General features: G+C 70.9%; 40 protein-coding genes and 1 tRNA gene (1 of these 41 only partly in view). 28 read left to right on the forward strand and 13 right to left on the reverse strand.

All coding sequences use genetic code 11. The features are described 5' to 3' along the window. The 5 genes from CEY15_RS01350 to CEY15_RS01370 all read right to left on the reverse strand — a co-directional run. On the reverse strand, nt 1-28 hold the 5' end (the start) of the coding sequence (locus CEY15_RS01350) for a nucleoside hydrolase (RefSeq protein WP_095716950.1). The gene continues 1004 nt to the left of window position 1, outside the view; only the first 28 of its 1032 coding nucleotides appear in the window; the start codon lies at nt 26-28; its stop codon lies off the left edge, out of view. Then, a complete protein-coding gene (locus CEY15_RS01355; RefSeq protein ID WP_095716951.1) occupies nt 25-537 on the reverse strand; it encodes a DUF664 domain-containing protein in 513 nt (170 codons plus the stop codon). Before CEY15_RS01355 ends, CEY15_RS01350 begins: the two co-directional genes overlap by 4 nt. A gap of 58 nt (nt 538-595) precedes the next feature. Beyond that, nucleotides 596-2044, reverse strand: a complete 1449-nt coding sequence (locus tag CEY15_RS01360) for an SDR family NAD(P)-dependent oxidoreductase (protein WP_095716952.1) — start codon at nt 2042-2044, stop codon at nt 596-598. 33 nt (nt 2045-2077) lie between these two features. Continuing rightward, nucleotides 2078-2770, reverse strand: coding sequence for a hypothetical protein (locus tag CEY15_RS01365; RefSeq protein ID WP_095716953.1), 693 nt, complete (start codon nt 2768-2770; stop codon nt 2078-2080). 77 nt (nt 2771-2847) lie between these two features. Continuing rightward, nucleotides 2848-2933, reverse strand: a tRNA-Leu gene (locus CEY15_RS01370). 187 nt (nt 2934-3120) lie between these two features. Here CEY15_RS01370 and CEY15_RS01375 point away from each other — a divergent pair. Continuing rightward, the gene (locus CEY15_RS01375) at nt 3121-3663 is read left to right on the forward strand and encodes a YbhB/YbcL family Raf kinase inhibitor-like protein (protein ID WP_017836761.1); all 543 of its coding nucleotides are present in this window, start codon (nt 3121-3123) and stop codon (nt 3661-3663) included. 2 nt (nt 3664-3665) lie between these two features. Here the strand turns inward: CEY15_RS01375 and CEY15_RS01380 are convergent, their stop codons facing one another. Next, the gene (locus CEY15_RS01380) at nt 3666-4733 is read right to left on the reverse strand and encodes a quinone-dependent dihydroorotate dehydrogenase (protein WP_095716954.1); all 1068 of its coding nucleotides are present in this window, start codon (nt 4731-4733) and stop codon (nt 3666-3668) included. A 34-nt stretch (nt 4734-4767) separates the two neighbouring features. Then, nucleotides 4768-5799 (reverse strand): hypothetical protein, encoded by a 1032-nt coding sequence (locus tag CEY15_RS01385; RefSeq protein ID WP_095716955.1) that lies wholly within the window; start codon nt 5797-5799, stop codon nt 4768-4770. Nucleotides 5800-5973: 174 nt separating this feature from the next. On the opposite strand from CEY15_RS01385, the gene CEY15_RS01390 reads away from it, so the two are divergent. From CEY15_RS01390 to mshC, 5 genes are all read left to right on the forward strand, one after another. Further along, nucleotides 5974-6819, forward strand: coding sequence for an undecaprenyl-diphosphate phosphatase (locus CEY15_RS01390; RefSeq protein ID WP_228549168.1), 846 nt, complete (start codon nt 5974-5976; stop codon nt 6817-6819). 40 nt (nt 6820-6859) lie between these two features. Beyond that, on the forward strand, nt 6860-7567 hold the full coding sequence (locus tag CEY15_RS01395) for a histidine phosphatase family protein (protein ID WP_017836757.1): 708 nt from the start codon (nt 6860-6862) through the stop codon (nt 7565-7567). A 76-nt stretch (nt 7568-7643) separates the two neighbouring features. Next, entirely contained in the window at nt 7644-8231 is a 588-nt protein-coding gene (locus CEY15_RS01400) for a DUF3090 domain-containing protein (RefSeq protein ID WP_017836756.1), read from the forward strand. Continuing rightward, on the forward strand, nt 8228-9010 hold the full coding sequence (locus CEY15_RS01405; protein ID WP_017836755.1) for an SCO1664 family protein: 783 nt from the start codon (nt 8228-8230) through the stop codon (nt 9008-9010). Before CEY15_RS01400 ends, CEY15_RS01405 begins: the two co-directional genes overlap by 4 nt. A 27-nt stretch (nt 9011-9037) precedes the next feature. Then, nucleotides 9038-10288: a cysteine--1-D-myo-inosityl 2-amino-2-deoxy-alpha-D-glucopyranoside ligase gene (gene mshC, locus CEY15_RS01410; protein WP_095716957.1), complete on the forward strand. Its 1251-nt coding sequence runs from the start codon at nt 9038-9040 to the stop codon at nt 10286-10288. A 31-nt stretch (nt 10289-10319) separates the two neighbouring features. Here the strand turns inward: mshC and CEY15_RS01415 are convergent, their stop codons facing one another. Then, nucleotides 10320-11252 (reverse strand): PAC2 family protein, encoded by a 933-nt coding sequence (locus CEY15_RS01415; protein ID WP_095716958.1) that lies wholly within the window; start codon nt 11250-11252, stop codon nt 10320-10322. A gap of 49 nt (nt 11253-11301) precedes the next feature. On the opposite strand from CEY15_RS01415, the gene metH reads away from it, so the two are divergent. The 6 genes from metH (at nt 11302) to hisG (ending at nt 19449) form a co-directional block, all read left to right on the forward strand. After that, nucleotides 11302-14862 (forward strand): methionine synthase, encoded by a 3561-nt coding sequence (gene metH, locus CEY15_RS01420; RefSeq protein WP_095716959.1) that lies wholly within the window; start codon nt 11302-11304, stop codon nt 14860-14862. A gap of 64 nt (nt 14863-14926) precedes the next feature. Then, nucleotides 14927-16876 carry a heavy metal translocating P-type ATPase gene (locus tag CEY15_RS01425; protein WP_095716960.1) on the forward strand — a complete coding sequence of 650 codons (1950 nt, stop codon included), beginning with the start codon at nt 14927-14929 and terminating at the stop codon, nt 16874-16876. A 94-nt stretch (nt 16877-16970) separates the two neighbouring features. Continuing rightward, complete coding sequence (locus CEY15_RS01430) at nt 16971-17498, forward strand: hypothetical protein (protein ID WP_095716961.1); 528 nt, start codon at nt 16971-16973, stop codon at nt 17496-17498. Between the two features lie 75 nt (nt 17499-17573). Further along, a complete protein-coding gene (locus tag CEY15_RS01435) occupies nt 17574-18290 on the forward strand; it encodes an HAD family hydrolase (RefSeq protein WP_095716962.1) in 717 nt (238 codons plus the stop codon). Further along, nucleotides 18287-18550 (forward strand): phosphoribosyl-ATP diphosphatase, encoded by a 264-nt coding sequence (locus CEY15_RS01440; RefSeq protein ID WP_017836748.1) that lies wholly within the window; start codon nt 18287-18289, stop codon nt 18548-18550. Before CEY15_RS01435 ends, CEY15_RS01440 begins: the two co-directional genes overlap by 4 nt. A gap of 47 nt (nt 18551-18597) precedes the next feature. Beyond that, nucleotides 18598-19449, forward strand: a complete 852-nt coding sequence (gene hisG / locus CEY15_RS01445; protein ID WP_017836747.1) for an ATP phosphoribosyltransferase — start codon at nt 18598-18600, stop codon at nt 19447-19449. Between the two features lie 52 nt (nt 19450-19501). Here hisG and CEY15_RS01450 read toward each other — a convergent pair whose 3' ends face one another. Together CEY15_RS01450 and CEY15_RS01455 are read right to left on the reverse strand one after the other, a co-directional pair. Continuing rightward, nucleotides 19502-20269: a thioesterase family protein gene (locus tag CEY15_RS01450; protein WP_095716963.1), complete on the reverse strand. Its 768-nt coding sequence runs from the start codon at nt 20267-20269 to the stop codon at nt 19502-19504. Next, nucleotides 20266-21195, reverse strand: a complete 930-nt coding sequence (locus tag CEY15_RS01455) for a RecB family exonuclease (protein WP_245847088.1) — start codon at nt 21193-21195, stop codon at nt 20266-20268. The genes CEY15_RS01450 and CEY15_RS01455 overlap by 4 nt, the downstream gene beginning before the upstream one ends. Nucleotides 21196-21252: 57 nt before the next feature. Here CEY15_RS01455 and CEY15_RS01460 point away from each other — a divergent pair, with 57 nt between their 5' ends. From CEY15_RS01460 to CEY15_RS18655, 10 genes are all read left to right on the forward strand, one after another. Beyond that, on the forward strand, nt 21253-22092 hold the full coding sequence (locus CEY15_RS01460) for a tRNA (adenine-N1)-methyltransferase (protein WP_017836744.1): 840 nt from the start codon (nt 21253-21255) through the stop codon (nt 22090-22092). Nucleotides 22093-22219: 127 nt separating this feature from the next. After that, nucleotides 22220-23920: a proteasome ATPase gene (gene arc, locus CEY15_RS01465; protein WP_095716991.1), complete on the forward strand. Its 1701-nt coding sequence runs from the start codon at nt 22220-22222 to the stop codon at nt 23918-23920. Then, on the forward strand, nt 23917-25461 hold the full coding sequence (dop, locus tag CEY15_RS01470) for a depupylase/deamidase Dop (protein ID WP_095716965.1): 1545 nt from the start codon (nt 23917-23919) through the stop codon (nt 25459-25461). The genes arc and dop overlap by 4 nt, the downstream gene beginning before the upstream one ends. An 82-nt stretch (nt 25462-25543) precedes the next feature. Beyond that, nucleotides 25544-25720: a ubiquitin-like protein Pup gene (locus CEY15_RS01475; protein WP_017836742.1), complete on the forward strand. Its 177-nt coding sequence runs from the start codon at nt 25544-25546 to the stop codon at nt 25718-25720. A gap of 6 nt (nt 25721-25726) precedes the next feature. Continuing rightward, nucleotides 25727-27133, forward strand: a complete 1407-nt coding sequence (gene pafA / locus CEY15_RS01480; protein ID WP_095716966.1) for a Pup--protein ligase — start codon at nt 25727-25729, stop codon at nt 27131-27133. A 10-nt stretch (nt 27134-27143) separates the two neighbouring features. Beyond that, nucleotides 27144-28112 carry a helix-turn-helix transcriptional regulator gene (locus tag CEY15_RS01485; RefSeq protein WP_017836740.1) on the forward strand — a complete coding sequence of 323 codons (969 nt, stop codon included), beginning with the start codon at nt 27144-27146 and terminating at the stop codon, nt 28110-28112. Continuing rightward, complete coding sequence (locus tag CEY15_RS01490; RefSeq protein WP_095716967.1) at nt 28109-29062, forward strand: helix-turn-helix transcriptional regulator; 954 nt, start codon at nt 28109-28111, stop codon at nt 29060-29062. Before CEY15_RS01485 ends, CEY15_RS01490 begins: the two co-directional genes overlap by 4 nt. Before the next feature lie 108 nt (nt 29063-29170). Beyond that, on the forward strand, nt 29171-29665 hold the full coding sequence (tatA, locus tag CEY15_RS01495; RefSeq protein WP_095716968.1) for a Sec-independent protein translocase subunit TatA: 495 nt from the start codon (nt 29171-29173) through the stop codon (nt 29663-29665). Nucleotides 29666-29782: 117 nt separating this feature from the next. Continuing rightward, nucleotides 29783-30721 carry a twin-arginine translocase subunit TatC gene (gene tatC, locus CEY15_RS01500; RefSeq protein ID WP_245847092.1) on the forward strand — a complete coding sequence of 313 codons (939 nt, stop codon included), beginning with the start codon at nt 29783-29785 and terminating at the stop codon, nt 30719-30721. After that, nucleotides 30705-33365, forward strand: a complete 2661-nt coding sequence (locus tag CEY15_RS18655; protein ID WP_095716970.1) for a DEAD/DEAH box helicase — start codon at nt 30705-30707, stop codon at nt 33363-33365. The genes tatC and CEY15_RS18655 overlap by 17 nt, the downstream gene beginning before the upstream one ends. Here the strand turns inward: CEY15_RS18655 and CEY15_RS01510 are convergent, their stop codons facing one another. Then, nucleotides 33366-34295: a 5'-3' exonuclease gene (locus CEY15_RS01510; RefSeq protein ID WP_095716971.1), complete on the reverse strand. Its 930-nt coding sequence runs from the start codon at nt 34293-34295 to the stop codon at nt 33366-33368. 133 nt (nt 34296-34428) lie between these two features. On the opposite strand from CEY15_RS01510, the gene CEY15_RS01515 reads away from it, so the two are divergent. Next, entirely contained in the window at nt 34429-35535 is a 1107-nt protein-coding gene (locus CEY15_RS01515) for a M24 family metallopeptidase (RefSeq protein WP_095716972.1), read from the forward strand. A 328-nt stretch (nt 35536-35863) separates the two neighbouring features. On the opposite strand, the gene CEY15_RS01520 is transcribed toward CEY15_RS01515, so the two are convergent. After that, nucleotides 35864-36271 carry a pyridoxamine 5'-phosphate oxidase family protein gene (locus tag CEY15_RS01520; protein ID WP_017836733.1) on the reverse strand — a complete coding sequence of 136 codons (408 nt, stop codon included), beginning with the start codon at nt 36269-36271 and terminating at the stop codon, nt 35864-35866. Nucleotides 36272-36406: 135 nt separating this feature from the next. Here CEY15_RS01520 and CEY15_RS01525 point away from each other — a divergent pair, with 135 nt between their 5' ends. Beyond that, the gene (locus CEY15_RS01525) at nt 36407-37186 is read left to right on the forward strand and encodes an SDR family NAD(P)-dependent oxidoreductase (RefSeq protein WP_095716973.1); all 780 of its coding nucleotides are present in this window, start codon (nt 36407-36409) and stop codon (nt 37184-37186) included. A gap of 28 nt (nt 37187-37214) precedes the next feature. Further along, nucleotides 37215-38852, forward strand: a complete 1638-nt coding sequence (locus tag CEY15_RS01530) for a cobalt-precorrin-6A reductase (protein WP_095716974.1) — start codon at nt 37215-37217, stop codon at nt 38850-38852. Here CEY15_RS01530 and CEY15_RS01535 read toward each other — a convergent pair. Continuing rightward, complete coding sequence (locus CEY15_RS01535) at nt 38844-39686, reverse strand: hypothetical protein (RefSeq protein WP_017836730.1); 843 nt, start codon at nt 39684-39686, stop codon at nt 38844-38846. The genes CEY15_RS01530 and CEY15_RS01535 overlap by 9 nt on opposite strands. Before the next feature lie 72 nt (nt 39687-39758). Between CEY15_RS01535 and CEY15_RS01540 the strand changes: the two genes are divergently transcribed. From CEY15_RS01540 to CEY15_RS01550, 3 genes are read left to right on the forward strand one after another with little or no spacing between them, the layout of a single operon-like run. Beyond that, the gene (locus tag CEY15_RS01540; RefSeq protein WP_095716975.1) at nt 39759-40658 is read left to right on the forward strand and encodes an amidohydrolase; all 900 of its coding nucleotides are present in this window, start codon (nt 39759-39761) and stop codon (nt 40656-40658) included. Further along, nucleotides 40655-42265 carry an apolipoprotein N-acyltransferase gene (lnt, locus tag CEY15_RS01545; protein ID WP_095716976.1) on the forward strand — a complete coding sequence of 537 codons (1611 nt, stop codon included), beginning with the start codon at nt 40655-40657 and terminating at the stop codon, nt 42263-42265. Before CEY15_RS01540 ends, lnt begins: the two co-directional genes overlap by 4 nt. A gap of 12 nt (nt 42266-42277) precedes the next feature. Beyond that, nucleotides 42278-43045 (forward strand): polyprenol monophosphomannose synthase, encoded by a 768-nt coding sequence (locus CEY15_RS01550; protein WP_176474981.1) that lies wholly within the window; start codon nt 42278-42280, stop codon nt 43043-43045. The last annotated feature ends 127 nt before the right edge of the window (nt 43046-43172 follow it).

A 43172-nucleotide genomic window follows, 5' to 3' on the forward strand; every position in this document is an offset into this window, starting at 1 on the left:
AGTCAACCCCGGTGCGTGAGGAGCTCACCGGGAGCCGGCGGACAGCAGGACGTCGCGGGTGACCTCCAGGTGACCGAGGTGGGTGGCGACGTCGTGAAGGATGTGCGCCAGCACCCACTCCACGGTCAGGGTGCCGGCAGCACGGGCCCGTTCCACCGGGAACGCCGTACCCGCGGGGTGAGCGAGGTCGCCCCGTCGCAGAGCCGCCGTGGTCCAGTCCGGGACCCGGTCGGCCAGTGCGGACAGCCTGTCGAGTTCGGGCTCGACCGGCCCGTCGTACGCGAACTCCGATTCCCGGTGTCGGCGGACCTCCTCGCCCCCGAGGCACGCCGCTCCCCATGAGGTGAGGACCCCGCAGAGATGACGGACCGTCGCGGCTGCGGAGTTGGTCGGATGCGCCGAACCCACCGCCGTGGGCCGCGAATGGACCAGGGTGCCCGGGCCGTCCCCGCCGAGTTCGGTCACCACTGCGCGCAGCGCGGGCAGGAGCTCGGTGGTCAGAATGAGGTGCACGGCCGCCGAGGTGGGTGAGTCCATGCCGACGATCCTATTGTCCGGTCCGCCTATCGTCCGGGCCGCCCGGTGTCCGGACCACTCACCACGGGCTGGGGCGGAAGTCCTTGAGAAAACACCCGTAGAGGTCCTCGCCGGCCTCGCCGCGCACGATCGGGTCGACCACGCGCGCCGCCCCGTCCACCAGGTCGAGAGGCGCGTGGAAGCCCTCCTCGTGCAGCCGGACCTTGGTCGTGTGCGGCCGCTCATCGGTGATCCACCCGGTGTCCACGGCGGTCATGAGGATGCCGTGCTCGGTGAACATCTCCTCGGCGGAGGTGCGGGTGAGCATGTTCAGGCCGGCCTTGGCCATGTTGGTGTGCGGGTGGCCGGCACCCTTGTAGCGACGGGAGAACTGCCCCTCCATGGCGGAGACGTTGACGACGTACTTGCGGCGGGCGCCCGACGCCGCCAGTGCGGGCCGCAGGCGCGAGACCAGGATGAACGGCGCGACCGAGTTGCACAGCTGCACCTCGAGCATCTCCATGGGCTCCACCTGCTCGACCGTCGCCACCCAGCTGTTGTGGTCGACCACGTCCGGCAGCAGCCCGCCGGCGTCGATTGCGGTGCCGGCGGCGACCCGGTCCAGGGACGCCGACCCTGCCAGGAGCGCCTGCTCGGCGATGTGTCCGGCCTCGCGTTCGGCCTCATCGGTGCCGATGAGCGCGGATTCGCCGCCCATCAACGCGGCCGGGTGCAGCTCCGAGGTGCAGCCCATCGTGATCATGGGGATGTCGTTGGCCCGTCCGGTGAGGGGCGCGGACTCGCCGTCCACGAGTCCGGAGTACGACCCGGGGGAGCGGCGCACCGTCTGGGCGGCGTTGTTGATGAGGATATCCAGCGGACCGGCGGCGGCGACCTCGTCGGCCAGCGCCACGACCTGGGCGGGATCGCGCAGGTCCACACCGATCACGTGGACCCTGTCGGCCCAGTCCGCGTGGTCGGGCATCGAGGCGAACCGTCGGACGGCGTCGCGGGGGAACCGGGTCGTGATGGTCACGTGAGCCCCCGCCCGCAGCAGCATGAGAGCGATGTACATGCCGATCTTCGCGCGCCCCCCGGTGAGCAGGGCCCGCCGTCCGGTCAGGTCCATGTCCGGGTCCCGCCTCGCGCGGTTGGCCGCCGCGCACTCCGGGCACAGTTGGTGGTAGAAGGCGTCGACCTGCGTGTAGAGCTGCTTGCAGACGTAACAGGCCACCGCGCGCTGCAGGTGCCCGGCCACGGCTCCCGGAGTGTTCGAGACCAGGCGGATCCCCGCCGTCTCGTCATCGATCCGGGTGGGCGAACCGGTCGCGGTGGCCTCGATGACCGCCTTGTCCGCCTCCTGCCGGGCGCGCCGGACCTCGTTGCGGCGAGACTTCTTGAGCAGCTTGAACATGTGGCCGACCGAGCGCTGTACACGGATGGAATCGGGGTGGTCCTCCCCGAGCGCCGCAGCCTGGTCGAGGACGCGCTGGAAGGTCTCGAGGTCGTCCGGATCGATGCCTGTCACCAGGACACGGTACGACGACGAGGCCGCCGGTCCCTAAACCGCTCGCGCCCGCAGGGTGGGCGCGCGACCTGCCCTGAGCCCGGCGAGCACCTCCTCCACGGCTCGCGGCTCCCGGTCGTGCCCCGCGTCAACGGGGAGTCGGGTGAACCCGTGGCGGCGGGCGTAGGCATCGCAGACCAGCTGGGCGTGGGCCTCCACCGGGAACATCCACGGGACTCGGTCCAGTGGAGCCCGGTCGTGGGAAGCCCGGTCGAGGACCGCGCGCCAGTCGTAGGCCCGGCGCCCCATCAGCGCCTGCTCGACGAGCGCGACGACCACGTACCGGGGTCCGACGACCCGGCCCTGCCAGACGTGGACCAGTTCGTGCACAAGCGTCGGTGTGGCCCTGAGTTGCTGGTCGCCCCCGCCGCCCGCGCGCACGATCCCGGCGTCGACGCCCAGATAGATCAGGCCCGGAAGGGCGAACGCCCGCGGGTGGGGCACTCCGGGCACGTGGCCCCGACGGATCGTCACCTCCGACGGGTCGATGGTGTGGCCGAAGAACGCGCGAAGGTCGTCGCGGACCCCGGAGGGCAGGTCGAGCGGCGGGGGAGCCAGCCCGAGGGCGTCGAGTCGCCGGTCCACGGCGCGAGCGGCGGCGCCGATCAGCGACCCCAGCGTGTCCGTCGCCCGTCCGGCGGCCGCTCCCAGCATTCGACGGACCGGGGTCGGCGGTGTGCGGGCCATCGGGAGACCTCCCGGGAAAACAAGTGGGCCCCGGATCCTCACGGATCCGGGGCCACTTCTACTGTCTCGACACAGTGTGCGCGAGGGGGGACTTGAACCCCCACGTCCGTTAATAGGACACTAGCACCTCAAGCTAGCGCGTCTGCCATTCCGCCACTCGCGCTCGCACACTGGTGACCTGCACCGGTTCGTACCCGGCTTGGTCGTGCGAGGAATGACACTAGCCGATGCGCGAACCGGGGGCCAAATCGGACCCCACTCCCACCCGACGCCGTCCGGTCATCGCTGGTAGACAAGGACGTGACCGGCCGGGGACTCCTCCCCGCACCGTCCGACCCAGGAGGATGACGATGACCGACTTCCGTGTGCCGAACCCCTACGACGCCCTTCCGGATCTCCCCGCTCTCGAGGTGACGAGCGAGTCCTTCGACGAGTGGGCCAGCCTCTCGCCCGCGCAGCTCGGCGGGAAGATGGGCGTGGAGGGAGGCGAGGACAAGTCGCCTCAGGTGAGCTGGAGCGCCGGACCGGAGGGTACCCGGACCTACGTGGTCACCGTGTTCGATCCCGACGCGCCGACGGCCTCGGGGTTCTGGCACTGGTCGGTGGCGAACATCCCGGCCGACGTGACCTCGCTGCCGGAGGGGGCGTGCACGGGGGAGGACACCTCGGGGCTCCCCGAGGGGGCCGTGGTGGTCCGCAACGACGCGGGGTTCAAGGGGTTCGTGGGCGCGGCCCCGCCGGAGGGCCACGGTCCGCACCGCTACATCCTCGCCGTCCACGCCGTCGGTGACCGGATCGACCTGGGGGAGGACGCCTCCTGCGCCTTCGTCGGGTTCAACCTCTTCGGCCAGGGCCTGGCCCGCGGTACCACCACGGCGGTCTTCGAGCAGTAGGGTCAGTCGACCGCGGAGCCGACGGCCTCCGCCAGCGAGGTGAACCCACCCTGGCGGAGCCGTCGCGCGACCACCTTGTTGGTTCCCCGGATCAGCCCGGGGCCGGTGAAGACGAAGCCCGTGTAGGTCTGGACGAGGTGGGCGCCGTGGGTGATGCGTTCCCACACATCCTCCGGCGTCTCGACACCGCCCACCGAGATGAGGACGAGCCGGTCACCGGCCCGCCGGTGGATCCGGGCGAGCACCTCGCGGGACCGGGCCGCGACGGGCGCCCCCGAGATCCCTCCCGCCCCCATCGCCTCCACGAGGTCAGCCGGTGTCCTGAGCCCGTCGCGGGAGACGGTGGTGTTGGTGGCGACGATGCCCGCGAGCCCGAGCTCCACGACGAGGTCGGTGACCGCGTCGATGTCGTCGTCGTCCAGGTCGGGCGCGATCTTGACCAACACGGGGATCGTCGCCACGTCACGGACCGCGGTGAGGATGGGGCGAAGCGAGTCGACCGCCTGGAGATCCCTGAGGCCGGGGGTGTTGGGGGAGCTGACGTTGACCACCATGTAGTCGGCCAGCCCGGTGAGCATGCTGGCGGACGCCACGTAGTCCCGGACCGCATCCTCCGCGGGCACCACCTTGGTCTTTCCGATGTTGATCCCCACGGGGTCGCTGCTGCGGCGCCTGCGCAAATTGTTGGCCGCGTTGCCCGCGCCATGGTTGTTGAACCCCATCCGGTTGAGGATCGCCCGGTCCTCGGGCAGCCGGAACAGACGGGGCGCCGGGTTCCCGGGCTGGGGTGACGCGGTGACCGTGCCCACCTCGCTGAACCCGAACCCGATCGCCCCCCACGAGTCGACGGCCGCGGCGTTCTTGTCGAAGCCGGCGGCGAGCCCGAGCGGCCCGGGGAACCGGCGCCCCAGGACATCCTGGGCCAGGACCGGATCCCGGACGCCGAGGACCCGGCGCACGAGCGAGCCCAGCGGCGGAACCAGGGTCAACAGCTTGAGAAAGCCGAAGACCAGGTGGTGGATCCGTTCCGCGGGAAAGCGGAACAGCACACTCTTCATCAGCGAGTACACGGTCCTCCTCGATGGGACGTGGGTGGTCCTTCGATCAGCTCGACGGCTCCGGGAGCTCCGGCCGCACCAGGTGCAGTCCCGCACCGTCGGCGGATCCGACGACCACCGTCCCGGACTCGGTGACCACCAGGGAATCGGGTTGGCGCACCGTCGCGATCTCAGCCCGCCGTACTCCTGTCCCGTCGCCGAGATCGTACGCCTGGATGGTGTTGGTCCCGGTGGAGGTGACCCAGACGACGTCCCGGGTGGGGTCCCCGGCCACCGCCCAGGGTGCGGCCGCGACCGGGAACTGCTGATGGAGCCGGATCGGCGAGGTCGAGTAGACCAGCAGTGTGTCCCCCACGGTGTCGCTGGCGACGATGGTGACGTCCCCGTATTCGCCGAGCATCCCGGCTCCTCTGCCGGCGCGCAAGAGCGGCCCGGCCCCGGACTCGTCCAGATCGATGCTCGCGATGACGGTGTCCGGTCGGCTGAACGCCGTGACCGAACCGTCCCGGGCCACGCTGATCCGATCGACCGACGTCAGGCCCCGGACGCGATGCTGCTCGGCCCCGTCGGAGTCACGGACCACCACCTCGCCACCCGGGGCGCCCGTGAGGAGGCGACCGTCGGTGGTCACGGCCGCCGCGGTGACGGGTCCGAGCCCCGCGATCTCGCGCGAGTCACCGTCCGGTGAGACGACGACGACGCCGTCGCCGTAGGGCACAAGGACCGTCCCGTCGAGCGCGGCGGTGGCGGTCCCCGCGTCCGCGGGCAGCTCGACGGTCGCCTCCGGGATCCACCGGGTGCCCTCCACCCGGGCGATCTCCAGGGCCGGTGGTCCGTCGACCTGTGCCAGCACCCGGTCGCCCACGGCGACCAGTGCGGACACGGAACCCGGCGCCGGGACGACCTCGCCACCCTCGGGGTCGGCGGTCGACGGCGCGGAGGCCGGGCTGGCGTTGCCCTGTTCGATCCCGGTGTAGTCCTCCAGTTGGCCGGTGGTCGACGCGCAACCGGCGAGCCCGACGACGAGGCAGAGGACGGCGGCGGCGACCGCGGTGCGGCGGTGGGCACGAAGGGGCACGGTGTTCCTTTCGACGTGACCACAGTGTCCCTCACGCGGGTCCTCAGCCTCCGTCCAGGTCCGGGCGACTACCCTCACGGCGGTGCGGGGACCACCCGCTCCCGTGCCCACGGTCCCCGACAGAAAGCAGCGCCCGTGAACCCGACGGTCCTGGCCGCCCCCGCCGCGGACGGCATGTCCTGGCTCCAGGTGGTCGTGCTCTCCGTGATCCAGGGGATCACGGAGTTCCTGCCCGTCTCCTCCTCCGGGCACCTGCGGATCTTCTCCACCTGGATGTTCGGGTCGGACGCGGGCGCCTCGTTCACGGCGGTGGTCCAGCTCGGCACGGAGGCGGCCGTTCTGGTGTTCTTCTTCAAGGACATCGTGCGGATCGTCGTCGCCTGGTTCCGGGGCGTGTTCGACGCCGGACACCGCGACGACCCCGACTACCGCCTCGGGTGGTACGTCATCATCGGGTCGATCCCCATCGCGGTCATCGGGTTCCTCGGCAAGGACCTCATCCGGGACGCGGCCCGCAATCTCTGGATCACGGCGATCGTCCTCATCGCGTTCTCGTTCGTGTTCCTGATCGCGGAGAAGGTCGGAAGGCAGGACCGACCGGTCGACGGCCAGTCCCTCGAGGGTCTGAGGTTCAAGGACGCCGTGGTCATGGGCCTGGCCCAGTGCCTGGCCCTCATCCCCGGCGTCAGCCGGTCGGGCGGCACCATCTCCGCGGGCCTGTTCCTCAATATGTCCCGCGAAGCCGCCGCACGGTTCTCCTTCCTGTTGGCCATCCCGGCGGTGCTGGCCTCAGGACTGTTCAGCCTCCCCGACGCGTTCGAGCCGTCCGTGGGGCAGTCCGCGACCGGGATCCAGCTGGTCGTGGGATCGGTGATCGCGTTCGTGCTGGGATACATCGCCATCGCCTGGCTCCTGCGCTTCGTCCAGAAGCACTCCCTGGCCTGGTTCGCCGGCTACCGCATCATCCTCGGTCTGGTCGTGATCGTCCTGCTGTCCACCGGCACGATCCCCGCGACCTGACCGCACCACGGATGCGGCGCGGCGTCGGTAACCTGCGGTCATGACCGTCATCCTCCTGCGCCACGGCCGCTCCACCGCCAACACCGCGCTCACACTGGCCGGCCGGACCTCCGGGGTCGCGCTCGACGAGACGGGCCGCGCGCAGGCACAGGATCTCTGCCGACGCCTGGCGGGCCTGCCCGTCGAGGCCGTCATCCGGTCGCCGCTCATGCGCTGCAGGGAGACGGTCGAGCCGTTGGCCGCCGCGTTCGGGGTCGAGCCGGTCGTGGACGAGGGCCTGGTCGAGGTCGACTACGGGTCGTGGACCGGACGGACCCTGAGCGAGCTCGCGTCGGAGCACATGTGGTCGGTGGTGCAGCAGCACCCGTCCTCTGCCGTCTTCCCGGAGGGCGAATCCCTCGCGGAGATGGCCACGCGCGCCGTCTCGGCCGTCCGGGCACACGACCGACGCCTGGCGGAGGATGCGGGCCGCGACGTCCTCTGGGTGGCGTGCAGCCACGGGGACGTGATCAAGTCGGTGATCGCCGACGCGTACGGAATGCACCTCGACCACTTCCAGCGCATCGTGGTCGAACCGGGATCGGTGTCGGTGGTCCGCTACACCCCTCACCGACCGTTCGTCCTCCGGGTCAACGACACCGGCGGGGACCTGGCGAGTCTCCGGGGGGAACCCGCCGGACACGTGGGCCGGGCCACCGCGGGCGACGCCAGCTCGGACGCGGTGCCCGGCGGGAACGTACCCTTGTGAACCGCACCTCCGCCCAGGACCGCCCGGCACCACCCGTCAGTACACTTCACAGCACAGCACCGAGGAGACGACCGGCATGAGCAGGGAAGTCCACGAGTTCCGCGACCCGGCGAGGTTCGTGGTGGGCACGATCGGCCAGCCCGGCGAGCGCGTGTTCTTCGTCCAGGCCACGGGCGGCGGCCGGACCGTCTCCGTCCGGTGCGAGAAGCAGCAGGCCCAGATCCTCTCCGAGCGGATGGGTGACCTCCTCGACGAGATCGCCGCGAAATCCGACGTCCCCGTCCCGCCGGCCGCGGGTGTCGTGGACGATCTCGCGCCACTGGAGATGCCCGTCGACGCGGAGTTCCAGGTGGGGACCATGGGTCTGGGCTGGGACGGGGAGAAGAGCCAGATCGTCGTGGAGTTGCTCGCGGCGGACCCCTCCGCCACCGACGAGTCGGTCGTCCTCTCGGATGCCGAGGACGCCCCGGACGCACTCCGCGTCTTCCTCAGCCCGCAACGCGCACGGCAGTTCGTCCTGCGCAGCGAGAAGGTGGTCTCCGCCGGCCGTGCCCCGTGCCCGCTGTGCGGCGAACCGATCGACACGACGGGACACCTGTGCATCCGCCTCAACGGGTACCTCCCTCGTTCCGGTGAGGCACTCGCCGACCTCGTCGATCCGTGAACGCCCGCCCGCCGGGCCCCGAACTCACCGTTCTGCACCGGATCCCCTCGGGCAGCAACGCGGTCTACCGCTGCGTGGACACACTGGGGGAACACTGGGTCTACAAGCCCTCGGCAGGAGAGCGGCCGCTCTCGGATTTCCCCGACGGCAGCCTGGCGGCCCGGGAGGTCGCGGCATATACGGTGTCCGTCGCGCTGGGGTGGGACCTGGTGCCGGAGACGGTGGGGGCGCACGGCCCGGGCGGCCCGGGGATGGCGCAACGGTGGGTCGACGAGATCGACCGGACCGAGATCCCCGGCCACGACCCGGTCGACGTCCATCCCGTCGACGCGCTGCCTGCCGGCCGCGTGGCGGTTCTGCGCGGACAGGGTTCGGGGGGACAGGACGTGGTGGTGGCGCACGCCCTCGACGACCGACTCCGCCGCATCGCGCTGTTCGATCTCGTCATCAACAACGCCGACCGCAAGGGCGGTCACGTCCTGGTCGACACCTCCGGTCAGATCTGGGCGATCGACCACGGCTTGTCCTTCCACACCGAGCACAAACTGCGCACCGTCCTGTGGGGGTGGGCGGGTCAGCCCCTGCCACCGGAGGATCTCGAGGCCCTCGAGACGGTGCGCGACGGCCTGGCCGCGGACGGCCCCCTGGCGTGCGTTCTGAGAGACCTGCTCGCGCCCGCCGAGGTCGGCGCGCTGGGGGAGCGGGTCGCGGCGCTGGTGGAGGGAGAGGTGTTCCCCGCGCCGGGGCCGGGGTACCCGTTACCCTGGCCGCTCTTCTGAGATCCCGCGGTATCTAGACTCGGCCGCATGCACTCGTGGCCCCCGCCCGTCGTCCCCGCCGTACCCGGTGACGGCGCCCCGCTGAAACTGTTCGACACCGCGAGTGGCGAGATCCGCGAGGTGTCCGCCGGGCCCGTCGCGGGCATGTACGTGTGCGGCATCACCCCCTACGACACCACTCACCTCGGTCACGCCGCGACGTACCTGACCTTCGACCTGGTGTACCGGCTCCTCCTGGACGCCGGGCACGAGGTCCACTATGTCCAGAACACCACGGACGTCGACGACCCGCTGTTCGAGCGCGCCGAGCGCGACGGCGTGGACTGGAGAGAACTCGGCGATCGCGAGACCGACCTCTTCCGCGCCGACATGCAGGCGCTCCGTGTGCTCCCCCCACGCGACTACGTGGCCGCCACGGAGACCGTCGACGAGGTCGTGGAGATGGTCGCCGAACTCGTCGACGGCGGCCACGCCTACACGATCGACCCGGGGGTCGACGGCTACCCCGACGTCTACTACCGACACCGGTCCACCCCGGAGTTCGGGTACGAGTCGGGGTATGACGCCGCGCGGATGGCCGACGCCTTCGCCGAGCGCGGCGGGGACCCGGACCGGCCCGGGAAGGAGCACCCACTGGACGCGCTGCTGTGGCGGGTGGCACGGCCCGGGGAGCCGTCCTGGCCCTCACCCTGGGGAGCGGGCAGGCCGGGTTGGCACATCGAGTGTTCGGCCATCGCACGCAACAGACTGGGAATGGAGTTCGACATCCAGGGTGGGGGCAGCGATCTCGCGTTCCCACACCACGAGTTCTCCGCCGCCCACGCGGAGGCCGCGACCGGCCGCTCCCCGTTCGCGCGCTTCTACGTGCACGCGGCGATGATCGGCCTCGACGGGGTCAAGATGAGCAAGTCACTGGGCAATCTCGTGCGGGTCAAGACTCTGCGCGAGCACGGGGTGGACCCGGCGGTGATCCGGCTCGCGCTGGCCGCCGGGCACTACCGGACGGACCGGTCATGGTCGGAGGAACTGCTCGCGGAGGCCCGCTCCCGGTGCGAGAGGTGGGTCCGTGCGATCGCGCGGGAAGCGGGCGCCGACTCCGCAGCGACCATCGCCGCGGTGCGCGACCGTCTCGCGGACGACCTCGACACCCCTGGTGCCCTGGCCGCGGTCGACGACTGGGCGGAGGCGACCCTGGCCGGCGACGAGTCGGACCCGTCCGCCGGACCCTCCGTCGCGATCGCCCTCGACGCCCTGCTCGGGCTCGCCCCCGGCACCTGACGGCCCGCCTCTGCGCCCCTCTGCCCGGCCATCACACCTGGCCGGTGTCGGGCTCGTCCCGGTCCCCTCTCAGAAAGCGCTCGAACTCGGCGGCGATCGAGTCGCCGTCGACCAGCGGCATCGTCTCACCGTCGGCGGCCCGCCCACGGTCGGGCTCGGGATCCACCCCCGCACCGACCCCGTTCTCCTCGTCCATCCGGTCCTCGAGGGACTGGATGTAGTCGCGCAGGTCCTCGTCCTCGCCGGCCGCGGCGTCGACCTTCGCCACCCACGTGCGGGACTGCACCCGCAACGCGTCCATCGGGACGGCCACCCCGAGATTCCCCGCCAGCCAGGACAGGACGGCCTCGGTGCCGCGCGGGTTGGGTGGGGCGGCCACGTAGTGGGGGACACCCGCCCACAGGCTCACCGTCGGGACACCGGCCTCGGTGAGGAGCTGCTGGAGGACACCGGTCATCCCGGTGGGCCCCTCGTAGTCGGACGCCCGCACCCCCATGTCGGCGATCCGCTGGCGGTTGAACGCCGTCCCGGTGAGGGGCACGGGGCGGGTGTGGGGGACATCGGCCAGGTAGGCACCCAAGAGCACCACCTCGGTGACGGCCAGCGTGTCGACGAGGTCCACGAACTCGGAGGCGAACCGGCGCCACTTCAGGCCGGGTTCGGGGCCGCGGACCAGCACGACGTCGTGATCGACCCCGTCCGGTCGGCACACGGACACCAGGATCTGCGGCCACTCGACCGACCTCGACACCCCTTTCGAGTGCCGGACGGTCGGTCGCTGGTCGAGGTAGTCGAAGAACTCGTCGCCACCGATCTCCGCGATCTGTCGCGCCTCCCAGGTCAGGGCGAGGTGTTCGACTGTCCCGGTGGCCACGTCGGCAGCGTCGTTCCAGCCCTCGAAGGCCACGATCATGACGGGGCTCTCGAGATCGAGAGGCCCGTCGGGGGTCCATTCGACAGTCATCAGTACAGCCTACGGACGGCGACTTCCGGGGCACCCATACACTGGGGCCATGTCTGCCGATTTCGATTCGCCCCTGTTGGACGCCGCCCGTCGGCGAGTGCTGATCAGCGACGGGGCGATGGGCACGATGCTGCAGGCCGTGGACCTCGACGTCGATGTGGACTTCCTCGGGCTGGAGGGGTGCAACGAGATCCTCAACGCCACCCGGCCTGACGTCGTGGCGGACATCCACCGCGCGTTCTTCGAGGCCGGCGCGGACCTGGTCGAGACGAACACCTTCGGGTGCAACCTGTCCAACCTCGGGGATTACGACATCGTCGACCGCATCGGCGAGTTGGCCGAGAAGGGTGCGGCGATCGCCCGGGGCGTCGCCGACGAGATGGGTCCGTCCGAGGACGGGACCCCGCGGATGGTGCTGGGTTCCCTCGGGCCCGGGACCAAGTTGCCCTCGCTCGGGCAGAGCACGTTCGAGGAGATGCGGGCCGCCTACACCCACGCGGCGGAGGGTCTGGCGCGGGGCGGGGCGGACGCGTTCCTGGTGGAGACCAGCCAGGACCTGCTCCAGGTCAAGGCGGCCGTGCTCGGGTGCCAGGACGGGATGGCGGCCGCGGGGCGCCGGCTGCCGATCATCACGCACGTCACCATCGAGACCACCGGGACCATGCTTCTGGGGTCCGACATCGGCGCCGCGCTGACCGCTCTCGAGCCGCTCGGGATCGACATGATCGGCCTCAACTGCGCCACCGGGCCCGCCGAGATGATCGAGCACCTGCGCTACCTCACCCAGCACGCCGGTGTCCCCGTCTCGGTGATGCCCAACGCCGGCCTCCCCGAACTGGGTGAGCACGGCGCCGTCTACCCGCTCGGCGCCGACGCGTTTGGCCCCCAGGTGGCCGACTTCGTCTCCGAGTTCGGACTGTCGATGGTCGGTGGCTGCTGCGGCACCACCCCCGAGCACATCACCCGACTCCGCGAGGAGGTGCTCTCGCGGTCGAAGGCCCAGCGGCGTGTCGAGCCGGTCAACGCCGTCGCCTCCCTCTACACCTCGACCCCCCTGCGGGCCGACGCCGGCATCCTCATGATCGGCGAGCGCACCAACGCCAACGGGTCCAAGCGGTTCCGCGAGGCGATGCTCGCGGCCGACTGGGACACCTGCATGGACATCGCCAAGGAGCAGATGCGCGACGGGGCGCAGATGATCGACCTCTGCGTCGACTACGTCGGCAGGGACGGGTCGGGGGACATGGCCGAGCTGGCCGGGCGCCTGGCGACCTCTTCGACGCTGCCGATCATGCTCGACTCGACCGAGCCCGACGTCATCCGGACCGGCCTGGAGCACCTCGGCGGACGGTGCACGGTCAACTCGGTCAACTACGAGGACGGGGCCGGCCCGGACTCACGCTTCCAGAAGATCATGGAGTTGGTCTCGCGCCACGGCGCCGCGGTGGTCGGCTTGGCCATCGACGAGGAGGGCCAGGCACGCACCGCCGACCGGAAAGTGGCGATCGCGGAGCGGATCATCGCCGACCTCATGGAGAACTGGGGGATCGCGGAGGACGACATCATCATCGACTGCCTCACCTTCCCCATCTCCACGGGACAGGAGGAGGTCAGGCGGGACGGCATCGAGACCATCGAGGCGATCCGCAGGCTCACCGAGTCGCATCCGGACATCCACACCACCCTGGGCCTGTCCAACATCTCGTTCGGCCTCAACCCCGCTGCCCGGCAGGTGCTCAACTCCGTGTTCCTGCACGAGTGCATCCAGGTGGGACTGGACACCGCCATCGCGCACAGCTCCAAGATCCTGCCCATGAGCAAGATCGACGAACGCCAGCGTGAGGTCGCGCTCGACCTCGTCTACGACCGCCGCAAGGAGGGGTACGACCCGCTCCAGGTGTTCATGGAGCTGTTCGACGGCGTGTCGACCGCGAGCACCAAGGACGCCAGGGCGGCCGAGCTCGCCGCGATGCCGCTCATGGACCGCTTGTCGGCGCGGATCGTCGACGGCGAGCGCAAGGGCCTCGAAGCCGATCTGGACGCGGCGATGGGGGAGATCCCCCCGCTCGAGATCATCAACACCCACCTGCTCAGTGGCATGAAGACGGTCGGCGAGCTGTTCGGTTCGGGCCAGATGCAGCTGCCGTTCGTCCTGCAGTCCGCCGAGACCATGAAGACCGCGGTCGCCCATCTGGAACCCCACATGGAGGCCAGCGACGAGGACGGCAAGGGCCGCATCGTCCTGGCGACGGTCAAGGGCGATGTCCACGACATCGGCAAGAACCTCGTGGACATCATCCTGTCCAACAACGGGTACGACGTGGTCAACATCGGCATCAAGCAGCCGATCGCCGACATCATCTCGGCCGCCCGGGAGCACAAGGCCGACGTGATCGGCATGTCCGGTCTCCTGGTCAAGTCGACCGTGGTGATGAAGGACAACCTGGCCGAACTCAACTCGGAGGGCATCGCCGGCGACTTCCCCGTTCTCCTGGGTGGTGCGGCCCTCACGCGTGCCTACGTCGAGGTGGACCTCGCCGGGATGTACGAGGGCGAGGTGTTCTACGCCCGGGACGCGTTCGAGGGCCTGCGCCTCATGGACGAGGTGATGACGGCCAAGCGGACCGGCGTCCCCATGGCCGAGTCCTCGGACGCGTCGGCCAAGGCCGCGGAGCGGCGGGAGCGCCGCGCACGCAGCGAGCGGATCGCCGCCAAGAGGGCCGCCGAGGCCGAGCCCGTGGTGGTCCCGGAGCGTTCGGACGTCGCGGCGGACCAGCCCATCGCCACCCCGCCCTTCTGGGGTACCCGGATCGCCAAGGGGATCCCGGTGGCCGACTACGTCGGGCACCTCGACGAGCGCGCCCTGTTCTTCGGACAGTGGGGACTCCGCGGCACCCGCAGCGGGGACGGTCCCGACTACGACGAGTTGGTCGCCACCGAGGGGCGACCACGCATGCGGTCATGGATCGACCGGCTCACCACCGAGCGGATCCTGGCCCACTCCGCCGTGGTGTACGGGTACTTCCCGGCCTACTCGGAGGGCGAGGACATCTGCGTGCTCGCCGAGCCCCGCCCGGACGCCGAGGTGCTGCACCGGATCTCCTTCCCCCGCCAACAGCGGGGCCGGTTCCTCAGCATCCCGGACTTCCTGGCCTCCAAGGAGCGCTGTGAGGCCGAGGGGACCGTCGACGTGCTGCCCTTCCAGCTCGTCACCATGGGCACCCCGATCGCGGACTTCGCCAACGAGCTGTTCGCGGCCGACAACTACCGCGACTACCTCGAGGTCCACGGCCTGTCGGTCCAGCTCACCGAGGCGCTGGCCGAGTTCTGGCACCGGCGGGTGCGCGACGAACTGCGCCTGCCCGAGGGTGCCGTCTCTGATGAGGACCCCGACACCATCCACGACTACTTCGACCTCAAGTACCGGGGAGCCCGCTACAGCTTCGGCTACGGCGCGTGCCCGGACCTGGAGTCCCGCAAGGTCGTGGTGGACCTGCTCGAGCCGGAGCGCATCGGTGTCGAACTCTCGGAGGAGCTGCAGCTCCACCCCGAACAGTCGACGGACGCGTTCGTGCTCTATCACCCGGAGGCCAAGTACTTCAACGTGTGACCCGAGCACCCAGGGCAGCCTCTCCTGGCTGGTAGCGGCCGTCCTTCCGGGTGATGATAAGTGCATGGACACCGGCCGGGACGGGGCGCTGCGGACGTTCGCCGCCTCTCGACAGGGCGCCCTCGCCCTGTCCACCGTCCTGGCGATCACGGTCCATCTGCTCACCCGCGCGGTGGCCGATCCCGACGGCTCCGACACGACGGAGTGGGTGATCCGCGCTCCGCTGGTCGCCGTGGTGGTGATCGGTGGGGTCCCCCTCATCATCGGGGTCATCCGCTCGGCGGTGAAGAGTGCCGGGGGAGCGGACATGCTCGCCGCGGTGTCGATCGTCACCGCGGTCCTGCTCTCCGAGTGGCTGGTGGCCGCGATCATCGTCCTCATGCTGTCCGGGGGAGAGGCGCTCGAGGCCGCGGCGTCCCGGAGGGCATCGGCGACTCTCGACGCCCTCGCCCGACGCAGCCCGACGATCGCGCACCGCCTCCGCGGGGACACCGCGTCCGAGGGCATCGACGACCTCCATGCCGACGATGTGCTGGTCAATAACCTCCTGCTGGTCCTTCCCCACGAACTGTGCCCTGTCGACGGCGAGGTGGCGGAGGGCAGGGGAGCGATGGACGAGTCGTACCTCACCGGCGAGCCGTACGTCGTCCCCAAGGCACCCGGGGCGCAGGTGCTCTCCGGCGCCATCAACGGCGAGTCACCACTGACCGTCCGCGCCGAGCGGGTCGCGGCGGATTCCCGCTATGCGCAGATCGTCGGCGTGCTGCGGGAGGCGGAGGAGAACCGGCCCCCGATGCGTCGCCTCGCCGATCGCCTCGGCGCCTGGTACACGCTCATCGCGCTGGCGCTGGGCATCCTCGGCTGGGCGTTCTCCGGAGATCCGACCCGTTTCCTCGCGGTGGTCGTGGTCGCGACCCCGTGCCCGCTCCTCATCGGCGTCCCCGTCGCGATCATCGGTGCCATCTCGCTGGCCGCCAAGCGGGGCATCATCATCCGGAACCCGGCGATGCTCGAGGACGTCGGACGCGTCGAGGCGATGATGTTCGACAAGACCGGCACGCTGACCTATGGGCGTCCGGTCCTCACGGAAATCGTCGCGAGGTCCGGGATCGATCCCGACGAGGTGCTCGCGGCGGCGGCGGCGGTCGAGGCATACTCCCGCCATCCGCTCGCCAGAGCCGTCATCGACGCGGCGGCCGAACGGAACCTCGGGGTTCCGCCCACCGCCTCCGTCGCGGAGAAGCCCGGCGCCGGACTGGTCGGCGAGGTGGGTGGACGCGTGGTCCGACTGACCAACCGTCGCGGGCTCGCCGACGTCGATCCGGGTGCGTCCAGCCTGCTCCCGGGGTCCGAGACGGGGATGGAGGCGGTCGTCCTCGTCGACGACCGGTACGCCGCGGTCCTCCGGTTCCGTGACGAACCACGGGCAACCGCGGCTGACTTCATCGCGCATCTCCCGCGCGCACACGGAGTCACACGGATGATGATCATCTCCGGTGATCGTGAGGCCGAGGTCCGCCGGTTGGCCGACCGGGTGGGTATCACCGAGGTCTACGGCGGGGTCAGTCCCGAGGGGAAACTCGCGATCGTCCGCGAGCGCACGGCGGCGGGTCCCACCCTGTACCTCGGCGACGGGATCAACGACGCCCCCGCGATGACGGCCGCCTCCGCCGGGGTCGCCTTCGGCTCCACGTCCGACGTGACCGCCGAGGCCGCCGACGCCGTGGTGCTGGACTCGTCCCTGGAGCGACTCGACGAACTCCTCCATATCGGGGCGCGCATGCGTCGGATCGCCCTGCAGTCCGCGTTGGGTGGGATGGCCGCCTCCGTGATCGGGATGCTTCTCGCGGTCTTCGGCCTGCTCAGCCCTCTCGCCGGAGCGATCGCACAGGAGCTCATCGACGTCCTCGCAATCCTCAACTCGGCACGCGTGGTAATCGCGCCGCACAAGCTCAGCGACTTCGACGCGCCGCCGACCGAACCACCGGAGGCACGGTCCGCCCGGCGGCGGTGACGCGGCTAACGCCCTGCCCGCCCGCACCGATAGCCCGGTAGGTCCTGTGCCCCGGGGGGATCCGCCGAGAGCCGGAGTCGTCGAGGAGACAGTCATGATCACCATCCGTCGGTCAGTCGCGCTCACCTGCGCGGCGACCCTGCTCGCCGGGGGGGTGGCCGTGACCGGATCCCCTGTCGCGTCAGCGCAGGTATGGCGTGAGTCGCCCGCCTGGGATGTCCGCATGCCGTACCCGCTGGGCGGCGAGCACACCATTCGTTTCGGCACCTTCACCACCTGCAAGCTGGGTGGCGACGAGCGCTTCCACCAGGCTCTGAGCGCGAACGCCAGGGACCTCGACCAGCCCGTCGGCTCGTTCGACCTCTCGGCCACCCTGTTCCCGTTCAATTCCGCGACGGTGGAGTGGCACAACATCGATACCGATGCGAGGGGCGTGCACACGGTCCAGTCGACCGGACCCGAAGTCGGTGTCGGCGGCGTGTTCACCGGGCACGGGCGGCTGGCGGTCACCATCACCGCCAGCAAGTTCGCCTTACCGACCTTCGCCCCCGGGTCCGTCGCACCGCTCGCCTCCGCCACCCACACCGAGCGCTTCCTCGTCCCGGCGGGGACCTGCCGCTGAACGGCGCTCCGCGGGGTGGCCGACAGGACCGGTCACGGTACCCCCGGTCTCCCCATGTCGGGTAGACAGTAGGCCGTGACCAGCATCTCGTACGACCGTGTCCCCGCCGCCGTGTGTCTCGACATGGACGGCACGCTCGTCGACACCGAGCGACTGTGGGACATCGCCGTCTACGAACTCGCCGAGTACCTGGGCCGGCCCCTCGACGAGGAGACCCGCGAGCGGACCCTGGGAAACTCGCTCCCCGGATTCTTCGCGATCCTGGGTGAGTACACCGGGCGGACAATCGAGGGGGCAGAGTTCGATCGACTGGCCCGCAGGCTCAACTCGCGGGTCACCGAGCTCATGCGGTCCGACATGCGGTGGCGGCCGGGCGCAGAGGAGCTGCTGGACGACCTCGCCTCGACGAACGCTCCGGTCGCCCTGGTGACCAACACGACCGCGGATGTCGCCACGGTGCCTCTGGAGTTCATCGACCGTTCGCGATTCGATGTGGTGGTGACGGGGTGCATGGTGGCCGACCCCAAGCCGGCCCCCGACCCCTATCTGCTGGCCTGCTCTCGGCTCGGGGTCGAGGCGACGGCCGCCGTGGCCGTCGAGGACTCGGTGACCGGGGCCACCGCCGCGGTCGCCGCAGGGTGCCGGGTCCTCTATGTTCCGTCCACCGACGGACAGCCGGACGTGGCCGGGGCACACACCCACCCGAGCCTGGCCGGCGTGACCGCGTCCGGTCTCACCGCCCTCACCTCGGGAACGCCCGTGGGCGTGGCTGTGGGAGAATCGGGCGCGTGAAGACCTTCGACTCCCTGTTCGCCGAGCTGTCCGAGCGCATCGCCGCGCGTCCCGAGGACTCCGGCACCGTCGCCGCCTTCGACAAGGGCGTGCACCATCTGGGCAAGAAGGTCAACGAAGAGGCGGGCGAGGTGTGGATCGCCGCCGAGTACCAGTCGGACGAGGAACTGGCCGAGGAGATCTCGCAGCTCCTCTACTGGACCCAGGTCATGATGCTCAAGCGCGGACTCGGTCTCGAGGACGTCTACCGGCATCTCTAGCCGCCACCGCCGTCACCCCGCCCGCACCGAATCCTGGAGCCACCACCATGCTGCGTGTCGCAGTGCCCAACAAGGGCGCCCTGTCCGAGTCCGCCTCCGAGATGCTCTCCGAGGCGGGGTACCGCCGACGTACCGAGGGCAGCAAGGATCTCACGCTGATCGACCGTGAGAACGATGTCGAGTTCTTCTTCCTTCGACCCAAGGACATCGCCGTCTACGTGGGTTCCGGCCGCCTCGAGCTGGGCATCACCGGCAGGGACCTGAGCATGGACTCGATGGCGGAGGTGGACGAGCTCCTCGACCTGGGGTTCGGACACTCCACCTTCCGGTACGCCGGCCCGGCGGGCAGTGGGTGGACCACGGACCGCCTGGCAGGGGCCCGCATCGCGACGTCGTACCCCAACATCGTCCGACAGGACCTCGAGAGGCGGGGAATCGAGGCCGAGGTCATCCGGCTCGACGGCGCTGTGGAGATCTCCATCCAGCTCGGGGTGGCCGACTGCATCGCCGACGTGGTGGGCTCCGGTCGCACTCTCAAGGTGCACGGTCTGGAGGCGTTCGGGGACATCCTGTGCGACTCCATGGGGGTGCTGATCTCGCGTGCCGGCGAGGCGATCACTCCCGCGATGGCCCAGCTGAGGGCGCGTCTCCAGGGCGTGGTCTTCGCCCAGCAGTACATGATGCTGGACTACGACTGCCCCAGGGAACTCCTCGACTCGGTCTCCGCGATCACCCCCGGCATCGAGTCACCCACCGTCTCCCCGATGGCCGATCCGGCGTGGGTGGCGGTCCGGTCGATGGTCCCGCGCAAGAAGGTCAACTCGATCATGGACGAGCTCGTCGCCGCCGGCGCCAAGGCGGTCATCGCCACGGACATCCGGTCCTGCCGCATGGGGTGAGCCCGCCAGTTCTGCCCGCCCGTGCGGCTCGCTCAGTTCCGATCAGTCCCGCTCAGACCCGTTCCACCAGAAGGGCCTGAAGCGTGTGCCCGATGGCGCCCGCCTCGTCGTAGAGGGTCCCGGACGTGGCACCGACGCCGTCGGGGCCGATCGACGCGTCCGCGGTGACCCCGATCCATTCGCCGACGGGCCGCCGGTGGAGGTGGGTGACCAGGTCGGTGTTGAGGAACCGCCACTCGTCGGGTTCCAGAACGGCCCCGACGCCGTTCGCGATGTCGGCAACCGACATGACCCGTTCCGCCGGCGTCATCTCCTCCCCGGAGACCAGGGGGAGGGTGGGACGGGCCCAGACGACCCCGTCCTGCGCACCGCGGATCTCCAGCGAGTCGATGTAGCCACTGGTCCACCGGTCGAAGAAGCCGCTGTCGTGATCCACCTCCGGGAGCTCGCGCGGGCGGTCGGCCGACTGCTCGACCTCGGCGGTGTCGCCGACGGCCATCCGCCAGGCGCTCGCTCTGGCGACGATCCGGCCCCCCGCCTCGAGTTCCGCCTCGAGCAGTTGGATCCGGCGACCGGGCCGGACGATGCGGGCCCGGGTGCGGACCTCGCCCAGCGGCACGGGCCCGAGCAGGTCCACGGTGACGCGCGCGATCCTGGTCGACTTCGCACGTTCGAGACGATCCATCGCGCGGGTGAGCACGGCCGAGGGCGGGGATCCGTGCTGCAGGTCCGGACCCCAGGCGCTCACCGTGTGCGGGGTCGCCCGGAAGACCTCCCAGCCGTCATCAGTGCCCAACGGCTCGAAGTAGGCTTCCGTCATGATGTGCTCCTCGGTCCGGCGTGCCCCGCTGCGGGGTTCGTGACCTCGAGAGGTATCACGCGACGCCCCGGCCACCCCGGGTACTCCGGCGGGGTACCCCCGAACGCCGGACACAACGACTGGTGGTTGCACCAGTCGCACAACCGGGAGGTACGTGGGGGGAAGATCCCGGTCTCACCCGCCCGCTCGATCTCCGCCCACAGCGAGTCGAGCTGGGACTCCGTCTCGGTGAGAGTCGCGAGATCGGGGGTCAGGGTGAGCCAGCTGCCGTTCCTGAGGTAGATCAACTTGAGCTGCGCGGGCACCACACCCTGGGTGCGCTGGTACATCAGGGCGTAGAACCGCATCTGGAACATCGCCTGGTCCTGATAGCGCGGACGGGGCGGTTTGCCCGTCTTGTAGTCGACCACCCGGACCTCGCCGGTCGGCGCCACGTCCACCCTGTCCAGGTAACCGTGGAGCGGGGTACCGGAGGCGGTGGAGGTGACGAGATACTGCTCACACGCCGCGGGGGAGAAGCGCCGGGGATCCTCGATCCCGTAGAGCGCGGACACCAGGGCGGCGACCTCCGACTGAAACTCCGCCCTGCCGCTGAGCGGCACCACCTCGGAGCCCCCGCCCTCGTAGAAGAGCCCCACCGCAGTGGGGACGAGCTCCGCGGCGCGCTCCGGGGCGCGCTCGGACTGCTCCAGTGCGTACAGGTCCTCGAGCACCGAGTGCACGACTGTGCCCAGCACCTGGGCGCGGGTCTTCGGTTCCGGGATCCTGTCGATCGCCTTGAGCCGGTAGAGCAGGGGGCACTGCCTGAAGTCCGCGGCGCGCGACGCCGACAACGCCAGGGGCGTGCGCACCGGCGGGGGCGCGCCCTCAGGAGCGGCAGGGGAGGCCGGGGTACCGCTGCTGCCGATTTCCAGGGGATCCGTCACACCTGGCAGGGTAGACAACCGGTCGGACAACCGGCCGTCGTCCCCTGGAGGTCCACCGTGCAGCGATCCGGCCCGTTCGTCGTCGGCGACCGCGTCCAGCTCACCGACACCAAGGGGCGCAAGTACACCGTCGTCCTGGTCGAGGGAGCCGAGTTCTTCACCCACCACGGCGCCGTTCGCCACGACGATCTGATCGGAACCCCCGAGGGGTCGATCGTCAGGTCGTCCGGGGACGCCGACTACCTCGCGTTGCGGCCGCTTCTCACCGACTACGTCCTGTCGATGCCGCGCGGGGCCCAGGTGATCTACCCCAAGGACGCCGCACAGATCGTCCACGAGGGCGACGTGTTCCCCGGCGCACGTGTGCTCGAGGCCGGCGCGGGTTCCGGTGCCCTGACCTGTTCACTGCTGCGTGCGGTGGGCCCCGGGGGCCGGGTCCTGTCGTACGAGATCCGCGAGGACCACGCCGAGCACGCCGAACGCAACGTCCGGACCTTCTACGGTGAGCACCCCGAGAACTGGGACCTACGCGTCGCCGATCTCGCGGAGACCTCCGTGGAGGCACTAGGCGGACAGGTCGACCGCGTGGTGTTGGACATGCTCGCCCCCTGGGACTGCCTGCCCACGGTGCGCGAGGTCCTGGTCCCCGGGGGGGTGCTCGTGGTCTACGTGGCCACCACCACCCAGATGTCCGACGTCGTGGAGGCCCTGCGTCGCCAGGAGTGCTGGACGGAGCCGCGGGCGTGGGAGTCGATTAACCGCGGCTGGCACGTCGTGGGCCTGGCGGTCCGACCCGAGCACCGCATCCAGGGCCACACCGCGTTCCTGGTCACCGCCCGTCGCCTCGCCGAGGGCGTGACAACCCTCAAGCCCAGGCGCCGGGCCGGCAAGCACTGACCCCCGGAACCGGCGCGCACACCGGCCCGCCCCGCACCCGCCCCACACCCGGCCGCTCACCCCGGCGATAGGGTGGGGGCGACGACGACGAGGATGTCGTCCGCGAGTCGGAGGGCGGGTGATCGAGGTGACCGAGGGACGTTCCCCGGGCGAGCGGGGCGGCGACAGCGTGACGCTGGACCGGGCCGAGCTCGCGCGATTGCGCAACGCCGTCGACGAGGGTGCGCGCACGGACCGGGAGAAGTCGGTCAAGATCGACGCCCTCGGCGCCCGCAACGTCCGACTCGCCGAACTCCTCAAGGAGTCCCGCGACGAGCTACAGGTCCTCAAAGGCGAGGTCGAGCGGCTCGGCACGCCCCCCAGTACGTACGGGATCGTGCTGCAGGACCCCGTGGACGCCGATACCGCGGAGGTCATGGCGGCCGGTCGGCGGATGCGTCTGACCCTGGCGCCCGGGATCGACCCCTCCGTCCTCGCGGCGGGCGTCACCGTCCGCCTGAACGAAGCGATGACCGTCATCGAGGCCTGCACCGGCCTCCCCGTCACCGGCGTCACCGCGGTCTTCCGGGATGTGCTGGCCGACGGGGCGCGGGCCCGCGTGGTGATGGGCAACGACGAGGAGCACGTCGTCCATCTGGCCTCCGGGTTGCGCGGAGGGCGCACCGCCGCCCACCCGGCGCCGGTGCGCCCGGGCGACGCGGTCCTGGTGGACCCCAAGGCCGCCGTGGCGTTCGAGGTCGTCCCCAAGGCCGAGGTCGACGAGCTCCTGCTCGAGGAGATCCCGATGGTCGAGTACTCCGACATCGGCGGTCTCGGCCCGCAGATCGAACAGATCCGCGATGCCATCGAACTGCCCTTCGTCCACCACGAGCTGTACCGCGAGTTCCATCTCGCCCCACCCAAGGGCGTCCTGCTCTACGGCCCTCCAGGGTGTGGCAAGACCCTGATCGCCAAGGCGGTGGCGCACTCGCTGGCACTGGCCTCGGCGACATCGCGGGGGGAGGACGTCAGCGACGGCCGGTACCCCAATTCCTACTTCCTCTCCATCAAGGGCCCGGAACTGCTCAACAAGTACGTGGGCGAGACCGAGCGGCACATCCGGTCGATCTTCGAGCGGGCCCGGGAGAAGGCGACCGAGGGCAACCCGGTCATCGTGTTCTTCGACGAGATGGACTCCATCTTCCGCACCCGCGGGTCGGGCATCTCCTCCGACATGGAGACCACGATCGTCCCGCAGCTCCTCGCCGAGATCGACGGGGTGGAGGACCTGCGCAACGTCATCGTGATCGGCGCCTCCAACCGGGAGGACATGATCGACCCGGCGATCCTGCGCCCGGGCCGACTCGATCTCAAGATCCGGATCGACCGCCCGGACGCCGACGCCGCGGCCGACATCCTCGCCAAATACATCACGCCGGATCTGCGGTTCGATCCGGACGAGGTCGGTTCCGCAGGCGGCGAGGATCACGTCCGGGTCCTCATCACCCGGATCGTCGACCGTCTCTACACGAGGGACGAGTCCACGACCTACGTGCATCTGGTCCACGCGTCCGGCCGCCGGTCGTCCCTCCACCTCGCGGATCTGACCTCCGGGGCGATGCTGCGCAACATCGTGGACCGGGCCAAGAAGCTCGCGATCAAGGACATCGTGCACGGCACGGGGCAGGGTCTGACGACGGACGACTTCCTCGACGCCGTCGACGCGGAGTTCGCGGAGAACACCGATCTGCCCAACACCTCCAACCCGCAGGAATGGGCGCGTCTCGCGGGAGTCCGCGGAGAACGCGTGGTCGAGGTCATCGTGCCGCACAGGGAGGACGAGCGGTGACCCCGGCTGAGCGCAGCGCGTCCGACGAGGTCGCGAGAGGCCGGGTGATCGGGACCGAGATCGAGTTCGGGATCGTCGCCGTTGGTCAGCCGCTGCTCAGCTCGGTGGTCACCTCGACCCAGGTGGTCAAGGCCTACACCGACCCGGGCGGGGCAGCCGAGGTCGCCGGGGCCGCCGGGACCGCCGGGACCGCCGGCGGGACCCGCTGGGACTACGGGTCCGAATCGCCCCTCCGCGACGCCCGCGGGTTCGATCTCGGCTCCGCCCGAGCCTACGACCCGAGCGAGTTCGGGGTGACCAACCGGGTGCTCACCAACGGCGCGCGCTTCTACGTCGACCACGCGCACCCCGAGTACTCCTCGCCCGAGGTCGATTCCCCGATCGACGCGGTGATCTGGGACAAGGCGGGGGAGCGGATCATGCACCGGGCCGGTCGTGAGTCGTCCGCCGTCGAGGGCAACGCCGAGCTCAAGCTCTACAAGAACAACGTCGACGGTAAGGGCGCGTCCTACGGCGCACACGAGAACTACCTCGTGCGCCGCGAGGTCGACTTCGACGACCTGACGATGAGCCTGGCGCCGCACCTGCTCTCCCGTCAGGTGTACTGCGGCGCCGGTCGCGTCGGTATCGGTCAGTCCGCGGAGGAGGCCGGGTTCCAGATCTCCCAACGCGCGGACTACATCGAGGTTCTCACGGGTCTCGAGACCACTCTGCGCCGCGGGATCATCAACACCCGCGACGAACCGCACGCCCCGGACGAGACGTGGCGCCGTCTCCACGTGATCCTCGGCGACGCGAACATGGCCGAGCTCGCGACGTACCTGAAGATCGGCACCACCTGCCTGGTCCTGGACACGATCGAGGCGGGGATCGATCTGTCCGACCTGGTCCCTGTCGACCCGGTCGAGGCGGTGCACACCATCAGCCACGACCCGTCCCTCACGGCCACCGTCGCACTGCCCGACGGCCGGGCGCTCACGGGGATCGGCCTCCAGCGCGAAATCCTCGGCCGTGTGTCGGACCTGGTCGGGGACGGCACGGGGCGCCCGGGGTGGGCCGTCGAGGTCCTGGCCGAGTGGCGGGAGATCCTCGACGCACTCGAGCGGGACCCGATGTCGTGCGCCGACCGGCTGGACTGGCCGGCCAAACTCCGCCTCCTGGAGGGGTTCAGGGCACGCGACAACCTGGAATGGGACCACGCGCGACTCGCCCTCATCGACGTCCAGTACCACGACATCGACCCGGAGCGCGGACTCTACAACCGTCTCGTGAGCAAGGGCGCCATGCGCAGACTGGTCACCGAGGCCCGGGTAGAAGCTGCGGTCACGACCCCTCCCGAGTCCACGCGGGCCTGGGCCAGAGGTCGCTTCCTGGCCGAGCTAGGCGACCGCGTCCACGCGGCGGGGTGGGATCACGTCGTCGTCGTCGACTCCCGCGGCGACCACCGTCACGTCGACCTGGCCGACCCGTACACGGGGACCCGGGCCCACTGCGACGCCCACCCGGAGTTCCTCAGCCCCGACGGCCCACCGGTCCACTGAGCACCCCGTTCACACCGCCCACACCGCCCACACCGCCCACACCGCCCACACCGCCCACACCGACACAGGAGCAGCCCACACCATGTCCCAGATCCAGAAGAGCGCCGGCGGCGCAGGCGAGTCGGACGACGAGGCCGGGCAGGTCGCCAAGACCGCCCAGACCTCGTCCGCCGACTCACTGCTCGACGAGATCGACGACATCCTCGAGACCAACGCCGAGGAGTTCGTGAAATCCTACGTCCAGAAGGGCGGGCAGTAGACCGCCATGATCCGCCGCATCGTCGGGATCGAGACGGAGTTCGGGATCACCAGCGTCGGTGGCGAGGGTGCACGCTCGCTCGGGCCCGACGAGATCGCCCGCTACTTCTTCCGTCCCGTCGTCGAACGCTGGCGCAGTTCGAACGTGTTCCTCGAGAACGGATCCCGCCTCTATCTGGATGTGGGTTCCCATCCCGAGTACGCGACCGCGGAGTGCGACGGTCTGGAGCAGATCGTCGCCCACGACAGGGCGGGGGAGCGGATCATCGACGACCTCGCCGTCCACGCCGAACAGTCGCTCGCGGCCGAGGGGATCGACGCCAAGGTCTACCTGTACAAGAACAACACCGATACCGCGGGCAACTCCTACGGCTCACACGAGAACTACCTCCTCGACCGTTCGACCCAGGTCCGGAGCATGGCCACGACGCTGCTGCCGTTCCTGGTGAGCCGACAGTTGATCTGCGGCGCCGGCAAGATCCTGCCCGGGACCCCGGCGGGCGTGGGCGCCGCCGAGGACGGGGAGACGACCTTCTGCTTCTCCCAGCGGGCCGAGCACATGTGGGACGGTGTCTCGTCGGCCACCACGCGATCGCGCCCGCTCATCAACACCCGTGACGAGCCGCACGCGGACTCGACCCGGTTCAGACGGATGCACGTCATCGTGGGCGATTCCAACATGATCGAGACCACGACCCTGCTCAAGGTGGCCAGCACCCGACTGGTGTTGGAGATGCTCGAGGCCGGCGCCCCGTTGCGGGCGATGGCGATCGCCCACCCCGTCCGCGCGATCAGGGAGATCAGCCGCGACCTCACCGGGACCCGGCCGGTCGCCCTCACCGACGGCACCACGATGACCGCCCTGGAGATCCAGCGGGAGTTCCTGGCCGCGGTCCACCGCCACCTCGGGCGTGGCGGGTGGGAGCGCGACGACCGCCCCGTCGTGGAGAGGTGCGTGACCCTGTGGGAGCGGGTCCTCGACGCGGTCGAGTCCGGCGATCACGATGCGATCGCCGGTGACATCGACTGGGCCGCGAAGCTGCGGCTGATCCGACAGGTCCAGGGCAGGACGGGGGTCGAACTGGATCACCCACGGTTGGCCCAGATCGACCTGACCTACCACGACATCCGGCCGGGGCGCGGGCTGCACTCCGTGCTCGAACGCCGTGGTCTGGTCTCGCGGGTGGTGAGCGACCCGGAGATCGAACGGGCTCGGCAGAACGCCCCGGAGACCACCCGGGCGGCGCTGCGTGGCCGGTTCATCTCCGCCGCCACCGCGGCCCGGCGGGACTACACCGTGGACTGGGTGCATCTCAAGGTCGCCGACGGCACCCTGCCCACCGTCGCGCTCACCGACCCGTTCGCCGCCGAGGACCCGCGTGTCGACGGCCTGATCGCCGCGCTCGGGCGATAGCGTCCTGCCCGTGTCCACCTCCAAGTCGCAACGGCTGGTCAACCTCGTCATCTGTCTGAGGTCGACCAACGCCTACCTGTCCGCGGGGGAGATCCGCAGGATGGTCCAGGGCTACGACGACTGCGAGAACGAGGCCGCCTACCTGAGGATGTTCGAGCGGGACAAGAGGGAACTCCGCGAAGTGGGTGTCCCCCTCGAACAGGGAGCCTCACTGGCGCCGGGGTCCCCGGCCGGGTACCGGATCCCCGCCGGTGGCTACGAGCTCCCCGAGATCACCCTCACCCCCGAACAGGCCGGAGTGCTGGCCGTGGCCTCCGAGGTGTGGCGCGAGGGGGAGCGGGCCGCCCGGGCCGACGGGGCTCTGGCCAAGCTCACCGCCGCGGGGATCGACCCGGTGCACGACGCCGGAGCGACTGTGTCGGTGGAGGACCCGGCCGAACTCGCGGTCGCCGCGGTCGTCGCGGAGGCGGTCGCGGAGGGCCGACACCTCACGTTCTCGCACACCCCTGCCGGGGCGACCGAGCCGAGCGCCCGGAGGATCGAACCGTGGTGGACCGGTTCCCGGCAGGGCAACTGGTACGTGGTCGGTCACGATCTCGATCGTGGCGAACCCCGCACGTTCCGCCTGGTGAGGGTCTCGGACGTCCGGGTGGGCCAGGCCGGCCGGACCGTCCCGGTTCCGCGCACCGCCGAGGTGCTGGCGCTCGTCGACGACGCCATCTCCCGCCTGAACCCGGTGGTCGAGGCCACCGTGTGGGCTGCGGACGGCCACGCCGCCGAACTCCGTGCGATGGCCCGCGACGCCGCATCCGCGCACCGGTTCGGGCGTGCGGGCGCGGACCTGGAGGTGCGTGCCCCGCTCGGTGAGCTGTCGTCGATGGTGGCGTCCCAGGGCGCCGACGCCGTGGCCCTCCGGCCCTCCGAACTCCGCGTCCGCGTCCTGACCATCCTCTCCGCCGCGCAGGAGGCCGACCGATGACCTCCCGTGCCGTCCCACTGGCGACGCTGCTCAGCGTGGTCCCGTACTTCCACACCCGGGGCGCGGTGCACGTGGACGAGGCCGCGCGGGATCTCGGAATGACGGAGAAACAACTGCGGGACGCGCTCTGGCAACTGTGGTCCTGCGGGTTACCCGGGTACGGGCCGGGCGACCTCATCGACCTCGCCTTCTCCTCGGAGGACCTGGACGACGCCGAACTGGTCGAGGTGACGTTCACCGCCGGCATCGATCGTCCCGTCCGGCTCACCGCGGCCGAGGCCGTCACCCTGGAGACCGGCCTCGCGATCTTCCTCGATCATCCCGAGGTGGTCGACCAGACCGCCCTGCGTGATCTCCTGCGGACCCTCCGGGCCGCAGCCGGGGTCGAGGCCCGGGCGGAGGAGCCCTCCCGCCCCGACACCCCACCGGACGCCGATGTGGTCCGCACCGCCCTCCACGACGGACGCGCCCTGCGATTCGTCTACCACTCGGCCAGCTCGGACACCTCGACCACCCGAGTGGTCGATCCCGCTCGGCTCTCGGTGTCCGACGGACACTCCTACGTCCACGGGGTCGATCGCGGGACAGGGCAGTGGAGGACCTTCCGCACCGACCGGATGAGCGGGGTCGAAGAGGTCGGCCCGCGCCGGGCGCTCGGTCCGGAACCCCAGGACGGCGGGGCAGGCGTCCTCCTGGAACGGGCCGTCGTCCCCGCCGCGGCCGCGTGGTTCCTCGACGAGTTCGGGTTCCACGACGTGGTCCGGCGCCCCGACGGCGATCTCGACGTCTCGATCGCCTATCACGACCGGACGTGGCTGGTCAGGTTCCTGCTCGGACACGCCGACGTCGTGACGCCGTCCGACCCCGGACTGGCCGCGGAGATCGCCGACCGGGCCACCGCCGGGCTCGCGCTCTACGGGGCCCGCGACGACTCGGTGTCCTCGCCGTGAAATCCGCGTGAACCCGCTGGTCACCGCGTTCGGCGGGGGGGACCGCGCCACCGGCTGTCGTCGTGGGTGCGTTAGCATGGGCGTGTTGTCACACAAACGGAGGTTGACATGGGTGCGTTGAGCATCTGGCACTGGCTCATCGTCCTCGCGGTGGTGCTGCTCCTCTTCGGCTCCAAGAAGCTCCCCGACGCCGCTCGCGGCCTCGGCCGGTCGATGCGGATCTTCAAATCGGAGATCAAGGAGATGCAGAACGACGACAAGCCTGCCGAGCCGGAAGCGCTCACCCAGGCGGGTCAGCCGAACGCCGCGCAGTACGTCCAGCCGCAGGCGCATCCCGCTCAGGCTCAGCATCAGGCGCAGCAGCAGGCCCAGAGCTACCCGCAGGCCCCGCAGCAGCCTTACCAGCAGCAGGGCCAGTCCCAACAGACGGGGCAGCAGTACCAGCAGCAGTACCAGCAGCCGTCGCAGGCGGGGCAGCAGCAACAGCAGCAGTACCCACAGACTCCGCAGGCGGGGCAGCAGCACCAGCCGCAGCACCAGCAACCGCCGCAGCAGTTCGACCCCACCGGTCCGTACGACGGCGGAACCGGCACCGAGCGGTAGCAGGTCTCCTCACAGATGACGCAGACAGGACCCCAGAAGACCGGCGCCACCCCCGGGGGCGGCGCCGGTCGGTTGTTGTCCAGGCGCAAGCGCCGGCCCCGGAACCCCGACGGCACGATGCCGCTCATCGAGCACATCTACGAGCTGCGCAAGCGACTGCTCATCGCCCTCGCGGCGATCGTGGTGACGCTGGGCTTCGGGTTCTGGTGGTACGGCAGCGGTTTCTTCGGCGTCCCCTCGCTGGGCGAGATCCTCACCGGCCCCTACTGCGACATCCCACCCGGCGCACGCCTACAATTGGGCGACTCGGACGACCAGTGTCGGCTCCTCGCGACCGGCCCCTTCGAGCAGTTCATGCTCCGTCTCAAGGTGGCCGCCACCGCCGGGATCGTGTTGGCCAGCCCGGTCTGGCTCTACCAGTTGTGGGCCTTCATCACGCCGGGCCTGCACAAGAACGAGAAGCGCTACGGGATCGCGTTCACCGTACTCGCCGCCATCCTGTTCATCGGCGGGGCGGTCCTGGCCTACATCGTGATCGTCTTCGCCCTCGAGTTCCTGCTCTCCATCGGCGACAACGTCCAGACCACAGCACTGTCGGGCACGCAGTACTTCTCCTTCCTCATCCAGCTGATCCTCATCTTCGGGGTGAGCTTCGAGATCCCGCTGCTCATCGCGATGCTCAACGTCGCCGGTGTGCTCAGGTACGAGGTGCTCGCCAAATCGCGGCGCGGGATCATCATGGGGATCTTCGTCTTCGCCGCGGTCGCCTCGCCCGGTCAGGATCCGTTCTCGATGCTGGCGCTCGCCGCGGCGGTGTGCGTGTTGGTGGAGATGTCCATCCAGTTCGCCCGCATCCACGACAAGCGCAAGAGCAGGGCCCGCGAGGAATGGCTCGACGTCGACGACGAGTCCGCCTCGCCGCTGGGTCCGTCCGAGCGCCTCGACGGTTCCGGTGAGGTCCGTTCCACCGGCCCGCTCGCCGCGCCCGAGCCGGTCAGCGGTGCACGGCCCCTCCAGGCACCGTCGGGTGGGGCGATGTATGACGACACGCTCTGAGCCGCACGACGCGGGCACCCTGCTCGAGTCGTTCCTCCAGACGGAGGGATTCGATCCGGACCCGTTTCAGCTGGAGGCGTTCTCCGCGCTCGACGCCGGCCGCAATCTGCTCGTCTCGGCGCCCACCGGGTCGGGCAAGACGCTCATCGGGGAGTACGCGGCCCACCGGTCCCTGTCCGGCGGCGGCCGGTGCTTCTACACCACACCGGTCAAGGCACTGAGCAACCAGAAGTTCCGTCAGTTCCGCCACCGTTTCGGGCCCGAGAACGTGGGGTTGCTCACCGGGGATCACTCTATCGACGCCGACGCCCCGGTGGTCGTGATGACCACCGAGGTCCTGCGGAACATGATCTACGCCGGGTCCTCCGCCCTGCACGACCTGGACTGCGTGGTGATGGACGAGATCCACTACCTGGGGGACCGGTCGCGAGGCGTGGTCTGGGAGGAGATCATCCTGACCCTCGATCCGGCGGTCCGGCTCGTGGGCCTGTCGGCCACGTTGAGCAACACCGAGGAGCTCGGGGACTGGATCACCGAGATCCGGGGCGACACCGCCGTGGTCCTCTCCGACGTGAGGCCCGTTCCCCTCGCGCACATGCTCTACACGGACGGGGACCTGGTCCCCATCCGTGCGGCCGCCGATCACCGGCGACGCAGCCGCGGCGGGTATCACGACGAACGGGTGGCGGCGCGGCCCCGGGCGCAGTGGGCGCGGCGCCAGGACGTCATCGAGAAGCTCGACGACGACCATCTCCTGCCCGCGATCTACTTCGTGTTCTCGCGGGCCGGGTGCGACGGGGCGGTGTCTCAGATGCGCCGGGCCCGGTTGCGACTGACCACAGGGGAGGAGTCGCGACGGATCGCCGCGCACGTCGACGCGGCCTGTGCGCAGGTTCCCCGACACGACCTGGACGCCCTCGACTTCACCGCCTTCAGGGCCGGGCTGATCAGTGGCATCGCCGCCCACCACGCGGGCATGCTCCCGCTGTTCCGGACCGTCGTGGAGGAGCTTTTCTCGGCTGGTCTGATCAAGGTGGTGTTCGCCACGGAGACCCTCGCCCTGGGTATCCACATGCCGGCCCGCGCGGTCGTCCTGGAGAAGACCACCAAGTTCAACGGCGACACCCACGCGATGCTCACCTCCGCCGAGTACTCCCAGATCACCGGCCGCGCCGGCAGGAGAGGGATCGACACTAAGGGCACCGCGGTCGTGTTGGACCAGCAGGATCTCGACCTGGACGCGCTGTCCGCCCTCGTGGACACCCCCCGATTCCCCCTGCTCAGTGCGTTCACCCCCGACTACTCCATGGCCGTCAACCTCGTGGAACAGCTCGGTGTGGCGGAGGCGACCTCCCTCATCGGCAGGTCGTTCGCCCAATTCCAGACCGACCGCACGCTGGTGTCCCGGTCACGGGCGGTCGAACGACGGACTAACGAGCGGGACCGGATCCGTGCGGACCTGGAGGAGGCCGGCGGCGACTCCCAGCTCGACGAGTACATGTCGCTGCGCGCGGACCTGAGCCGGCTCGAGAAATCATCCGAGAAGGCCACCCGCGACGACCGGCTGGAATCCGTGCGCGCGGCGATGCTCAAACAGACCGCGGGTTCCGTGATCACCGTCGGCCGCAAGCGGTTCGGCATGGTCGCCACGGTGCTCCAGCTGCGCACCGACATCCCCTCCGACCCGGCCCTGTTGTGTCTGACCGACTCCGGCTGGACCGGGTGGCTGCGCCAGCAGGACTTCGCGGCGCCCCCCGTGCCGGTGGGGAGGGTCGACCTGCCCCGGGGTCGCCGGAAACTCGACGGGCGGGCCAAACGGGCACTGGTCCAGCGGATGGAGGGGCTGCGGGGTAAGGCCAGAGGCCGGATGAAGAACGCCGGGGGCAAGTCCGTCCGGAAGGACCCACGACTCGCGGCCACGCGACGCGCCCTGCGCCAGCACCCCCTGCACGAGGATCCCCGGATCGACAGGCTGGCCCGTCTCCACGAACGTTGGGCACGAGCCGCAGCGGACGTGGACACGCTCACCGCGGAGGTGGAGGCGGATGCCGACTCCCTGGCCCGCCGGTTCCGCAGGATCGTCGACCTGCTCGACCACCTCGGCTACCTGGAGAAGCACGAGGGGGAGGTCCGTGCCACGGACACCGGTCATCTTCTGGCGGGCATCCACACCGAGCAGGACCTGTTCGTGGCGGAGTGTCTCCGGCGCGGTGTGTGGTCGGGGCTCGACCCGGCGGGGCTGGCCGCGGTGATCACAGGCGTCGTGGCCCACCCCCGGAGCGACTCGGCGGTCCGCGAACCCTCCGACGAACTGCTGCGCGCGGCCCTCGCCGAGACCGACCGCGTCGCCGCGGACGTCACGGCGGCCGAGAAGTCCCACCAGTTGCCGCCGACCCCCGATCTCGATGCCGGACTCGCCCCGGTCCTGCATCACTGGGTGTCGGGCGGTGCGCTCTCGTCGATCCTCGCCGCGTCCTGGCAGGAGGGCGTGGAACTCACCGCCGGGGACTTCGTGCGATCGGCTCGTCTCGTCGTGGACGTGCTGGCCCAGGTCGGACAGGTCGCCGAGCCCGACCTGGCGCGCACAGCGCGATCGGCCGTGGGGTCACTGCGCCGCGGGGTCGTCCTCGACCACATGGCCTGATCAGGCCGGATCGAGCACCGAGGCAGCCTTCTCCAGACGTCCGATCGCCCGGGTCTGCCCCGTCGCCTCGCCCAGGAGATCCAACTTCTCGCGGTCCACGCGCCCTCGCCGACCGTCGACATCCCCCTCGAACTCCGGCTCGATGCCCCGCGTCCGGAGCCGGACCACCCCGCGGGCGGCGGCCAGATAGTCGGCGGCCTCGAGGACCGCCGTGCGCTGCCGCGCGGAGAGCCCAGACCCCTCGTCCTCGGCGGCCGCCACGATGCCGTCGAGGTCTGCGTACTCCCGCAGGAGGGAGGCCGCGGTCTTGGTGCCGATACCCGCCACCCCCGGCAGGCCGTCGGAGGCGTCACCGACCAGTACCGCGTAGTCCGCGTACACCCGCGCATCGTCGCCGGCGGGCAGATCGAATCGCTCCGCGACGACCTCCGGGGTGTACGCGAGACGCTTCCTCATCCCGGCGCCCACGTACACGACCGTGGTGGTCGCGGATGCCAGCTGGAACAGATCGCGGTCTCCCGTCACCACCAGCACCTCGCGGTCACGCGCAGCGAGCTCCGCCAGGACGTCGTCGGCCTCGGCGTCGGCCGCGGACGCCTGCGTGATGCCCGCCGCGGTGAGGATCTCTCGTATCGCACCGACCTGGGGGTGGAGCGAGGCGGGCGCGTCCTCACCGCCGTCATCCCCGACCCGGTGGGCTTTGTACGACGGCAGCAGTTCGACGCGCCAGTCGGGGCGCCACTCACGGTCGAGGGCTGCCACCAGGCCTGTTGGCGAGTACTCCTCGAGCAGCACCGACACCATGTCGCAGAACCCGCGCACCGCGTTGGCCGGTGCGCCGTCCGGCCCGGTGATCTTCTCCGGTACCGAGTGGAACGCGCGGAACCACAGGCCGGCGCTGTCGAGAACCATGAGCGGGCCCTGGGACACCACGCCTCCTCGGGTCGGGATCGGGCCGGGTGTCGGCCCTGCGCCAGGATAGTCCCCCGTGCTCCGTCGTCAGCGGCTCACGCCCATCGCCACGACCGGGCGGCGGCGAACCGGGAGACCCTAGGGTGGGGGGATGAGCACCGACCCCTCGGACCTCCACGCCCGACGACTCGCGGCCGTGCGTGACCGCGCGCGGGAGATCGGCATCGACCACGTGGTGGTGTACTCCGGCGAGGACATGGCCTACCTCACCGGTGAGCGTATGGACTCACACGAGCGGCTCACGGCGATGGTCGTCCCCGTCGGCGACGGGGTGCCCCTCCTCGTCGTCCCGGCCCTCGAGCTCACCCACGCCCTCCGCGTGGCGGCCGATCGGGTGGGCGCGGAGCTGCACCCCTGGGCTGACGGAACGGATGCTGTCCCGCTCGTGGCCGGCACGGTGTCCGGCCGCGTCGCCGTGTCCACCGCGATGCCCGCCCTCCACCTCGTGCCGCTCCAGCTGGGCGTCGACGGCGAGGTGGTCCTCGCCTCAGAGGTGATCGACCACGTGCGGGCCGTCAAGACCCCTTCGGAGGTCGAGCAGCTCGCCGAGGCCGCACGTCGCATCGATGCGGTCCACGCCCGGATGGGTGAGTTCCTCGTCGTCGGTCGCACCGAAGCACAGGTGGGTGAGCTGATCACCGCGGCCATCGAGCAGGAGGGCCTCGCGCACGCCGAGTTCGTGATCGTCGGGTCGGGCCCCAACGGCGCCGACCCTCACCACGGCGTCTCCGAGCGGGTGATCGAGCGGGGGGACGTCGTCGTCGTGGACATCGGGGGACCACTCCCGAGCGGGTACCACTCGGACTGCACCCGCACCTACTCGATGGGCGCACCGGCCGCCGGCGTCGCCGAGACCTACGCCGTACTGGAGGAGGCGCAGAGCCTGGCCCGCAACGCCGTACGACCGGGGATCGCGATCGGTGAGGTCGACGCCGCGGCGCGCGACCACCTCGCGGCCGCCGGACTCGGGGAGCTCTTCGTCCACCGGACCGGACACGGCATCGGCATGGGCCTGCACGAGCCGCCGTTCGTCGCCCCCGGCGCCGAGACCGTCCTGGTGGAGGGGATGACTTTCTCAGTCGAGCCCGGGATCTACCAGGCCGGCCGGTGGGGTGCCCGCCTCGAGGACATCGTCGCCGTCACCGCGGACGGCCGACGCGACCTGAACACCGGGGACAGGGGACTGCGAGTCCTCTAGCCTCGGCGACCTCTGCAATCAGCGGCCTCTGCAGTCAACGACCTCCGGCGTCGTCGTGCACCACGGACCGAAGCGCAACGGCCCGAGGGGGAGCGCCCGGTGCTCCCGCCGCACGTCGGCCTTCCCGCATCCGCTCCCGCGCCTGGCGTCTCGCTCGCGCGGCTGCATTCGCCAGCCACAGCCGCCCGCCGGGATGGCGTCCGGCCTGCGCATCGGCTCAGGCGAGACGCCATGGCAGCGGGCGGCTGTGACCGCGCACGCGAACCCGGAGGAGTCGTCTGGTCTCGTCCAGCAGACCGCGCACCCGGCCGCGCATCGAACCGCGGTGTCAGGCGTCGGCGAACATCTGCTTGGAGCCCAGGACGCGGTCCACCTCGATCGCCACCACGACCCGCTCGGGATTGGGCTTCGGCTCCCGGTAGCGCATCCCGTACCGGCGCTCCCCCTCGCGCACGGCGGCCTCGTCGGTGAGCAACGTCGCCCGGCCCTCGAATGTCAACCAGCGGCCGCGGTCCACGTGGCAGACCGCCGCCCGCCCACCTCGTGCGGCGTTGCGGGCCTTCTGCGACCCCCTCCGGGTGATCACGCGGGCCAGACCCGACCCGGTGTCGATGGTGAAGCCCACCGCGACCACGTGCGGTGAACCGTCGCTGCGGAGGGTGGTGAGCGTACCGAGGTGGTACTCGGCGAGGAACTCGTGAGCTTCGGGGGAGAGGTCTGCCAGGGTGCGGGACATAGCGGCGAGCCTGCCACAGTGAGCCGGCGCGGACGGCGGCGACGGGTGGCGGCGACGGACGGCGGCGCCGGGCGTGCGACCGAACCTGGGCCGTGCGTGGGACCCGGGTGTCACCGGGCGTGGGACAATGCCCTCATGTCCAGCCCCGCATCCCCCGCACCCCGGCGCGCACCGGGCGGCGAGGTCGTCGTGATCTTCGGTGGCCGGAGCGAGATCGGTCTGGCGATCGCCCGGCGTCTCGCGGGCGGACGCACGGTCGTCCTCGCCACACGACCCGGCCGCGACGTCTCCTCCCTGGCGGCACCTCTCACAGCCGCCGGAGCCTCGGCGGTCGAGATCATCGACTTCGACGCCGACGACCTCGGTTCCCACGCGAGGGTGGTGGAGGACGTCGAGTCCCGGATCGGTGAGATCTCGGTCGCGGTCCTGGCGTTCGGGATCCTCGGCGACCAGGAGGTGGCCGAGAAGGACGCGGCGGCAGCGGCCCGGATCCTGCACACCGACTTCGTGGCCCAGGCCGCCCTGCTCACCGTGCTGGCGGAGCGGATGAAGCCCCGGAAGCGCGGTGTGTTGGTGGCGTTCTCCTCCGTCGCCGGTCAACGAGTTCGGCGCGCGAACTACGTGTACGGGTCCGCCAAGGCGGGTCTCGACGGTTTCGCCTCGGGGATGGCGGACGCACTCCATGGCACGGGCGTCACTCTGGTGATCCCCCGCCCGGGATTCGTGATCGGCCGGATGACCGAGGGCATGGACCCCGCACCGTTCTCCTCCACGCCCGACCAGGTGGCCGATGCGGTGGTCGACCGGGTGCGAGCCCGACGGGCCGGGGTGGTGTGGATCCCGTGGCAGCTGCGGGTGATGTTCGTCGTGGCCCGGTTCGTCCCTCAGCCGATCTGGCGACGGATGCCACGGTGAGGCCCCCTGCCACCGTGGATCGCGACCGGTGACCGCCGCGTTCGTCGGCGTCGGCACCGGAGATGCCGATCTGCTCACCGTCCGCGCCTCCAGACTCCTCGCCCAGTGCGGCACCTGCCTGTTCGAGGGTGACCACGGACTCCAGGAGGTGCTGTCCCTCTGCCCTCCGCGGGCCCGACTGGTCGACACCACCGGGATGCCTGTCGCGGATATCGTCGCCGAGATCCGGGAGGCGAGTGGACGCGGAGACCCGGTGGTCCGGCTCATCCCGGGCGAGCCCTCCACGTACCGGGGGGTGGCGCGGGAGCTCCGCGCTCTCGACGCCGCGGGGATCGGGTGGCAGATCGTCCCCGGCGTTCCCGTCATCGCCGCGGCCGCCGCCGCTCTCGGGATCGAGCTGGCGGGACCCGGTGGACCCGCCTCGGTCCGCATCGTGCGGCCGTCCCACGAGTCCGGAGCGTCCCCGTCCGACGGGGAGCCGGTCCCATCCCTCCCGACCGGCGGTGCGGACCTCACCGTCGTGCCGCACGTGGGTCCCCGTCGACTCGCCGGGGTGATCCGGGAGCTCGCGCCCGCCCACGGCCCGGAGTGCAGCGTCGGGATCGTGGTCGCCCCGGGCCGGGAGGGCGAGATCACCGTCGTCGGAACCTTCGGCGACATCATGGGCCGCATGACGGGAACGGATCTCCCGGAGGACATGGTGGTCTGCGCGGGACCTGCGCTCGGGCGCGGACGGGACGACGACGGTCTCGGCGGAGACCCGGCGCCGAACGGGAGCCCGTCACCCGAGTCCGCTCGTGAATCGGTGACGCCGTCCGTCGCGCCGAGCACCTCCCGGATGCCCGCGCCCACACCGGGCCGGATCCTCCTCCTGGGCGGGACCGACGAGGCGCGCAGGCTCGCCGAACTCATGGTCACGGCCGGGCTCGACGTGGTGACCTCTCTGACCGGAACATCGTCCCGCCCACGGATGCCCCGGGGCGAGGTGCGGATCGGTGGGTTCGGGGGGCCGGAGGACCTGGCCCGCTGGCTCCGCGAGAACCGGGCGAGCGCCCTCATCGACGCCTCCGACCCGTTCGCCACCGACGTGTCGGTTTCCGCGACCAGGGCCGCCCACGAGACCGGCACCCCTCTGCTCCGCGTTCTCCGGCCCCCGTGGGCGCCGGAGGACGGCGACCGGTGGATCCCGGTGGCCGACGTGGACGCCGCCTCGCGACTGGTCCGCGAGCGATTCCGCCGCCCGATGCTCACAGTGGGACGAGGGGGCCCGGCCGCCTTCGCGGGCGACACCCGGGGGTCCTACCTGATCCGGTGCGCCGAGCCTCCACCCGGACCACTCCCGCACCGCTACCTGCTCGTCCTCGACCGGGGTCCGTTCGGAGTCGAGTCCGAGCGCACCCTCATGTCGCGCCACCGCATCGACGTCCTGGTCACCCGGAACACCGGGGCGCAGGCGGCGGCCGCCACGCTTCGTGCCGCGCGCGATCTGCGTATCCCGGTCGTCATGGTGGACCGGCCGTCTGCGTCACCCACCGACGTGGGCGGACGCGGCGACACCGGGGCCCTCGACACCCCGTTCATTGGCGACACGGCGTTCACTGCCGACACCGTGCACTCGGTGGACGAGGCGGCCCGCTGGCTGGTCCACCGCTTCGGCTCACGCTGATCCGGTCACCCAGGGGGACGAGGCGTCGAAGATCATCCCCATCGGCGCCAGGACCCGCACCACCTGTTCGGCCATGTCCTCGGTCAGGCCGTGGAGGCCGATCACCCTGTCGGCGGAGACGGTACTCGGCCGATCGACGGCCCCGAGGAACCCGGCAAGACGTGCCGGGACGATGCCGTGGGGGACCACCGCGAGAAGGCTGACGAGCCCATCGGTGGTGTCGACCCACCCCACGCGTGGGATCTCGGCGGCGGTGACGGGGGAGCGGGGTGCGTGCGGGACACCGCTTCCCCGGGCCGCATCCGGGCCACGCAGAAGTGCGTCAGCCATGTCCGCGAGGACCCGTGGAGCGTCGAGCGCCGATACCTCGGTTTCCTCCAGCCGGCCGGGCGCGTGGACCCGGACGGCGCCGCCGGGACCAGAGCTGACCGCCGCCAGGTCGGGCGCGTGGGCCAGCACGTCCCCGGAGCCGTCGTCGAGGCCCACCACCAGCGAACGACGCGGCACCGGGGTCTCGACGCGTCCGAGCAGTTCCGCGCACAGGCGCTCGGGGAGGTCCGCGAGGTCGTGGTGACCCTCGAGGCGGCCGGCCATGGGTGAGGCGAGGACGTGGGGGAGGCGGTGATCCCCGACGGCGGGGGACAGTCCGGCCGCGACGAGTGCGGAACGGGGGATCGGCTCACCGTCGGCGGGCCGGATCAGAACGCCACCCCCAGGCGCGAGCCCGATCCCACCGCCGACGTCTGCGGCCACCGTGGCCAGGGTCGTCCAGTCGGTGGGGCGCAGCCGGCCGCCCGGGAACCGGGCGAGTGCGTCGTCGGGCGAGGCGGTCATGGGAAGTCAGCTTAGGCGGGGAGCGGGTGGGGGGCCGGTCCCCGGACCGGTGGCTCAGGGATACTCGGGGTCATGACCGCATTGTTGGCCACCGGGGGCCGCGTCCTCACTCCCTCCTCACGTGATGCCACCGCCCTGGCCCACGAGGACGGAGTGATGCTGTGGGCCGGTGCCGACGCCCCGGGACCCGCACTGTTCCCCGGAGCCGACCGCCTCGATCTCGAGGGGGACTGGGTCGCCCCCGCATTCGCCGAATGCCTCTCGGTGGGCCTTGACCTCGAGTCCGCCGCCGACGCCGGCGTGGTCACCGCCCACGTGCCCGCATCGCATCCGCTCGAGGCCGTGGCCGGCCGGGTCCGGGCGGGGGAGCGGGTGGTCCTGGACGGCCACGAGGACCCCGCCCGGATAGCGGACGCGCTCACCCGGGTGGCCGGCGAGGTCGGCGGTCCGACGGTGGCGCGGTGCACGCCGCTCCTCATCGGCATGGGCGCACGGATCGACGACGAGACACTCGCGGGCCTCGCGGCCGTCGGCACGGTTCTCCTGCTCCGGCCCCTCGTCGACGACCTCGAGGGTGTCGACCTCGTCCGGATCGCCGGTTCCGGGGTGGCGATCGCGGCATCGACCCGGAAGGACGGCTCGGTCCGGCCATGGGACACCCTGCGGGCGCTGACCGCGGTACCCGGCGGTCGCGGCCTGTCCCCCCGCGCCGCGTTCACCGCTGTGACCCGGGGCGCCCGCCGCGCCGCCGGGGCGCGCGACGGCACGGCCGGGACCCTCACCCCGGGCGCGGCGGCGACCTACGCGAGGTGGCGGACCGGTGAGCTGGCCGTGGTCGCGGCCGACGACGCGGTCCAACGATGGTCCACCGACCCGCGGTCCGGTGTGCCACCCATGCCCGACCTCTCGGGGCCGGACCCCGTCCTGCGCGCGCTGGTGGTCGACGGTGAGACAACGGTGCCCCCGCGGTGACCGGCGTCCTGTCCCGGGCGGTGGGGGCGGCTGCGGCCGGCGCCCTGCTGGCCGCGTCGTTCCCCCCCGTCGGCCTGTGGTGGTCCGCGATCCTCGCGTTGGCACTGCTCGTCGTGGTCCTGTCCCCGCTGCGCGGCGTGGCGCCCCGTCCGCGGACCGGTGCCCTCCTCGGGTTGATCGCGGGCCTGGTGTTCTTCCTCCTGCTGGTCCCGTGGGTGGGCCTGTACGTGGGGGCCTACGCCGCGTGGGCTCTGGCGCTGGTCGAGGCGTTGTACCTCGCCGCGTTCGGGGCCGGGGCCGTGGTGATCCTCCGGGAAGGACTCGCGGCCGGGCGACGGCACGGTCTGCGGGTGGTGGGCGCGGCACTCGGGGTGGCCGGATGGTGGTCGGTGTGGGAGTGGATCCGCTCCTCGTGGCCGTGGGGCGGTTTCCCGTGGGGCCGACTGGCGTTCGGCCAGGCCGACGGCCCGTTGCTGCCGTTGGCCTCGCTCGGCGGTACCCCGTTGCTGGGGTTCGCGGTCGCGGCCACGGGCACCGCGCTCGGACTCGTCGCCCTCCTGCTCATTCGCCGGCACCGGCCCCCGCGTGTGCCACTGCGTTCGGCCGGCGGGCTCCTGATGGTTCCCCTCGTTACCGCTGGACTCGCCGCCGCCGCGGCACTCGACACCACGTCCCGAGAGACCGGGGAGACCGCCGACATCGCCGTGATCCAGGGCAACGTCCCGCGCCTCGGGTTGGACTTCAACGCGCAGCGCCGCGCGGTCCTCGAGAACCACCTCCGGGTGACCGCGGAACTCGCCGACGACGTCGAGGCCGGAACCGCGGTCCGGCCGGATGTGGTGCTGTGGCCGGAGAACGCCTCCGACATCTCGCCTCTGGCCGACCGGCAGGCCGGCGCCCAGATCTCCGCCCTGTCCCGCCGATTGGACGCCCCGATCCTCGTGGGCACCGTCCTGCGGGTGGGTGACGGCCCCGAGGCCACCAACTCCTACCTGGTCTGGGACGGTCGATCGCCCGAGCCCGCCGCGGATCCCGTGGTCGACCGCCACGACAAGAAGTACATCCAACCGTTCGGGGAGTGGTTGCCCCTGCGCGCGCCGCTCGAAGCCATGTTCCCGATCGCCCGGACCGCCGGGCACTTCGTCCCAGGCGACGGCGACGGGGTGGTGACCGCGGCCGGGATCGACTTCGGGGTGGCCATCTGCTTCGAGATCGCCTTCGACGCCGCGGCACGTGAACCGGTCGCCCGCGGAGCGCAGATCCTCACGGTGCCCACGAACAACGCGACCTTCGGCAGATCCCCGATGAGCTACCAACAGCTCGCCATGTCGCGGGTCCGGGCGGTGGAGCACCACGTCCCCGTCCTCGTCGCCGCCACGAGCGGGGTCAGCGCGGTGATCGGCCCGGACGGTCAGGTGCTCCAGGAGACCGGGATCTTCGAGCCCGCGACACTGTCGGCGCAGGTCGAGTCGGACTCCGCCGGTACCATGGCAACCCGACTGGGGGGCATCCCGCAGATGGTGAGCTGCCTCATCGGGCTCGTCGGCCTGGGATGGGCGTTGATCCGCACCCGGCAGCGACCCGCGACCGAGTACGAGGAGACGTAAGTGACCGATCCGATGGCGCCTCCGCCCGCAGCCGCGTCCGCGCGGACGCTGGTGATCATCCCCACGTACGACGAGCGCGAGAATCTCCCGGGCGTCGTCGAGCGTCTGCTCGCGTCAGCCCCCGACGTGGCGGTCCTCATCGCCGACGACAACAGCCCCGACGGCACCGGGGAGGTCGCCGACCGGCTCGCCGCCGACGACCCCCGGGGGCGGATCACCGTCCTGCACCGCGCTGGCAAGCAGGGGCTCGGCGCCGCCTACATCGCGGGATTCCGCTGGGGCCTGGAACGCGGCTACTCCGTGCTCGTGGAGATGGACGCCGACGGCAGCCACCCGCCCGAGCGGCTGCCCGCGATGCTCGCGGAGATCGACGCCGGCGCGGACCTGGTGATCGGATCGCGCTACGTGCCCGGTGGCAGCGTGGAGAACTGGCCGTGGCAGCGCCACGTGATCTCCCGCGGCGGCAACGTCTACTCCCGGATCATGCTGGGGGTGGGCATCAAGGACATCACGGCGGGCTTCCGGGCCTACCGCAGCGAATCCCTGTCACGTCTGGACATGGACGCGATCGAATCGAAGGGCTACTGCTTTCAGATCGACATGACCTGGCGTCTGTTGAACACCGGGGGCACGGTCGTCGAGGTCCCCATCACCTTCACCGAACGCACCGTCGGGCACTCCAAGATGAGTGAGTCCATCTTCCGCGAGGCCGCTGTGAACGTAGCGCGCTGGGGCTGGGAGAAGCGACGCGGACAGCTGAGATCGCTCGTCCGGCGCTGACCCCGCCCCCGAAGCCGTGGCGCCCCGCAAAGTCAGGACGCCCCCGGCCCCGTTGAGGGGCCGGGGGCGTCCCGGCGGGGTCTGGCTGCTCTAGCGAGCGCCGGCGCGCCGACGCTTCTTGAGGATG

The organism is Dietzia natronolimnaea, from assembly GCF_002289575.1.
GTDB lineage: Bacteria > Actinomycetota > Actinomycetes > Mycobacteriales > Mycobacteriaceae > Dietzia > Dietzia natronolimnaea_A.

Coding starts and splice junctions, on each gene's coding strand:
- CEY15_RS01425 (WP_095716960.1), top strand. CDS start 14,927: ATGGACACCGGCCGGGACGGGGCGCTGCGGACGTTCGCCGCCTCTCGA.
- CEY15_RS01395 (WP_017836757.1), top strand. CDS start 6,860: ATGACCGTCATCCTCCTGCGCCACGGCCGCTCCACCGCCAACACCGCG.
- CEY15_RS01415 (WP_095716958.1), bottom strand. CDS start 11,252: ATGACTGTCGAATGGACCCCCGACGGGCCTCTCGATCTCGAGAGCCCC.
- pafA (WP_095716966.1), top strand. CDS start 25,727: ATGATCCGCCGCATCGTCGGGATCGAGACGGAGTTCGGGATCACCAGC.
- hisG (WP_017836747.1), top strand. CDS start 18,598: ATGCTGCGTGTCGCAGTGCCCAACAAGGGCGCCCTGTCCGAGTCCGCC.
- CEY15_RS01430 (WP_095716961.1), top strand. CDS start 16,971: ATGATCACCATCCGTCGGTCAGTCGCGCTCACCTGCGCGGCGACCCTG.
- CEY15_RS01365 (WP_095716953.1), bottom strand. CDS start 2,770: ATGGCCCGCACACCGCCGACCCCGGTCCGTCGAATGCTGGGAGCGGCC.
- tatC (WP_245847092.1), top strand. CDS start 29,783: ATGCCGCTCATCGAGCACATCTACGAGCTGCGCAAGCGACTGCTCATC.
- CEY15_RS01515 (WP_095716972.1), top strand. CDS start 34,429: ATGAGCACCGACCCCTCGGACCTCCACGCCCGACGACTCGCGGCCGTG.
- tatA (WP_095716968.1), top strand. CDS start 29,171: ATGGGTGCGTTGAGCATCTGGCACTGGCTCATCGTCCTCGCGGTGGTG.
- CEY15_RS01550 (WP_176474981.1), top strand. CDS start 42,278: ATGGCGCCTCCGCCCGCAGCCGCGTCCGCGCGGACGCTGGTGATCATC.
- mshC (WP_095716957.1), top strand. CDS start 9,038: ATGCACTCGTGGCCCCCGCCCGTCGTCCCCGCCGTACCCGGTGACGGC.
- CEY15_RS01375 (WP_017836761.1), top strand. CDS start 3,121: ATGACCGACTTCCGTGTGCCGAACCCCTACGACGCCCTTCCGGATCTC.
- CEY15_RS01475 (WP_017836742.1), top strand. CDS start 25,544: ATGTCCCAGATCCAGAAGAGCGCCGGCGGCGCAGGCGAGTCGGACGAC.
- CEY15_RS01535 (WP_017836730.1), bottom strand. CDS start 39,686: ATGACCGCCTCGCCCGACGACGCACTCGCCCGGTTCCCGGGCGGCCGG.
- CEY15_RS01390 (WP_228549168.1), top strand. CDS start 5,974: ATGTCCTGGCTCCAGGTGGTCGTGCTCTCCGTGATCCAGGGGATCACG.
- CEY15_RS01540 (WP_095716975.1), top strand. CDS start 39,759: ATGACCGCATTGTTGGCCACCGGGGGCCGCGTCCTCACTCCCTCCTCA.
- CEY15_RS01450 (WP_095716963.1), bottom strand. CDS start 20,269: ATGACGGAAGCCTACTTCGAGCCGTTGGGCACTGATGACGGCTGGGAG.
- CEY15_RS01525 (WP_095716973.1), top strand. CDS start 36,407: ATGTCCAGCCCCGCATCCCCCGCACCCCGGCGCGCACCGGGCGGCGAG.
- CEY15_RS01355 (WP_095716951.1), bottom strand. CDS start 537: ATGGACTCACCCACCTCGGCGGCCGTGCACCTCATTCTGACCACCGAG.
- CEY15_RS01400 (WP_017836756.1), top strand. CDS start 7,644: ATGAGCAGGGAAGTCCACGAGTTCCGCGACCCGGCGAGGTTCGTGGTG.
- metH (WP_095716959.1), top strand. CDS start 11,302: ATGTCTGCCGATTTCGATTCGCCCCTGTTGGACGCCGCCCGTCGGCGA.
- CEY15_RS18655 (WP_095716970.1), top strand. CDS start 30,705: ATGACGACACGCTCTGAGCCGCACGACGCGGGCACCCTGCTCGAGTCG.
- CEY15_RS01490 (WP_095716967.1), top strand. CDS start 28,109: ATGACCTCCCGTGCCGTCCCACTGGCGACGCTGCTCAGCGTGGTCCCG.
- CEY15_RS01520 (WP_017836733.1), bottom strand. CDS start 36,271: ATGTCCCGCACCCTGGCAGACCTCTCCCCCGAAGCTCACGAGTTCCTC.